Source organism: Providencia xihuensis, from assembly GCF_041953405.1.
Lineage (GTDB): Bacteria > Pseudomonadota > Gammaproteobacteria > Enterobacterales > Enterobacteriaceae > Providencia > Providencia vermicola.
In genome coordinates this window covers 4,263,368-4,320,170 of the sequence record NZ_CP169565.1, presented here as the reverse complement: position 1 = coordinate 4,320,170, position 56,803 = coordinate 4,263,368, and the positions used below count along the sequence as shown (strand labels likewise).

General features: G+C 43.4%; 60 protein-coding genes, 7 tRNA genes, 4 rRNA genes and 1 riboswitch (2 of these 72 cut by a window edge). Of the genes, 59 read left to right on the top strand and 12 right to left on the bottom strand.

What is annotated here, in order from left to right:
* The 3 genes from metB to ppc all read left to right on the top strand — a co-directional run.
* Positions 1–879, top strand: the 3' portion of a protein-coding gene (gene metB / locus ACE2AL_RS19740; protein ID WP_272539885.1) for a cystathionine gamma-synthase. It extends 282 nt beyond the left edge of the window; 879 of the gene's 1,161 nt are visible here — the last part of the coding sequence; the start codon falls outside the window, past its left edge; its stop codon occupies positions 877–879.
* 12 nt (positions 880–891) lie between these two features.
* Positions 892–3,333 (top strand): bifunctional aspartate kinase/homoserine dehydrogenase II, encoded by a 2,442-nt coding sequence (locus ACE2AL_RS19735; RefSeq protein WP_206085978.1) that lies wholly within the window; start codon positions 892–894, stop codon positions 3,331–3,333.
* A gap of 404 nt (positions 3,334–3,737) precedes the next feature.
* A complete protein-coding gene (gene ppc, locus ACE2AL_RS19730; RefSeq protein WP_206085979.1) occupies positions 3,738–6,377 on the top strand; it encodes a phosphoenolpyruvate carboxylase in 2,640 nt (879 codons plus the stop codon).
* A 181-nt stretch (positions 6,378–6,558) separates the two neighbouring features.
* Here the strand turns inward: ppc and ACE2AL_RS19725 are convergent, their stop codons facing one another.
* The 3 genes from ACE2AL_RS19725 to argE form a co-directional block, all read right to left on the bottom strand.
* The gene (locus ACE2AL_RS19725) at positions 6,559–6,798 is read right to left on the bottom strand and encodes a hypothetical protein (RefSeq protein WP_272539886.1); all 240 of its coding nucleotides are present in this window, start codon (positions 6,796–6,798) and stop codon (positions 6,559–6,561) included.
* A gap of 93 nt (positions 6,799–6,891) precedes the next feature.
* Positions 6,892–7,776 carry a methylenetetrahydrofolate reductase gene (gene metF, locus ACE2AL_RS19720; RefSeq protein WP_206085981.1) on the bottom strand — a complete coding sequence of 295 codons (885 nt, stop codon included), beginning with the start codon at positions 7,774–7,776 and terminating at the stop codon, positions 6,892–6,894.
* A gap of 231 nt (positions 7,777–8,007) precedes the next feature.
* Positions 8,008–9,162: an acetylornithine deacetylase gene (argE, locus tag ACE2AL_RS19715; RefSeq protein WP_206085982.1), complete on the bottom strand. Its 1,155-nt coding sequence runs from the start codon at positions 9,160–9,162 to the stop codon at positions 8,008–8,010.
* A gap of 102 nt (positions 9,163–9,264) precedes the next feature.
* Here argE and argC point away from each other — a divergent pair, with 102 nt between their 5' ends.
* The 4 genes from argC to argH all read left to right on the top strand — a co-directional run bounded on the left by argC (position 9,265) and on the right by argH (position 13,778).
* Positions 9,265–10,269 carry an N-acetyl-gamma-glutamyl-phosphate reductase gene (gene argC / locus ACE2AL_RS19710; protein WP_206085983.1) on the top strand — a complete coding sequence of 335 codons (1,005 nt, stop codon included), beginning with the start codon at positions 9,265–9,267 and terminating at the stop codon, positions 10,267–10,269.
* Positions 10,270–10,281: 12 nt separating this feature from the next.
* Entirely contained in the window at positions 10,282–11,058 is a 777-nt protein-coding gene (gene argB, locus ACE2AL_RS19705) for an acetylglutamate kinase (protein ID WP_206085984.1), read from the top strand.
* Between the two features lie 44 nt (positions 11,059–11,102).
* The gene (locus ACE2AL_RS19700) at positions 11,103–12,323 is read left to right on the top strand and encodes an argininosuccinate synthase (protein WP_206085985.1); all 1,221 of its coding nucleotides are present in this window, start codon (positions 11,103–11,105) and stop codon (positions 12,321–12,323) included.
* Positions 12,324–12,401: 78 nt separating this feature from the next.
* The gene (argH, locus tag ACE2AL_RS19695) at positions 12,402–13,778 is read left to right on the top strand and encodes an argininosuccinate lyase (protein ID WP_206085986.1); all 1,377 of its coding nucleotides are present in this window, start codon (positions 12,402–12,404) and stop codon (positions 13,776–13,778) included.
* Positions 13,779–13,842: 64 nt separating this feature from the next.
* Here argH and ACE2AL_RS19690 read toward each other — a convergent pair whose 3' ends face one another.
* Complete coding sequence (locus ACE2AL_RS19690; protein WP_206085987.1) at positions 13,843–14,196, bottom strand: hypothetical protein; 354 nt, start codon at positions 14,194–14,196, stop codon at positions 13,843–13,845.
* 1,305 nt (positions 14,197–15,501) lie between these two features.
* On the opposite strand from ACE2AL_RS19690, the gene oxyR reads away from it, so the two are divergent.
* Positions 15,502–16,407 carry a DNA-binding transcriptional regulator OxyR gene (gene oxyR, locus ACE2AL_RS19685; protein WP_047756880.1) on the top strand — a complete coding sequence of 302 codons (906 nt, stop codon included), beginning with the start codon at positions 15,502–15,504 and terminating at the stop codon, positions 16,405–16,407.
* A gap of 76 nt (positions 16,408–16,483) precedes the next feature.
* Here oxyR and sthA read toward each other — a convergent pair whose 3' ends face one another.
* Entirely contained in the window at positions 16,484–17,881 is a 1,398-nt protein-coding gene (gene sthA, locus ACE2AL_RS19680) for a Si-specific NAD(P)(+) transhydrogenase (RefSeq protein WP_206085988.1), read from the bottom strand.
* A 422-nt stretch (positions 17,882–18,303) separates the two neighbouring features.
* Between sthA and fabR the strand changes: the two genes are divergently transcribed.
* Complete coding sequence (gene fabR / locus ACE2AL_RS19675; RefSeq protein ID WP_206085989.1) at positions 18,304–18,960, top strand: HTH-type transcriptional repressor FabR; 657 nt, start codon at positions 18,304–18,306, stop codon at positions 18,958–18,960.
* Positions 18,961–18,972: 12 nt separating this feature from the next.
* Positions 18,973–19,368: a YijD family membrane protein gene (locus tag ACE2AL_RS19670; RefSeq protein ID WP_206085990.1), complete on the top strand. Its 396-nt coding sequence runs from the start codon at positions 18,973–18,975 to the stop codon at positions 19,366–19,368.
* A 71-nt stretch (positions 19,369–19,439) separates the two neighbouring features.
* Here the strand turns inward: ACE2AL_RS19670 and trmA are convergent, their stop codons facing one another.
* Positions 19,440–20,537: a tRNA (uridine(54)-C5)-methyltransferase TrmA gene (trmA, locus tag ACE2AL_RS19665; protein WP_375083775.1), complete on the bottom strand. Its 1,098-nt coding sequence runs from the start codon at positions 20,535–20,537 to the stop codon at positions 19,440–19,442.
* Positions 20,538–20,647: 110 nt separating this feature from the next.
* A riboswitch (cobalamin riboswitch) is annotated at positions 20,648–20,930 on the top strand.
* A 73-nt stretch (positions 20,931–21,003) separates the two neighbouring features.
* On the opposite strand from trmA, the gene btuB reads away from it, so the two are divergent.
* From btuB to birA, 11 genes are all read left to right on the top strand, one after another.
* Entirely contained in the window at positions 21,004–22,860 is a 1,857-nt protein-coding gene (gene btuB / locus ACE2AL_RS19660) for a TonB-dependent vitamin B12 receptor BtuB (RefSeq protein WP_272574413.1), read from the top strand.
* The gene (gene murI, locus ACE2AL_RS19655) at positions 22,805–23,668 is read left to right on the top strand and encodes a glutamate racemase (RefSeq protein WP_272574414.1); all 864 of its coding nucleotides are present in this window, start codon (positions 22,805–22,807) and stop codon (positions 23,666–23,668) included. The genes btuB and murI overlap by 56 nt, the downstream gene beginning before the upstream one ends.
* Before the next feature lie 431 nt (positions 23,669–24,099).
* A 16S ribosomal RNA gene (locus tag ACE2AL_RS19650) occupies positions 24,100–25,639 on the top strand.
* A gap of 65 nt (positions 25,640–25,704) precedes the next feature.
* Positions 25,705–25,781: transfer RNA gene (locus tag ACE2AL_RS19645), tRNA-Ile, on the top strand.
* A 155-nt stretch (positions 25,782–25,936) separates the two neighbouring features.
* Positions 25,937–26,012 (top strand) — tRNA-Ala (locus ACE2AL_RS19640).
* 336 nt (positions 26,013–26,348) lie between these two features.
* Positions 26,349–29,255, top strand: a 23S ribosomal RNA gene (locus ACE2AL_RS19635).
* A gap of 143 nt (positions 29,256–29,398) precedes the next feature.
* Positions 29,399–29,514: ribosomal RNA gene (rrf, locus tag ACE2AL_RS19630) — 5S ribosomal RNA — on the top strand.
* A 45-nt stretch (positions 29,515–29,559) separates the two neighbouring features.
* Positions 29,560–29,635, top strand: a tRNA-Thr gene (locus ACE2AL_RS19625).
* 26 nt (positions 29,636–29,661) lie between these two features.
* Positions 29,662–29,777: ribosomal RNA gene (rrf, locus tag ACE2AL_RS19620) — 5S ribosomal RNA — on the top strand.
* Together the 16S, 23S and 5S rRNA genes with 3 tRNA genes alongside form the textbook arrangement of a ribosomal RNA operon.
* Before the next feature lie 176 nt (positions 29,778–29,953).
* Positions 29,954–30,988, top strand: a complete 1,035-nt coding sequence (gene murB / locus ACE2AL_RS19615; RefSeq protein ID WP_375083774.1) for a UDP-N-acetylmuramate dehydrogenase — start codon at positions 29,954–29,956, stop codon at positions 30,986–30,988.
* Complete coding sequence (gene birA / locus ACE2AL_RS19610) at positions 30,985–31,959, top strand: bifunctional biotin--[acetyl-CoA-carboxylase] ligase/biotin operon repressor BirA (protein WP_272574469.1); 975 nt, start codon at positions 30,985–30,987, stop codon at positions 31,957–31,959. Before murB ends, birA begins: the two co-directional genes overlap by 4 nt.
* Positions 31,960–31,996: 37 nt before the next feature.
* On the opposite strand, the gene coaA is transcribed toward birA, so the two are convergent.
* On the bottom strand, positions 31,997–32,947 hold the full coding sequence (coaA, locus tag ACE2AL_RS19605; RefSeq protein WP_206086982.1) for a type I pantothenate kinase: 951 nt from the start codon (positions 32,945–32,947) through the stop codon (positions 31,997–31,999).
* 427 nt (positions 32,948–33,374) lie between these two features.
* Between coaA and ACE2AL_RS19600 the strand changes: the two genes are divergently transcribed.
* From ACE2AL_RS19600 to ACE2AL_RS19420, 37 genes are all read left to right on the top strand, one after another.
* Positions 33,375–33,450, top strand: a tRNA-Thr gene (locus tag ACE2AL_RS19600).
* 15 nt (positions 33,451–33,465) lie between these two features.
* Positions 33,466–33,550 (top strand) — tRNA-Tyr (locus tag ACE2AL_RS19595).
* A gap of 74 nt (positions 33,551–33,624) precedes the next feature.
* Positions 33,625–33,699 (top strand) — tRNA-Gly (locus ACE2AL_RS19590).
* A gap of 6 nt (positions 33,700–33,705) precedes the next feature.
* Positions 33,706–33,781, top strand: a tRNA-Thr gene (locus ACE2AL_RS19585).
* A gap of 118 nt (positions 33,782–33,899) precedes the next feature.
* Positions 33,900–35,084: an elongation factor Tu gene (gene tuf / locus ACE2AL_RS19580; protein WP_318825957.1), complete on the top strand. Its 1,185-nt coding sequence runs from the start codon at positions 33,900–33,902 to the stop codon at positions 35,082–35,084.
* 316 nt (positions 35,085–35,400) lie between these two features.
* Complete coding sequence (gene bfd, locus ACE2AL_RS19575; protein WP_206086910.1) at positions 35,401–35,601, top strand: bacterioferritin-associated ferredoxin; 201 nt, start codon at positions 35,401–35,403, stop codon at positions 35,599–35,601.
* A 126-nt stretch (positions 35,602–35,727) separates the two neighbouring features.
* Complete coding sequence (bfr, locus tag ACE2AL_RS19570) at positions 35,728–36,201, top strand: bacterioferritin (protein WP_206086911.1); 474 nt, start codon at positions 35,728–35,730, stop codon at positions 36,199–36,201.
* A 346-nt stretch (positions 36,202–36,547) separates the two neighbouring features.
* Positions 36,548–36,859, top strand: a complete 312-nt coding sequence (gene rpsJ / locus ACE2AL_RS19565) for a 30S ribosomal protein S10 (protein WP_001181005.1) — start codon at positions 36,548–36,550, stop codon at positions 36,857–36,859.
* A gap of 32 nt (positions 36,860–36,891) precedes the next feature.
* Positions 36,892–37,521: a 50S ribosomal protein L3 gene (rplC, locus tag ACE2AL_RS19560; protein ID WP_206086912.1), complete on the top strand. Its 630-nt coding sequence runs from the start codon at positions 36,892–36,894 to the stop codon at positions 37,519–37,521.
* Between the two features lie 16 nt (positions 37,522–37,537).
* Positions 37,538–38,143, top strand: a complete 606-nt coding sequence (gene rplD / locus ACE2AL_RS19555) for a 50S ribosomal protein L4 (RefSeq protein ID WP_206086913.1) — start codon at positions 37,538–37,540, stop codon at positions 38,141–38,143.
* The gene (rplW, locus tag ACE2AL_RS19550; RefSeq protein WP_206086914.1) at positions 38,140–38,442 is read left to right on the top strand and encodes a 50S ribosomal protein L23; all 303 of its coding nucleotides are present in this window, start codon (positions 38,140–38,142) and stop codon (positions 38,440–38,442) included. Before rplD ends, rplW begins: the two co-directional genes overlap by 4 nt.
* Before the next feature lie 19 nt (positions 38,443–38,461).
* Positions 38,462–39,286: a 50S ribosomal protein L2 gene (gene rplB / locus ACE2AL_RS19545; RefSeq protein ID WP_206086915.1), complete on the top strand. Its 825-nt coding sequence runs from the start codon at positions 38,462–38,464 to the stop codon at positions 39,284–39,286.
* 14 nt (positions 39,287–39,300) lie between these two features.
* Complete coding sequence (rpsS, locus tag ACE2AL_RS19540; protein ID WP_004265426.1) at positions 39,301–39,579, top strand: 30S ribosomal protein S19; 279 nt, start codon at positions 39,301–39,303, stop codon at positions 39,577–39,579.
* Positions 39,580–39,594: 15 nt separating this feature from the next.
* Positions 39,595–39,927 (top strand): 50S ribosomal protein L22, encoded by a 333-nt coding sequence (gene rplV, locus ACE2AL_RS19535; protein ID WP_206086916.1) that lies wholly within the window; start codon positions 39,595–39,597, stop codon positions 39,925–39,927.
* A 17-nt stretch (positions 39,928–39,944) separates the two neighbouring features.
* The gene (rpsC, locus tag ACE2AL_RS19530; protein WP_004907131.1) at positions 39,945–40,646 is read left to right on the top strand and encodes a 30S ribosomal protein S3; all 702 of its coding nucleotides are present in this window, start codon (positions 39,945–39,947) and stop codon (positions 40,644–40,646) included.
* Between the two features lie 12 nt (positions 40,647–40,658).
* Positions 40,659–41,069 carry a 50S ribosomal protein L16 gene (rplP, locus tag ACE2AL_RS19525; RefSeq protein WP_004265436.1) on the top strand — a complete coding sequence of 137 codons (411 nt, stop codon included), beginning with the start codon at positions 40,659–40,661 and terminating at the stop codon, positions 41,067–41,069.
* Entirely contained in the window at positions 41,069–41,260 is a 192-nt protein-coding gene (gene rpmC, locus ACE2AL_RS19520) for a 50S ribosomal protein L29 (RefSeq protein ID WP_206086917.1), read from the top strand. Before rplP ends, rpmC begins: the two co-directional genes overlap by 1 nt.
* Positions 41,260–41,514, top strand: a complete 255-nt coding sequence (gene rpsQ, locus ACE2AL_RS19515; RefSeq protein WP_042847566.1) for a 30S ribosomal protein S17 — start codon at positions 41,260–41,262, stop codon at positions 41,512–41,514. Before rpmC ends, rpsQ begins: the two co-directional genes overlap by 1 nt.
* Positions 41,515–41,690: 176 nt before the next feature.
* Positions 41,691–42,062, top strand: coding sequence for a 50S ribosomal protein L14 (rplN, locus tag ACE2AL_RS19510; RefSeq protein ID WP_004265449.1), 372 nt, complete (start codon positions 41,691–41,693; stop codon positions 42,060–42,062).
* 10 nt (positions 42,063–42,072) lie between these two features.
* A complete protein-coding gene (gene rplX, locus ACE2AL_RS19505) occupies positions 42,073–42,387 on the top strand; it encodes a 50S ribosomal protein L24 (protein WP_047756683.1) in 315 nt (104 codons plus the stop codon).
* A gap of 15 nt (positions 42,388–42,402) precedes the next feature.
* On the top strand, positions 42,403–42,942 hold the full coding sequence (gene rplE, locus ACE2AL_RS19500; protein ID WP_206086918.1) for a 50S ribosomal protein L5: 540 nt from the start codon (positions 42,403–42,405) through the stop codon (positions 42,940–42,942).
* A 12-nt stretch (positions 42,943–42,954) separates the two neighbouring features.
* Positions 42,955–43,260, top strand: coding sequence for a 30S ribosomal protein S14 (gene rpsN, locus ACE2AL_RS19495; protein ID WP_004265458.1), 306 nt, complete (start codon positions 42,955–42,957; stop codon positions 43,258–43,260).
* Between the two features lie 29 nt (positions 43,261–43,289).
* Entirely contained in the window at positions 43,290–43,682 is a 393-nt protein-coding gene (gene rpsH, locus ACE2AL_RS19490; protein ID WP_004907134.1) for a 30S ribosomal protein S8, read from the top strand.
* 14 nt (positions 43,683–43,696) lie between these two features.
* The gene (rplF, locus tag ACE2AL_RS19485) at positions 43,697–44,230 is read left to right on the top strand and encodes a 50S ribosomal protein L6 (RefSeq protein WP_206086919.1); all 534 of its coding nucleotides are present in this window, start codon (positions 43,697–43,699) and stop codon (positions 44,228–44,230) included.
* Between the two features lie 9 nt (positions 44,231–44,239).
* A complete protein-coding gene (rplR, locus tag ACE2AL_RS19480) occupies positions 44,240–44,593 on the top strand; it encodes a 50S ribosomal protein L18 (RefSeq protein ID WP_006657021.1) in 354 nt (117 codons plus the stop codon).
* 14 nt (positions 44,594–44,607) lie between these two features.
* Positions 44,608–45,108, top strand: a complete 501-nt coding sequence (gene rpsE / locus ACE2AL_RS19475) for a 30S ribosomal protein S5 (RefSeq protein ID WP_006657022.1) — start codon at positions 44,608–44,610, stop codon at positions 45,106–45,108.
* Between the two features lie 6 nt (positions 45,109–45,114).
* Positions 45,115–45,294: a 50S ribosomal protein L30 gene (gene rpmD / locus ACE2AL_RS19470; RefSeq protein WP_004265475.1), complete on the top strand. Its 180-nt coding sequence runs from the start codon at positions 45,115–45,117 to the stop codon at positions 45,292–45,294.
* Between the two features lie 3 nt (positions 45,295–45,297).
* The gene (rplO, locus tag ACE2AL_RS19465; RefSeq protein WP_206086920.1) at positions 45,298–45,732 is read left to right on the top strand and encodes a 50S ribosomal protein L15; all 435 of its coding nucleotides are present in this window, start codon (positions 45,298–45,300) and stop codon (positions 45,730–45,732) included.
* A 7-nt stretch (positions 45,733–45,739) separates the two neighbouring features.
* Positions 45,740–47,065 carry a preprotein translocase subunit SecY gene (gene secY / locus ACE2AL_RS19460; protein ID WP_206086921.1) on the top strand — a complete coding sequence of 442 codons (1,326 nt, stop codon included), beginning with the start codon at positions 45,740–45,742 and terminating at the stop codon, positions 47,063–47,065.
* A gap of 45 nt (positions 47,066–47,110) precedes the next feature.
* Positions 47,111–47,227 (top strand): 50S ribosomal protein L36, encoded by a 117-nt coding sequence (rpmJ, locus tag ACE2AL_RS19455; protein ID WP_206086922.1) that lies wholly within the window; start codon positions 47,111–47,113, stop codon positions 47,225–47,227.
* A gap of 145 nt (positions 47,228–47,372) precedes the next feature.
* Positions 47,373–47,729, top strand: a complete 357-nt coding sequence (rpsM, locus tag ACE2AL_RS19450) for a 30S ribosomal protein S13 (RefSeq protein ID WP_004907144.1) — start codon at positions 47,373–47,375, stop codon at positions 47,727–47,729.
* 16 nt (positions 47,730–47,745) lie between these two features.
* Entirely contained in the window at positions 47,746–48,135 is a 390-nt protein-coding gene (rpsK, locus tag ACE2AL_RS19445) for a 30S ribosomal protein S11 (protein ID WP_004388621.1), read from the top strand.
* Between the two features lie 37 nt (positions 48,136–48,172).
* On the top strand, positions 48,173–48,793 hold the full coding sequence (gene rpsD / locus ACE2AL_RS19440) for a 30S ribosomal protein S4 (protein WP_004265487.1): 621 nt from the start codon (positions 48,173–48,175) through the stop codon (positions 48,791–48,793).
* Positions 48,794–48,818: 25 nt separating this feature from the next.
* Complete coding sequence (locus ACE2AL_RS19435) at positions 48,819–49,808, top strand: DNA-directed RNA polymerase subunit alpha (RefSeq protein WP_206086923.1); 990 nt, start codon at positions 48,819–48,821, stop codon at positions 49,806–49,808.
* A 37-nt stretch (positions 49,809–49,845) separates the two neighbouring features.
* Positions 49,846–50,232 carry a 50S ribosomal protein L17 gene (gene rplQ, locus ACE2AL_RS19430; RefSeq protein ID WP_014657271.1) on the top strand — a complete coding sequence of 129 codons (387 nt, stop codon included), beginning with the start codon at positions 49,846–49,848 and terminating at the stop codon, positions 50,230–50,232.
* Between the two features lie 135 nt (positions 50,233–50,367).
* On the top strand, positions 50,368–50,784 hold the full coding sequence (gene zntR, locus ACE2AL_RS19425) for a Zn(2+)-responsive transcriptional regulator (protein ID WP_272516391.1): 417 nt from the start codon (positions 50,368–50,370) through the stop codon (positions 50,782–50,784).
* 31 nt (positions 50,785–50,815) lie between these two features.
* Entirely contained in the window at positions 50,816–51,016 is a 201-nt protein-coding gene (locus ACE2AL_RS19420; protein WP_047756676.1) for an alternative ribosome-rescue factor A, read from the top strand.
* On the opposite strand, the gene mscL is transcribed toward ACE2AL_RS19420, so the two are convergent.
* From mscL to def, 5 genes are all read right to left on the bottom strand, one after another.
* Positions 51,017–51,427, bottom strand: a complete 411-nt coding sequence (gene mscL / locus ACE2AL_RS19415; RefSeq protein WP_206086924.1) for a large-conductance mechanosensitive channel protein MscL — start codon at positions 51,425–51,427, stop codon at positions 51,017–51,019.
* A gap of 106 nt (positions 51,428–51,533) precedes the next feature.
* Positions 51,534–52,910, bottom strand: coding sequence for a Trk system potassium transporter TrkA (gene trkA, locus ACE2AL_RS19410; protein WP_206086925.1), 1,377 nt, complete (start codon positions 52,908–52,910; stop codon positions 51,534–51,536).
* A 33-nt stretch (positions 52,911–52,943) separates the two neighbouring features.
* On the bottom strand, positions 52,944–54,230 hold the full coding sequence (rsmB, locus tag ACE2AL_RS19405; RefSeq protein ID WP_349416062.1) for a 16S rRNA (cytosine(967)-C(5))-methyltransferase RsmB: 1,287 nt from the start codon (positions 54,228–54,230) through the stop codon (positions 52,944–52,946).
* Positions 54,231–54,297: 67 nt separating this feature from the next.
* Positions 54,298–55,245, bottom strand: a complete 948-nt coding sequence (gene fmt, locus ACE2AL_RS19400) for a methionyl-tRNA formyltransferase (RefSeq protein ID WP_206086927.1) — start codon at positions 55,243–55,245, stop codon at positions 54,298–54,300.
* Between the two features lie 28 nt (positions 55,246–55,273).
* A complete protein-coding gene (def, locus tag ACE2AL_RS19395; protein ID WP_206086928.1) occupies positions 55,274–55,795 on the bottom strand; it encodes a peptide deformylase in 522 nt (173 codons plus the stop codon).
* Between the two features lie 132 nt (positions 55,796–55,927).
* Here def and dprA point away from each other — a divergent pair, with 132 nt between their 5' ends.
* A protein-coding gene (gene dprA, locus ACE2AL_RS19390; protein WP_371007871.1) for a DNA-processing protein DprA crosses the window boundary here: on the top strand, positions 55,928–56,803 show its 5' portion. The gene runs 216 nt beyond the window's last position; 876 of the gene's 1,092 nt are visible here — the first part of the coding sequence; it begins with the start codon at positions 55,928–55,930; its stop codon lies beyond the right edge, outside the window.

Below are 56,803 nucleotides of genomic sequence, written 5' to 3'. Positions count from 1 at the left end.
GTCGCCCCACATGATTGTTACGGCGGCAGCTACCGTTTATTTAACAGTCTGCATGAACGCGGGGCATATCAAGTTCAGTTTGTCGACCAAAGTGATGAAACGGCATTAAAAGCGGCGTTGGCGAAAAAACCAAAATTAGTTCTTATCGAAACGCCAAGTAACCCGCTATTAAGAATTTTTGATATCCAGCAGATTACTCAGTTAGCCCATGAAGTTGGCGCATTGGTCGTGGTGGATAACACGTTTTTGAGCCCGATACTTCAGCAACCTATCTCGCTCGGTGCCGATTTTGTTGTGCATTCGTGTACAAAATATCTTAATGGTCACTCAGATATTGTGGCAGGGGTTGTGATTGCAAAAGAAGAGAAATGGGCAATAGAATTAGCGTGGTGGGCCAATAATATTGGCGTAACAGGCGGGGCGTTTGATAGCTATTTATTGTTAAGGGGCATTCGAACCTTGTCCCCGCGTATTTTACAGCAACAACAAAATGCACATGAAATCGTAAAATATCTTAAAGCTCAGCCTTTGGTCAAAAAATTGTATTATCCTGCACTGGAAGATCATCCAGGCCATGAAATTGCACTCAAACAACAAAAAGGGTTTGGGGCGATGTTAAGTTTTGAATTTGCAGGTGATGAGTCACAATTACGTCATTTCTTGAGTGCACTAAAGCTGTTTACATTAGCGGAATCATTAGGTGGGGTAGAAACATTGATTTCACATACAGCCACAATGACCCATGCAGGGATGTCAGCACAGGCGCGTTTTGAGGCAGGTATTACAGACAGTTTATTGCGTATTTCAGTCGGGATTGAAGATGTGCAGGATTTAATTGCAGATTTAGATCAAGCATTTAAGGTTGCGGCACAACGTTAGCGGAGTTTTTTGATGAGTGTACTAACAGCGGTTGAGGTGGCTCCTTGTCACCGTCAGTTACATAAGTTTGGGGGAAGTAGTTTAGCGGATGCAAAGTGTTATCAGCGGGTCGCAGCTATTATGGCAAACTATAGCCAACCCGATGATTTAATGGTGGTTTCTGCAGCTGGCAGTACAACTAATCAATTGATTAATTGGCTGAAATTGAGCCAAAGTGACCGTATTTCGGCTCATCAGGTACAGCAATCTTTACGTCGTTATCAGCTTGAGCTAATTGAAAATCTTTTGCCAGAAAAACAGGCAGAGACTTTAGGGCGGTTATTTATTCAAGACTTAGAGCGTTTAAGCGCTTTGCTTGATCATCCCGTTAATGATGCGGTTTATGCGGAAGTGGTTGGCCATGGTGAAATTTGGTCGGCACGCTTAATGGCGGAAGTACTCACACAAACTGGCATGCCAAGTGCTTGGTTAGATGCACGTCTATTTCTACGCGCTGAACGTGCTGCACAGCCACAAGTTGATGAAATAAAATCACGCTATTTATTACAGCAGCAGTTAACGCAATTACCTAATCGCCGTATTGTTGTGACTGGGTTTATCTCGCGTAATCAGCAGGGTGAAACAGTTCTATTGGGGCGCAATGGGAGTGATTATTCGGCGACCCAAGTGGGAGCATTGGCAGATGTGGCAAAAGTCACAATTTGGAGTGATGTTGCAGGGGTGTACAGTGCGGACCCTCGTAAAGTGAAAGATGCCTGTTTGCTGCCCTTATTGCGCCTTGATGAAGCAAGTGAATTAGCGCGTTTAGCGGCTCCTGTTTTACATACACGTACTTTACAGCCTGTTTCTGTAAGCAATATTGATTTGCAACTTAGGTGTAGTTACCAGCCAGAGCAGGGCTCTACAAAAATTGAACGCGTTTTAGCCTCTGGTGCAGGGGCAAAAATTGTCACAAGCCATGATGATGTCTGTTTGATTGAGCTGCGTATTGCAGCAGGTCGTGATTTCAAACAAATTTGCAAAGATGTGGACTTACTGCTCAAACGCGTTCAGTTACGTCCACTTGCGCGGGGAATTCACGATGACCGTGCGTTAATTCAATTGTGTTATACCTCTGAAATTGTCGAAAGTGCGCTAAATGTTCTCGAAGAAGCGGCTTTACCAGGGGCATTATCGTTACGGGAAGGTTTTTCTTTAGTCGCTTTAGTTGGCGCAGGTGTTTGCAAAAAACCACTACATAGCCATCGTTTCTATGAAGAGCTTAAAGGCCAGCCTGTCGAATTCATTTGGCATTCAGAAGATGCCATTAGTTTGGTTGCAGTGCTGCGAACTAATCAAACTGAGCACCTGATCCAAGGTATGCACCAAAGCTTGTTCCGCGCCGAAAAACGTATTGGCTTAGTGTTATTTGGTAAAGGGAATATTGGCGCACGTTGGTTAGAGCTTTTCGCGGCAGAACAACCGAATATCTCTGCTCGCAGTGATTTCGATTTTGTGTTGGCAGGTGTGGTGGATAGTCGTCGCAGCTTATTGAATTATCAAGGTATCGACCCAAGTCGTGCATTAGCCTTTTTTGACGATGAAGCCATTGAACATGCAGACGACAACTTATTTCTTTGGATGCGTTCCCATCCTTATGATGACTTAGTGGTTTTAGATGTTACAGCCAGTGAGGCATTAGCGGAAAGCTATATAGATTTTGCCAGTTATGGTTTCCATGTGATCAGTGCCAACAAAATCGCTGGGGCGGCACAAACAGAGCAATATCGCCAAATTCGTGACGCCTTTTCAAAAACAGGTCGCCACTGGTTGTATAACGCGACTGTAGGTGCAGGGTTACCCATCAACTACACAGTGCGTGACTTGAAAGAAAGTGGAGATGGAATACTGGCGATTAGCGGTATTTTCTCGGGGACGTTGTCTTGGTTATTTTTGCAATTTGATGGCTCAGTACCGTTTAGCGAACTTGTCGAGCAAGCGTGGCAGCAGGGTTTAACTGAACCTGACCCACGAATTGACCTTTCTGGGCAAGATGTGATGCGTAAATTGATTATTTTAGCACGTGAGGCGGGTTATGATATTGAACCCGATGAAGTACGTGTTGAATCATTAGTACCAAAACAAGCACAGACAGGTTCTTTGGATGAGTTTTTCGAAAACAGCGCGGTGATCAACGAGCAAATGCAACAGCGTTTAGAAGCGGCACAAGAACTAGGGTTAGTGCTGCGTTATGTGGCTCGGTTTGATGCAGTGAAAGGGAAAGCGAAAGTGGGTGTGGAAGCGGTAAAACCAGACCACCCATTGGCTTCATTATTGCCAGGCGATAATGTATTTGCTATCGAAAGTCGTTGGTATCGTGATAACCCATTAGTCATCCGCGGCCCTGGTGCTGGGCGCGATGTCACTGCTGGGGCAATTCAATCGGATTTAAACCGATTATCTCAATTGCTGTAGTTATTTTTTGTTTGTATTGGTGCTCTTATTTTTATAAAGAGCGCCAATGCATCCATGAAATTTTTTAATTCTCGCCATTTTTTCCCTTTTTTTATTCTGATGATTTAATTCTTCAACATTATTCATGTCTTAAAAGTGCTGAATCGACGATATATTGCGCTGAAACAATACTTAAATAAGAAAAATTAATAAAAATAAGGCTGTAATTAAATTTCAGAAAAATCCCCCAAAGCCATTTTTTTCTGATATGAATATACACTCAAGGGTAAATTTAGCGGGCTGCATCACAAAACGACAACTCTAACGCAGCCGACTGAAATTTTGTTACAGGAAACAGGTCGCAGTCTGTTAACCGTGCTTAGTGCGGGGATGCATTCTGCCAGAAGCACAAGGTCAGGAGTCTCATGAATCAGCAATATTCCGCAATGCGCAGTAATGTCAGTATGCTGGGTAAGCTACTCGGCGATACCATCAAGGAAGCACTAGGCGAGGACATACTTGATAAAGTTGAATCCATTCGTAAGCTTTCCAAATCCTCCCGTGCAGGTAATGAAGTTCAACGCCAAAAATTGTTGATGACATTACAAAACCTTTCGAATGATGAATTGCTTCCCGTTGCAAGGGCATTTAACCAATTTTTAAACCTGACTAACGTGGCTGAGCAGTACCACAGTATTTCTCCACACGGGGAAGCGGCAAGCAACCCAGTGGCACTGAAAAAATTATTCAGCCGCTTAAAAGACAAAAGTTTTACCGATAACGATATCCAAAAAGCGGTGGAGCAGTTATCCATTGAGCTGGTGTTAACCGCGCACCCAACTGAGATTGCGCGTCGTACTCTGATCCACAAATTGGTCGAGGTAAATAATTGCTTATCACAACTCGATCACGATGATATTGCCGACTATGAACGTAATAACATCATGCGCCGTCTGCGCCAATTAGTGGCTCAATCCTGGCATACGGACGAAATCCGTAAAATTCGCCCAACGCCAATTGATGAAGCAAAATGGGGATTTGCGGTTGTAGAAAATTCGTTGTGGGAAGGGGTTCCTGCGTTTTTACGCGAGTTTAACGAGCAACTGGAAGAGTCTATTGGGGCTGTTCTTCCTGTCGAAGCTAACCCAATCCGTTTTACATCATGGATGGGTGGCGACCGGGATGGTAACCCAAACGTAACAGCAGATGTCACTCGCCACGTCTTGCTATTAAGCCGTTGGAAAGCGGCAGATTTATTCCTCAAAGATATTCAGGTTCTAGTCTCTGAGTTATCCATGACGGAAGCCACACCTGAGCTGCGTGCGTTAGCAGGGGGAGACGATGTTGACGAACCTTATCGTCAGATCGCAAAAAACCTGCGCAGTCAATTATTCTCTACGTTAGAATATTTAGAACGTCGTGTGAAAGGCGAACAAGTTCTGCCACCTGCAGATCTGTTAACGGATAACGCCCAATTATGGGACCCGCTATACGCCTGTTATCAATCATTGATTGCCTGCAATATGAAAATTATTGCCAATGGTCAGTTGTTAGATACCTTACGCCGTATTCGCAGCTTTGGTTTACAACTGGTGCGTATCGATGTGCGCCAAGAAAGCACACGTCATACCGATGCGATTGCAGAACTTACTCAGTATTTGGGATTAGGCGATTATGCACAGTGGTCTGAGGAAGAAAAGCAGCAATTTTTATTAACAGAATTGCAGTCCCGCCGTCCATTGATCCCGCAAGATTGGCAACCAAGTGCTGAAACCCAAGAAGTGTTTGAAACGTGCCGCGTGATTGCGAAAGCGAAGAATGATTCCATCGCAGCCTACGTGATTTCAATGGCAAAAGTCCCTTCAGATGTTTTAGCAGTCAAATTATTGCTCAAAGAGGCGGGTGCTTCTATTCGACTGCCTGTTGCTCCGTTATTTGAAACCCTTGAGGACTTAAATAACGCACAAAGCGTCATGACAAAACTGTTAAGCATTGACTGGTATCGTGAGCTTATCGATGACCGCCAAATGGTGATGATTGGTTACTCAGACTCCGCGAAAGATGCGGGTGTGATGGCCGCATCATGGGCGCAATATCGTGCGCAAGATGCGTTAATTAAACTGTGTGAAAAAGAAGGTGTTACGCTGACGTTATTCCATGGCCGTGGTGGTACCATTGGTCGCGGCGGTGCACCAGCACATTCTGCATTACTGTCTCAACCACCAGGAAGTTTAAAGGGTGGCTTACGCGTGACTGAACAAGGGGAAATGATCCGCTTTAAATTCGGTCTACCACAAGTCACCATTAGCAGCCTTGCGTTGTATGCAAGTGCGATTTTAGAAGCGAATTTATTACCACCACCAGAGCCAAAAAATGAGTGGAAATCTGTCATGGATTCGCTGTCTGACGTTTCTTGTACTATGTACCGAGACTATGTGCGTGAGCAGCCAGACTTTGTCCCTTACTTCCGTGCTGCAACCCCCGAGCAAGAACTTGGTAAATTACCATTAGGCTCACGTCCAGCAAAACGTCGCCCGACGGGTGGTGTGGAAACCTTGCGTGCAATTCCATGGATTTTTGCCTGGACGCAAAACCGCTTAATGCTCCCTGCATGGTTAGGTGCTGGGGCGGCACTGAAACATGTAATTGAGCAAGAGGGCAAGCAATCTGTGCTCGATGAAATGTGGCAGCAATGGCCGTTCTTTAATACGCGAATTGCGATGTTAGAGATGGTGTATGCCAAAGCTGACCTGTGGCTGGCGGAATACTATGATCACCGTTTAGTGGAAGAGCGTTTGTGGCCATTGGGGCAAAAACTGCGTGACCAGTTATCGGATGATATTAAGAGTGTGCTGGCGGTATCGAAAGACGAAGCACTTATGGCGGATTTACCGTGGATTGCCGAGTCTATCGCCCTGCGTAACGTATATACCGATCCACTTAACGTGTTGCAGGCAGAATTACTGCACCGTTCTCGCCAACAAGAACACCCAGATCCACGTGTTGAACAAGCACTGATGGTGACTATTGCTGGTGTTGCGGCAGGGATGCGTAATACAGGTTAGTAGCGAGTTACCGATTTAGCTGAGAATTGAAAGGTTACCTATTAAGGTAACCTTTTTACTTTTTATTGATTTGCTTTCCATTGATCCCATTTTTCCCATTCATTTTTTGGTGTAATGAATTCATGGATTTTATCGTTGGATTTTAAACTAGCAATCTTCTTATTAGTTGCTTCTTCTTTAGCTAATTTAATTGGTTTGGGGTTGGTGGAATATACTGGGCTGCATTTAAATAGGAAGCCCTAATATCGCCATCAAGTGTGTAGCCACTGATTTTAGACGTCATGGCATCTTCAGTACCGTATTTTTTTGCGTGCTTGATTAAGCCTTCAGCAACGCCCTCTTTCCAAGGTGGCATATCGTAGTAAGGTACGGTACTTTTTAAGGATAAATACTCGCTGAGTGATTGAGCTTCGCTCATCATGTTCAATGAGTATAACTAAGTGGAATTAGAACGCTTTCATAAAGCAAGCAATGCCGTGATGTATTATCAAAAACGCATCACGACAATGAGGGATTAAGGCCTAACCCCTAAAGTATGGCAGATGGCATAGGTGAGCTCAGAACGGTTCAGTGTGTAAAAATGAAAATCTTTCACGCCTTCGCGGCTGAGGATCTTCACCATGTCCATCGCGATGGATGCCCCAACAAGGTTGCGGCTTTCTGGGTCATCATCTAACCCTTCATACATTCTGCTCATCCACGCAGGGATGCGCACGTTGGTCAGTTTGGCAAAACGCTCTAATTGGCGGAAATTGGACACAGGCAAAATTCCTGGCACTATTTCCACATCAATACCCGTTGCTACGCAGCGGTCACGAAAACGTAAATAGCTTTCGACATCAAAGAAAAATTGGGTGATAGCGCGATTAGCCCCTGCATCAATTTTCTTTTTCAGGTTAATTAAGTCAGCTTGTGCGCTTTTGGCTTCAGGGTGAACTTCAGGGTAAGCCGCGACTGAAATATCAAAATCGGCCTCGCCTTTTAATAACTCAACCAAATCTGTCGCATACATATCAGGTTTATGGCTGCTATCGGGAAAATCACCTCGTAAGGCAACAATATGGCGAATACCATTATTCCAATAGTCACGAGCAATAGATTTTAATTCATCTTTACTTGCGTCAATACAGGTTAAGTGTGGTGCAGCTACTAAGCCAGTTTTGTCTTTGATATCTTTAATGATGCTATGGGTTCTGTCCCGTTCGCCTGAGTTAGCGCCATAGGTAACAGAGACAAATTTAGGTTTCAGGTTTTTGAGCCGATCGATGGATTTCCAAAGCGTCTGCTCCATCTCTTCACTGCGAGGTGGGAAAAATTCGAATGAAACATTAATTTGGCCATCTAATTCAGCTAAATTTTGATTTAGCGCCTCGCGCTGATTCGCGTGAAAAAAACTCATACCCTGTAACCTCGCAATTAGCAGACTAACTATTATCTTTGTAAATTATTATATCCATGTATGCATCTATACGTTTAGACGTCTAAATAGAAATTACCAGATCGGTATCAATAGTCAATACTTAAATTAAATTATGTCGCTGATGTTTTTTCAGTCAGAACAGGAAAAAAATTCATGATAAAAAAACGCGACTCTTTTCAGCGTCGCGTTTATATGAGTGGCTAGTTAGATTTATTCGGTGAAACAGAAATGCTCAATCATTTGGCTAATTAATTGGCGAGTAGGTTCGATAAAGCGCATATCGATAAATTCATCGGGTTGATGAGCTTGTTCAATAGAACCTGGGCCGAGGACTAAAGTAGGGCAAAGTTCTTGAATAAATGGCGCTTCGGTACAGTAGTTCACGGTATCCGCTTTTTGACCCAGTAACTGCTCAATCACGGCGACCATTTTGTGGTCTGTCGGGCATTCATAACCTGGGATCGGTGGGTGCATTGACTCAATCGCCAAACGACCTGGCCATCTTGCCCGCACAGGTTCGAGTGCATCATTCAATAGCTCATCCAAATCTTGCAATGTCAGCCCTGGTAATGGGCGAATATCCATATGTAATTCACAGCAACCACAAATACGGTTCGCCGCATCACCGCCATGAATATGACCAAAGTTCATGGTGGGATAAGGGATCACGAAAGCTGGGTTATTAAAACGCTCTTTCAATGTGTTACGCAGCGTCATTAAATGAGAAATCGACTCATGCATCAGCTCAATGGCATTTACACCACGTTCAGGGTCACTTGAATGTCCCGATTGCCCCGTAATGCGGATAGCGTTAGATAAATGGCCTTTATGTGCACGTATCGGTTGTAATGAGGTTGGCTCACCGATAATGGCAAAATCAGGGCGCAGTGCTGTATTCGCTGCAAAGTAACGGGCTCCTGCCATCGAGGTTTCTTCATCGGCTGTCGCAAGGATATGCAGAGGGCGCTTGAGTTTGGCAAGATCCATATCGCGCAATGCATCGACAATAAAAGCAAAAAAGCCTTTCATGTCAGCAGTACCAAGACCGTAAAGCTTACCATCATGTTCAGTAAGCTCGAAAGGGTTTTTACTCCAACGTCCATCATCAAAAGGCACAGTATCGGTATGCCCACATAGCATCAGGCCGCCATTACCCTCTCCAATGGAAGCCAGCAGGTTATATTTATCACGTGTTTCCGGTACGGGCTGAATATTGACCGAAAACCCCAGCGTCTCTAACCATCCACCAAGGAGTTCCACAAGGGCTTTATTGCTTTGATCCAAATGAGAATCAGTTGCACTAATCGATGGAGTGGCAATTAATTGACGATAAATCTCAATAAATGCAGGTAATTTAATATTCACTGTTGACAGCCTTAATCCATAATAGTATCAATATTCATGCACTTTATTTGAATAAAAATACACATTAAACTGTTTGAGTCACGAGTACAAGGTAGAAAGCACATGTTGAACACACTCATTATCGGGGCTAGTGGCTATACTGGAGCAGAATTAGCCGCTTATTTGCAACGTCATCCTGAAATTAACCTTCAAGGGTTGATGGTATCGAAGCAAAGTGCCGATGCAAATAAATGTTTTTCTGATTTATATCCTCAGTATAAAGGCATTATTGACCTTCCTGTACAGCCATTAACTGATGTGGCTGAGGCGGCAAAAGGTATTGATGTTGTTTTCCTCGCCACGGCGCACGAAGTAAGCCACGATATCGCTCCGCAATTCCTTGAGGCAGGCTGTGTGGTATTCGATTTGTCGGGTGCTTACCGCGTTCAAGATCCTGCGTTCTACACGCAATACTATGGCTTTGAACATACAAATACCGAATGGTTAATGCAAGCAGTTTACGGTTTGGCAGAATGGCAAGCCGATAAAATTCGTCAAGCTCAATTAGTTGCAGTGCCAGGCTGTTACCCAACCGTTTCACAGCTCGCGTTAAAGCCGTTAATTGACGCAAAATTATTAGACAACAACATGTGGCCTGTTATCAATGCAACCAGTGGTGTGTCAGGGGCAGGGCGTAAGGCCTCAATGACAAATAGCTTCTGTGAAGTGAGTTTGCAGCCATACGGTATTTTCACCCATCGCCATCAACCTGAAATCTCCACACATTTAGGGCAAGAAGTGATTTTCACGCCGCATCTGGGCAACTTCTCAAGGGGGATCCTTGCCACTATTACATGCAAGGTGAAAGCAGGTGTTACGGCAGAGAAAATTGGCGAAACGTTTAAAGAAGCATATCAAAACAAACCATTGGTGCGTTTATATGATAAAGGCGTTCCTGCATTGAAATCGGTGGTCGGCACACCGTTTTGTGATATCGGTTATGTATTGAAAGGGGAACACCTGATTTTAGTCGGTACAGAAGATAACCTACTAAAAGGTGCCGCTGCACAGGCTGTACAGTGCATGAATATTCGTTTTGGTTTCAATGAAACTCAGTCATTACTTTAATAAGGACAACCCATGCAACCCTTAGTGATTAAATTGGGCGGTGTGTTACTCGATAGTACCGAAGCGTTAGAAAAACTTTTTACTGCCATTCAAACTTACCGCCAAACGCATAAGCGTGAGCTGGTAATTGTCCATGGTGGAGGCTGTCTAGTTGATGAATTAATGCAGAAACTGCAACTTCCTGTGGTGAAAAAGCAAGGACTGCGTGTCACACCCGCGGATCAAATTGACATTATTACGGGGGCTTTAGCGGGTACGGCAAATAAAACCTTACTGGCATGGAGCATCAAACACCAGTTGCCCGCGGTGGGGTTATCACTCGGTGACGGACAAAGTGCGGTTGTCACACAGTTAAATGACGAACTGGGTCATGTTGGGAATGCAAAACCAGGTGACGCCAAACTATTAAAATTGCTGCTTAGTGCGGGTTATTTGCCAATCATCAGTTCTATTGGGATCACTGCACAAGGTGAGCTGATGAATGTGAATGCAGACCAAGCCGCAACCGCTGTAGCCCAAGCACTCAATGCCGATCTGGTTTTATTGTCGGATGTCAGTGGCATTTTAGATGGTAAAGGCCAAAAAATTGATGAGATGACCACGCAAAAAGCGCAGAAACTCATCGACCAAGGAATTATTACAGATGGAATGATTGTTAAGGTGAATGCTGCATTAGACGCAGCTAACGCACTACAACGCTCCGTCGATATTGCAAGTTGGCGTCACGCAGAACAACTTCCTGAGCTGTTTAATGGTACAGCAATTGGAACTCGGATCTTGGCATCGTAATCGAGCCATACACATAAAAAATTAATTGAGCGGATAGGTACGTTATGAAAAAGGGCATTAAAAAGATTGTATTAGCATACTCTGGTGGTTTAGATACCTCGGCAATTATTCCATGGTTGAAAGAAAACTATGACGGTTGTGAAGTGGTTGCATTCGTTGCCGATGTGGGACAAGACAGGGAAGATCTCGTTGGTGTTGAGAAAAAAGCACTGCAATCAGGCGCATCAGAATGCTATGTCGTTGATTTACGTGAAGAGTTCATCAAAGAATATATCTATCCAGTATTAAAAACGGGTGCGTTATATGAAGGTAGCTATTTATTAGGCACATCAATGGCTCGCCCAATTATTGCGAAAGCACAAGTTGAAATCGCATTAAAAGTGGGTGCGGATGCCGTTGCTCACGGTGCAACGGGTAAAGGAAACGACCAAGTGCGTTTCGAAAGCACCTATACGGCGTTAGCACCGCAACTGCAAGTGGTTGCACCATGGCGTGAGTGGGATTTGCGTTCTCGTGAAGCGCTGCTCGATTACCTGAAAGAGCGTAACATCCCGACAACAGCGAGTCTTGAAAAAATCTATAGCCGTGATGAAAACGCATGGCATATTTCCACTGAAGGTGGCGTATTAGAAAGCACATGGAATGCAGCCAACCAAGATTGCTGGGTATGGACTGTTGATCCGCAAGATGCGCCAGATGAAGCGGAACTGGTGACTGTTGGTGTGAAACAAGGCGAAGTGGTTTCTGTTAACGGTAAGGCATTGTCTCCTCTAGGGTGTTTAGAAGCACTGAACACGCTGGGTGCGAAACACGGTGTTGGCCGTATCGACATCGTTGAAAACCGTTTAGTCGGTATGAAATCTCGTGGTTGCTATGAAACCCCAGGAGGCACCATTATGATGGCTGCGCTGCGTGGGATTGAGCAATTAGTATTAGACCGTGACAGCTACAAATGGCGTGAGCAGCTAGGTTTAGAAATGTCGTATGTGGTCTATGATGGCCGTTGGTTCGCGCCATTACGTCATTCATTACAAGCAGCGGCAGAGTCCTTAGCACAAGACGTCACGGGTGAAGTGGTACTGAAACTGTATAAAGGCCAAGTAACAGCGATTCAGAAAAAAGCGGATAAGAGTTTGTACTCTGAAGAATTTGCGACATTTGGTGAAGATGAAGTTTACGACCACAGCCACGCTGGTGGGTTTATCCGTCTTTATTCCCTGTCCTCACGTATTCGTGCGCTGAAAGAACAAAACAAAGCAAAATAAAGCTAATCGCAGTAACCCGGCAGTTACACAGCTGTCGGGTGTTAAAAACTTATTTTATCAATCAGGTAGGGATCCGTTATGGCACTTTGGGGTGGACGTTTTAGTCAGCAGGCAGATCAGCGGTTTAAACAATTTAATGATTCATTGCGTTTCGATTATCGCTTGGCGCAACAAGATATTATCGGTTCAGTCGCATGGTCAAAATCATTGGTCACCGTCGGGGTGTTGACAGAGAGCGAACAGCAATCTTTAGAACAAGCGTTAAATACATTATTAAAAGAAGTTCAAGATAACCCTGACATTATTTTGCAAAGCGATGCGGAAGATATTCACAGTTGGGTTGAAGGTAAGCTGATTGATAAAGTTGGTGATTTGGGTAAAAAGCTGCATACAGGACGTAGCCGTAATGACCAAGTGGCGACAGATTTAAAACTGTGGTGTAAAGACCAAGTCGCATTATTACTTGAAGCAGTCACTGAGCTACAGAAAGCGTTAGTGATCACTGCAGAAAATAATCAAGATGCCGTGATGCCAGGCTATACCCATTTACAACGAGCGCAACCAGTGACATTTGCTCATTGGTGTTTAGCCTATGGTGAAATGTTAGCGCGTGATGAAAGCCGCTTAAAAGATACCTTAAAACGTTTGGATGTTAGTCCATTAGGTTGCGGGGCATTAGCGGGCACAGCGTACGATATTGACCGTGAGCAGTTGGCTTCTTGGTTAGGTTTTTCATCGGCAACGCGTAACAGCCTTGATACCGTTTCTGATAGAGACCACGTTCTCGAACTGCTATCTGATGCCAGCATTGGTATGGTGCATTTATCTCGTTTCGCTGAGGATTTAATTTTCTTTAATAGTGGGGAGGCGGGTTTTGTTGAGTTATCTGACAAAGTAACGTCAGGTTCTTCATTAATGCCACAAAAGAAAAACCCTGATGCACTGGAATTGATCCGTGGAAAATGTGGTCGTGTCCAAGGCGCTCTTACTGGCATGATGATGACACTCAAAGGATTGCCCCTTGCATATAACAAAGATATGCAAGAAGACAAAGAAGGCCTGTTTGATGCATTAGATACTTGGTTAGATTGCATACACATGGCTGCGCTGGTTCTTGATGGTATTCAAATTCGTCGTCCGCGTTGTGAAGAGGCAGCAAAACAAGGTTATGCAAATGCAACGGAGCTGGCGGATTATCTAGTGGCGAAAGGTGTTCCATTCCGTGAAGCACACCATATTGTGGGTGAAGCGGTGGTGACTGCAATAGCACAAGGTAAAGCGTTAGAGGAAATGGCGTTAAGCGATCTGCAGAAATTCAGTGAAACAATTCAATTAGATGTATATGAGGTTCTCTCGCTGCAATCATGTTTAGATAAACGGCTTGCAAAAGGTGGGGTATCTCAGAAACAAGTGGCGAAAGCGATAGTGGAAGCGAAGAGTCGATTGGGGCTGTGATAGCGAGTTGAATATTAAAATGGGGGGTAGTATGACTACCCCTATTCCCATAACGTGTTTCTGATTAAATATATTTAATCGTCAGCATTCCCATCTGTTTATCCTCATTTACCCAATTATATGAATACTCACCCCTACCATCATTGATGACTTTCCACCCTTGGATATTTGTCACATCATTTAAGTCTATTTTATTAGTAACCATATCCGATTGGCTATTCAAACATTTCATTTTGATATTTTTTTCATTGATTTCATTGAAGCATGATGGAAATACAATGGCACCCGAAAATTGAATAATACCGGTGTGTTCATCATTGCTGGCATTCACATTCATTGATGTAAAAGCGGCTACAAGAAATAAGCTGGTTAATGAGCAAATACATGATTTTTTTAACATTAATAGTGAATTTTTCATAATAGTATTCCGTCATTGATTTTTAGTGAATCAACTTGCTGTATGTTTAAATTGAAGATGTCTTATATAGATTAAAAATAATAATTCGTGATTAATATTCCCTGATGTTTTGAGGGAAGGAATTATAATTAAAAAAATGCCAGAAATGTGTAAATCAAAAAAATGAAATGTTTAAAAATATAAAGATAACTAACGTGATTACATTAGTTTATTAAATTGCCCTTTTGGTTTTAAGTGGTGTAAAATTCTAATTAATTGCTATTTTTGCATAATTTTATGGTTTTATACTTTCTTGGTGTGCTTTTGGTTGGTTTGATCTTCTAGCGAACGGAGTAGGGTTATAAGCGTGTAATAACTTTTTGTGGGGATTTAACAGAAAGGAATCGTGATTTTACATTTATTTTTATATAAAATCTTACAAAGTTTAACGGTGGGTGAAAGAAAATATAACAAAATATTTCAACCATGAAAATAAATATAACTTTATCTAGGTAATTTATTAACGTTTAGAGGGATACTAAATAAAACAATAAGGTTTATGGTGACCCTCAATCTGAGAAAGGGCTCTTTATTAGAGCCCTTGAGGTTGTTGACAAAGCAGGATAAAAACGTGGTTTTTCCTGCTTTGTGTTATCAGCCGAAAATCAATAAATTGATTTTCCTAATTTATTTTCAAAACCTATTCAACCTGCAGTCAAACCTAATCGGTCTGTCAGCAGTCTGAAGGGCTCTTTATTAGAGCCCTTTCGAAACACTCTTTTTAGTTTATTGATATCTAATTTTAACGAGCCCTTCTTTATGATCATTTCGCAGCCATTCGAATTCATAACTTCCAAGGTGATTTGAAAGTATTGAGGCTTTAGTTGTATATGCCAGTTTATTAATATCGATATACTCAGTCTTCATATTAGCGTGTCCATCTAATAAATACTTCTAGTAAGCCAATGGTTGCTTTTTTTCGACAAAAATAATTTAATTGTTTTGTACGCTTTAAGAATAAAAGGTACGAGTTACATATTATAAAAACACGAATATTACATCTATTTGGGTCTTTATCTCGAAAACTGTATGGTTAATAAATTTAATTATTTTTGAGTTGTCATCAATATCACCAATCAAAAACATGGGATACAATTTTATTTCTAAATATTGCAAATTATTTCATTTTATTGCATGAAATTGTATGAAAAGTGAAGTATGGCGATATTTATTAATTTATTAATAGATAAAACAGAACAATATCGATATAGTGATTGGTATTATCTATCTTTGGTTTGACAAAGAATTCACGAAAGGAAAAGAAATATGAATATTCGAGATTTAGAGTACCTCGTTGCACTCGCCGAACATAAACACTTTAGACGCGCCGCGGATTCTTGTCATGTCAGCCAACCAACATTAAGCGGTCAAATTCGTAAATTAGAAGAAGAGCTCGGCGTCATGTTATTAGAAAGAACGAGCCGTAAAGTTCTTTTTACCCAGCAAGGTTTATTACTTGTTGAACAGGCTCGAACTATTTTGCGAGAAATAAAAGTGTTGCAAGAAATGGCTGCTCTGCAAGGGGAAAGCATGTCTGGCCCACTGCATATAGGCTTAATACCAACGGTCGCACCTTACTTATTACCTCATATCATCCCACAATTACACCAAGCTCATCCTAAGTTAGAAATTTACTTACATGAAGCACAAACTCAGCAACTATTAGCTCAATTAGATAGCGGCAAATTAGATTGTGCAATTTTGGCTGATGTGAAAGAAACAGCGCCATTTATTGTTGTGCCTTTATTTGAAGAACCAATGAAACTGGCTATTTATGAAAGCCATCCATGGCATGACCGCGACACCATTGAAATGGGGGAGCTGTCAGGTGAAAAATTATTAATGTTAGAAGATGGGCATTGCTTACGTGACCAAGCAATGGGTTTTTGTTTTCAAGCAGGTGCAAAAGAAGATACGCATTTTAGGGCAACCAGTTTAGAGACATTAAGAAATATGGTTGCAGCGGGAAGTGGCATTACACTTTTACCTGATTTGGCGGTGCCAAATGAAGCGTGTCGTGATGGCGTGTGTTACTTAAATTGTATTGAGCCTGAACCTAAGCGGACAATTGTTCTGGTATATCGCCCAGGTTCACCTTTACGTGGTCGCTATGAACAATTAGCTGAAACTATTTATAACTCAATGGATAATTATTATAAAAACAGAGTTTAGGAATAAAGCGCTAAAATAAACGTTTAGTAGATTGATATGATGGTTGCCAAAAAGAGGCAACCATCAAGACAGGCAATTAAAATAGTCGATTTAAACCATTTAATGCCGCAACGCGAAAAGCCTCTGCCATCGTTGGGTAATTGAACGTCGTGTTCACAAAATATTCGATAGTATTGCCTTCACCTTTTTGTTCCATAATCGCTTGGCCGATATGTATAATTTCAGCCGCTCTTTCGCCGAAACAGTGAATACCTAATATTTGCAATGTTTCACGATGAAATAAGATTTTCAAACTACCGACATTCATTCCCGCAATTTGCGCACGTGCTAAATGTTTGAATTGTGCACGGCCGACTTCATAAGGCACTTTCATTGCAGTAAGTTCTTGTTCGGTTTTACCCACAGAGCTTATTTCAGGAATGGTATAAATGCCCGTTGGAATATCTTCCACTAAATGCGCATCACCAAGACTACCACCGATTGCACGTGCTGCAATTCGACCTTGGTCATAAGCCGCAGAAGCGAGACTTGGATAACCAATCACATCACCGACAGCATAGATATGTTCATTCGTTGTGCGGTAAGCTTTATTCACTTTAACAAGACCACGGCCATCCGCGTCAATGCCAACATTTGCAAGGCCTAAGCCATCTGTATTACCCGTTCTTCCGTTGGCATATAATAGGCAGTCAGCTTTCACTTTCTTGCCAGATTTCAAGTGAACAATAACACCATCATCGACACCTTCGATTTTTTCATATTCTTCATTATGGCGAATGACAACGCCACTATTCCAAAAATGGTAAGACAATGCATCAGACATTTCTTGGTCGAGGAAGGCTAATAAATGATCTCGCGTATTGATTAAGTCTACTTTCACACCTAATCCGCGAAAGATTGAGGCGTATTCACAACCAATAACACCTGCACCATAAATAATAACATGGCGAGGTTCATGGGTAAGGTTGAGGATTGTATCGCTGTTATAAATTCGCGAATGGTTGAAATCGACATCCGAAGGGCAATAAGGGCGTGAACCCGTTGCTATTACTATCTTATCGGCACTTAAAACATCACAGCTTCCATCGGCGTAACGTACACTAACATGTTGATCATCAATAAACGTGGCTTCACCCGAAAACATCTGGCAACCGTTTCGCTCATAAAACCCTTGGCGCATGCGAGTTTGTTGGCTAATGACCGTTTCCGCATGTTGCAGAATTTCAGAGAAAGAGGAGCTTAAGCTACGGGAGTTATCGCTATAAAGGGGGTTTTGATTGAATTCGATAATACGACTAACAGCATGACGGAGGGCTTTAGAGGGAATTGTTCCCCAGTGGGTACAGCCTCCGCCGACATTATTATAACGTTCTATAACAGCAACGTTTTTTCCTTGTTTTACCAGCCCCATCGCGGCGCCTTCGCCACCAGGACCAGAACCAATAACTATTGCATCAAAATGGGTAAGTTGCATGAGGTAAGACCTGCTCTAAAACAAAATGACAACAAGATGTTATCATTAGTTGGTTATTTCGCCTAATTTCCCGTTCCCTTTGTCTTTCTAATTAAAACGTCGTGAATCTCTTTCACTGATTTACTTCAATCTGAAATTCGAGAAGAAAGCACATCTGGGAAAAGCAAAAAATAAAGTGCATTTTTGGTGAATCTATTTTTTAGGGTTCAGGTAGGGTAGAAGGAAGTGAGAACATTTCTCTATATAAGAAAGCGGTGTCGGTAATATGCGAAATTCTGAAAATTGCTAATTTGCAGTAAGAGTCGATTTTTCTCTAAACCAGATTAAGAAATTTCAGGTATGCTAGAAGGTGAACTCTTGCTTATTATTAACCTTCAATAATGCGTTCATTAATATTTAATGACATAGAAATTAGGATCACCGTGAGTAACACTATTGGCGTTAGAGCAAAACAAAAAGAAAAAACTCGGCGTTCACTCGTCGAAGCCGCATTTAGCCAATTAAGCGCTGAACGGAGTTTTACGAGCTTAAGTTTACGTGAAGTTGCTCGAGAAGCAGGCATTGCACCAACGTCATTTTATCGTCATTTCAAAGACGTTGATGAACTCGGCCTAACAATGGTCGATGAAAGTGGCTTGATGTTACGTCAACTGATGCGACAAGCGAGGCAGCGTATCGCAAAAGGTGGGAGTGTGATCCGCACATCAGTCTCAACTTTTATGGAGTTTATTGGTAATAACCCCAATGCCTTTAGGTTATTATTGCGTGAGCGTTCAGGCACATCAGCTGAGTTTCGTGCTGCCGTTGCAAGGGAAATTCAACATTTTATTGCGGAATTAGCTGATTACCTTGAACTTGAAAGTCGCATGCCTCGCCATTTTACTGAGATGCAGGCTGAAGCGATGGTAACGATAGTCTTTAGTGCAGGCGCAGAAGCGCTTGATATTGACGAAGAAAAACGCAGACATCTTGAAGAACGGCTGGTATTACAGTTAAGAATGATTGCTAAAGGCGCCTACTATTGGTACCGCCGTGAACAGGAAAAACAAAATCAAACTGACCCAGACCTTACTAAATAATAAGGAGAATCAATGACGGATCAAAAAAGTTATGAAAGAAGTACACTATTGCTCGCCTTTGTTATCGGACTTGCAACCCATGGAACCTTTTCAACGTTGTTCAACTCGCTAGTCGACTTTTCATTTTTTCCAATTTTGACCTTAGTATTGGCTGCGTATTGTTTACACCAACGCTACTTACACCAAGCGATGCCAATCGGACTCCCTAAATTTGTTGCAGGCAGCTTTTTCATTGGGATCTTTGGTTATGCCGCGATTTTACGCGTTCAGAACCCTGAAATTGGTTCTAACTTTATTCCAGCGACGTTTATCGTGATTCTAGCGTTATGGATGTATGCAAGCTGGAAAGCGCGTAAGAAAGAAAAAGCTGAGCTAGCACTTGAACAAGAAACTGAAAACGAAGTTTAAAAAACGTATTTAGACTAAAACGCCGCAGGATATTGCGGCGTTCTTATATGGATTATGAATATATTTAAAAATTAGCGACGCGTTAATAAAACACCACTTTCCATATGATGGGTATAAGGGAATTGGTCGAACAAGGCTAGCTTCTCAATTTTATGCGTTTTTGTCAGCTCAACTAAATTATCGCAAAGGGTTTCTGGGTTACAGGAAATATACAAAATATGGTCGTATCCCTGGACAAGTTCTACGGTTTTATCATCTAAACCACTACGTGGTGGGTCAACAAAAATCGTATTACATTGGTAATCCGTTAGTGTAATACCTTCCAAACGTCTAAATTCACGTGCCCCTTGCATTGCTTGGGTAAAATCTTCAGCAGACATTCGGATAATTTGCACATTATTAATGTTGTTTGCTTCTATATTATATTGCGCTGCAGCAACGGAAGGTTTAGCAATTTCAGTGGCTAAAACACGTTCAAAGTTTTGTGCTAATGCCAAGGAAAAGTTTCCATTTCCGCAATACAATTCTAATAAGTCACCCGTTGAATTTTGCGTCGCGGCAATTGCCCATTCCAGCATTTTAATATTGACCTGTGCATTCGGCTGCGTGAAGCTATTTTCAACTTGGCGATAAACCATATCCTTACCATTTACAAGTAGCACTTCATCTACATAATCATTATCAAGCATGATTTTAGTTTTTGAGGCGCGGCCGATTAACTGCAGGTCAAAGCCTTTTTCCACCAATGTGGCTTTTAAACTTTTCGCCTCAGCGGTCCATTCATCGCCTAATTTTTTATGGTAAAGCAGTGAAACGATCAGTTTGTTGCTCAGTGTCGACAAATAGTCGATTTGGAATAACTTATGGCGTAGTAATTCATTCTGTTTAATTAATGGTAGCAATTCAGCCATCATGTCATTAATTAATTGACTCGCCACTGGGAATTGGTCAACACGGATACGTTCTTTGGTCTCTTTATCAAACATGATATGAAACAAATCATCATTATCATGCCAAACTCTGAACTCTGCCCGCATCCGGTAATGCGAGGTTGGAGATGAAAAAATTTCAGGTTCAGGTGCGTTAAACGGGGCCATCATAGCCTTTAAACGGTCAGTTTTCTCTGCGAGTTGCAGTTCGTAGTCTTTGGTGTGCAACGTGTTTGGCATACTTGGCCCCATAAAACAGTAAAAAATTCATATCAGGGGCGAAATTGTAGGGAATGCGGCGAAGATGTCCAGTTTTCATTATCGATCCGTAGACACTCATAACTATTCAACTTACGATAACAGTGTGTGGTTGAGGGAATTTGGTTGAAATCCAAGACTGACGCGCAACGGTAATTAAGGTATCCCCGTTATTCTTCAAGCTACATGGGTGTTAGCATCGCTCAGCTACCCTAGTCACATACTTCAGTATGCTCCTAGGGATGTCTTCGCTTGCCGCCTACATGTAGCTTGAATTATTTAGGATATATACAAGCATTTTTCTGTTTCTTTTATTATAGAAATAACGCTTTGGAACTTATGAGTCCGATACCTGCCACACGTCTTATCGCTTTGTTGAATATCAGCGCGAACCTTTTATTCAACTTCGCGGAATTTTAATTTAATTGATTTTCCGAGTGTAATCATAATGAATAATAACAAGTTGCTGCCGTTATCGGCCGCTGCTGTGGCAGTGTTATGCGGTGTTTCTTCTCTGGCAAGTGCAAATAATAAAGCTGACGAAGTTGTCGTATCAGCCAATCGTTTCGAACAACCAATTTCTTCTATATTAGCGCCCGTGACAGTGGTCACTCGTGAAGATATTGATCATTGGCAGTCAAATACCGTGATTGATGTGTTAAGACGTTTACCAGGAGTGGATATTGTTCAATATGGAGGAAGAGGGCAGTTAAGTTCTTTATATGTCCGAGGGGCAAATGCTGGGCATGTTTTAGTTCTCGTTGATGGTATTCGTTTGAATCAAGCTGGTGTTGCTGGTTCTTCGGATATGAGTCAAATCCCGTTATCGATGGTTCAACGTATCGAGTATATTCGGGGTGCTCGTTCGGCGGTTTATGGATCCGATGCAATTGGCGGTGTAATTAACATTATTACTGGTAGATCAGAGGTAGGAACTACACTAGAAGCTACTATTGGAAGCTATGGATATCAAAATTATACAGGCTCGACTCAACACCAGATTGGTGAAAAAACAAAACTAACAGCATCAGGCTCATATAATTACACTTGGGGATTTGATGTTGAAGCCAGAGGCAATACGGGAGGTAATCCGCAGCCAGATCGTGATGGCTTTATGAATAAAACATTATGGTTGGGGCTTGAGCATCAATTTAATGATGAGTTTAGTGGCTTCGTAAGGGCTCATGGCTATGACAATAGAACAAAATATGATGCAAGTTGGGGAAGTGTTGATACCCGAGAACTATCAAGCCGTAGTTATGATACTGGCTTACAGTTGATAAAAGGAAATTATTCGACTCAGTTAATAACGAGTTATAGTCGTGTTAAAGACTATGATTTTGATCCTAAAAAGGGAAGATATGACTCATCATCAACAATTAAGGACTCTGAGCAATATAATGTTCAATGGGGAAATAACTTTAAATTAGAACATGGTGGTCTTAGTACGGGGATTGATTGGAATAAACAATCTATTCAACCAAATAGTAATTTTATTCCTAAAAAGCATTCTGTAGAGGACACTGGGTTATATATCACAGGGCAAAACCAATTTAATAATGTAACGATTGAAAGCGCAATTCGTAGTGACCATCACTCTGAATATGGATGGCATTCAACTTGGCAAGCAGGTGCTGGTTGGGAATTTATTGAAGGGTATAAATTAATAGGTTCTTATGCAACAGCTTATAAGGCACCAACACTTGACCAATTGTATGGCAAGTGGGGGCCTAATGAGAATTTAAAACCTGAAGAAAGTAAACAATGGGAAGGGGGAGTTGAAGGAGTTACTGGGCCTCTTTATTGGAGTTTCACAGCTTATCGAAATGATATTGATAATCTTATAACATCGAATTCAGGTACAAATTGGCAATATTATAATGTTGATAAAGCAGTAATTAAAGGCGTAGAGTGGACTGGTGAGCTTCAAATTGGCACTTTTCATCATAATGTAACATTGCAATACCTTGATCCTAGAAATGATAAAACTAACAAAATTTTATCTCGTAGAGCAAAACAGCAGGTCAAATACCAATTAGACTGGCCAATATATTCAGTAGATATGGGGCTAACTTACCAGTATATAGGCTCTCGTTATGATACTGCATTCTATGACAACGGTTCTTCACAGGAGCTAAAACTCGGCGGCGTTAGCCTTTGGGATCTCACAGCTGCATATCCAATCACTTCACATCTCACAATTCGTGGTAAAATAGCTAATATGTTCGATAAAGACTATGAGACCGCGTATGGTTATCGCACCGCTGGAAGAGAATATTTCCTTACCGGAAGCTACAACTTCTGATAACACCTTATCTGTTCGCCCGACCATTCTTGTGTTTGACTCAGGAGTGGGCGGGTTATCTGTCTATCGCGAAGTTAAAAAACTGATCCCGAATGCGCACTATATATATGCATTCGATAACGAAGCTTTTCCGTATGGTGAAAAAAGTGAAGAGTTTATTATTGATAGGGTCTATCAAATTGTTAATGCAATAGCAGCAAAGCATCCTTTAACAATTGCGATCATTGCATGTAATACTGCAAGTACCGTCAGTTTGCCTAATCTAAGAGCGCACTTTACTTTCCCTGTAGTCGGTGTGGTTCCTGCAATCAAGCCTGCTACTAAACTCACGCGTAATGGCGTGGTCGGTTTATTAGCCACGAAAGGCACTGTGAATCGCGAGTACACGAAAGAATTAATTGACCGTTTCGCTACGGACTGCAAAGTGGTTTCGCTGGGCTCTGCTGAATTAGTCCAATTGGCAGAAAGAAAGTTACATGGGGAAACTTTACCGTTAGATGAAGTGGCTCAAACGGTAAGGTCGTGGATCAGAATGCCTGAACCGCCAGACACGGTTATTTTAGGCTGTACCCATTTCCCTCTATTAATAGAAGAACTCGAAAAAGTCTTACCAGATGGAACAAGGTTTATAGATTCAGGTTCTGCTATCGCTAGAAGAGCCGTTTGGCTGATAAACAATCAGGCAGAAATTCATGATTCTAACGAAGAAGACTTCGCTTATTGCCTCTTAATGAATGATGCTGTGCAAGATTTAAGGCCTGTACTTGAAACTGAAGGGTTTATTTCGCTGGAAAAACTAGCGCTTTAACTTAAATTTGCTGAAAAGCTGAGCGAACGAAAAAAAAATGCAAAAAAGGGGTTGCCAGATTTTTCTGACTCCCTATAATGCGCATCCGTTGTCACGACAAACCGATTCGGCGAAAAGGGGAAACCCAGTGATAACAGAGGTGAAGAAAGAAAAAGTTGAAAATAAACACTTGACTTTCTAAAAGAAAAACGTAATATACGTCACCTCGCAGCAACGACCCAGAAGGTCAAATTTCACGATGAAATGCTGCAACGCTCTTTAACAATTTATCAGACAATCTGTGTGGGCACTCACAGGACACTATCAAAAAAATATTTGATTTTAAGTCTTGAAGAGTGACTAACACGTTAATTCATATATATGAACTAATAGGTAATATGTTTTCGTAAGAAGACATACGACAGTAAAGATTCTTTGAGCATCAAGCTTTTTAATTGAAGAGTTTGATCATGGCTCAGATTGAACGCTGGCGGCAGGCCTAACACATGCAAGTCGAGCGGTAACAGGGGAAGCTTGCTTCCCGCTGACGAGCGGCGGACGGGTGAGTAATGTATGGGGATCTGCCCGATAGAGGGGGATAACTACTGGAAACGGTAGCTAATACCGCATAATCTCTAAGGAGCAAAGCAGGGGAACTTCGGTCCTTGCGCTATCGGATGAACCCATATGGGATTAGCTAGTAGGTGAGGTAATGGCTCACCTAGGCGACGATCCCTAGCTGGTCTGAGAGGATGATCAGCCACACTGGGACTGAGACACGGCCCAGACTCCTACGGGAGGCAGCAGTGGGGAATATTGCACAATGGGCGCAAGCCTGATGCAGCCATGCCGCGTGTATGAAGAAGGCCCTAGGGTTGTAAAGTACTTTCAGTCGGGAGGAAGGCGTTGATGCTAATATCATCAACGATTGACGTTACCGACAGAAGAAGCACCGGCTAACTCCGTGCCAGCAGCCGCGGTAATACGGAGGGTGCAAGCGTTAATCGGAATTACTGGGCGTAAAGCGCACGCAGGCGGTTGATTAAGTTAGATGTGAAATCCCCGGGCTTAACCTGGGAATGGCATCTAAGACTGGTCAGCTAGAGTCTTGTAGAGGGGGGTAGAATTCCATGTGTAGCGGTGAAATGCGTAGAGATGTGGAGGAATACCGGTGGCGAAGGCGGCCCCCTGGACAAAGACTGACGCTCAGGTGCGAAAGCGTGGGGAGCAAACAGGATTAGATACCCTGGTAGTCCACGCTGTAAACGATGTCGATTTGAAGGTTGTTCCCTTGAGGAGTGGCTTTCGGAGCTAACGCGTTAAATCGACCGCCTGGGGAGTACGGCCGCAAGGTTAAAACTCAAATGAATTGACGGGGGCCCGCACAAGCGGTGGAGCATGTGGTTTAATTCGATGCAACGCGAAGAACCTTACCTACTCTTGACATCCAGAGAACTTAGCAGAGATGCTTTGGTGCCTTCGGGAACTCTGAGACAGGTGCTGCATGGCTGTCGTCAGCTCGTGTTGTGAAATGTTGGGTTAAGTCCCGCAACGAGCGCAACCCTTATCCTTTGTTGCCAGCGATTCGGTCGGGAACTCAAAGGAGACTGCCGGTGATAAACCGGAGGAAGGTGGGGATGACGTCAAGTCATCATGGCCCTTACGAGTAGGGCTACACACGTGCTACAATGGCGTATACAAAGAGAAGCGACCTCGCGAGAGCAAGCGGAACTCATAAAGTACGTCGTAGTCCGGATTGGAGTCTGCAACTCGACTCCATGAAGTCGGAATCGCTAGTAATCGTAGATCAGAATGCTACGGTGAATACGTTCCCGGGCCTTGTACACACCGCCCGTCACACCATGGGAGTGGGTTGCAAAAGAAGTAGGTAGCTTAACCTTCGGGAGGGCGCTTACCACTTTGTGATTCATGACTGGGGTGAAGTCGTAACAAGGTAACCGTAGGGGAACCTGCGGTTGGATCACCTCCTTACCATTGAAGTGTTTTTGTGAAGTGCTCACACAGATTGTCTGATGAAATTAAAGTGCGGTATCGATAGGCTTGTAGCTCAGGTGGTTAGAGCGCACCCCTGATAAGGGTGAGGTCGGTGGTTCAAGTCCACTCAGGCCTACCAAATTTTGTTTATTCGTTGTTGCGGTTCAGCTCGTTTACCTTTGTAAACTTCGCTAAACCACGCCTAGACTAAACAAAATTGGTAACGTTGAGTATACTAATAGCAAACGAAATAATGATTTTATTATTTATATTTGATACCGAAAATACCTTTATGGGGCTATAGCTCAGCTGGGAGAGCGCCTGCCTTGCACGCAGGAGGTCAGCGGTTCGATCCCGCTTAGCTCCACCATAAATTTTTCTGATTATTCAGAATAGATTAGTCAAATAGTCTATTGCGAATAATTATGCTCTTTAACAATCTGGAACAAGCTGAAAATTGAAAACAACACACATTGTTTATCGCTTAAACAATGTGAGAGTCTCTCAAAAATCTCAACTTGAAGTGTTTTTCAAACACACAAGCGAGTGGTATGAGCGAGCAGTGTGAAATTCAAGGCGGCTAGCGCACAGCAAGCGCAGCGTACAATAGTACGTGAGCATGGCGAGCACTACCCAACGAAGAAGTTCACCACGCACAGCCATGACGTTACGTGTCGTTTGATAAAAAGACACCTTCGGGTTGTGAGGTTAAGCGACTAAGCGTACACGGTGGATGCCTAGGCAATCAGAGGCGATGAAGGACGTGCTAATCTGCGAAAAGCGTCGGTAAGGTGATATGAACCGTTATAACCGACGATGTCCGAATGGGGAAACCCAGTGCAATTCGTTGCACTATCGTTTGATGAATACATAGTCAAACGAGGCGAACCGAGGGAACTGAAACATCTCAGTACCTCGAGGAAAAGAAATCAACCGAGATTCCCCTAGTAGCGGCGAGCGAACGGGGAGCAGCCCAGAGTCTTAATCAGCATTAGCATCAGGAGAACAGTCTGGAAAGGCTGGCAGTAAAGGGTGATAGCCCCGTATCCGAAGGTGTTAGTGTTGTGAACTCGACGAGTAGGGCGGGACACGTGTTATCCTGTCTGAATATGGGGGGACCATCCTCCAAGGCTAAATACTCCTGATTGACCGATAGTGAACCAGTACCGTGAGGGAAAGGCGAAAAGAACCCCGGCGAGGGGAGTGAAATAGAACCTGAAACCGTGTACGTACAAGCAGTGGGAGCACCCTTTAGGGTGTGACTGCGTACCTTTTGTATAATGGGTCAGCGACTTATATTCTGTAGCAAGGTTAACCGTATAGGGGAGCCGTAGGGAAACCGAGTCTTAACTGGGCGAATGAGTTGCAGGGTATAGACCCGAAACCCGGTGATCTAGCCATGGGCAGGTTGAAGGTTGGGTAACACTAACTGGAGGACCGAACCGACTAATGTTGAAAAATTAGCGGATGACTTGTGGCTGGGGGTGAAAGGCCAATCAAACCGGGAGATAGCTGGTTCTCCCCGAAAGCTATTTAGGTAGCGCCTCGTGAACTCATCTTCGGGGGTAGAGCACTGTTTCGACTAGGGGGTCATCCCGACTTACCAACTCGATGCAAACTACGAATACCGAAGAATGTTATCACGGGAGACACACGGCGGGTGCTAACGTTCGTCGTGAAGAGGGAAACAACCCAGACCGCCAGCTAAGGTCCCAAAGTCATAGTTAAGTGGGAAACGAAGTGGGAAGGCTCAGACAGCCAGGATGTTGGCTTAGAAGCAGCCATCATTTAAAGAAAGCGTAATAGCTCACTGGTCGAGTCGGCCTGCGCGGAAGATGTAACGGGGCTAAACTATGCACCGAAGCTGCGGCAGCGACATTTAGATGTTGTTGGGTAGGGGAGCGTTCTGTAAGCCTGTGAAGGTGTACTGTGAGGTATGCTGGAGGTATCAGAAGTGCGAATGCTGACATAAGTAACGATAATGCGGGTGAAAAACCCGCACGCCGGAAGACCAAGGGTTCCTGTCCAACGTTAATCGGGGCAGGGTGAGTCGACCCCTAAGGCGAGGCAGAAATGCGTAGTCGATGGGAAACGGGTTAATATTCCCGTACTGGTGATAATTGCGATGGGGGGACGGAGAAGGTTAGGCTGGCCGGGCGACGGTTGTCCCGGTTTAAGGATGTAGGCAGGTGAATTAGGCAAATCCGGTTCACTATATGCTGAGGTCTGATGACGAGTCACTACGGTGGCGAAGTAGCTCATACCCCGCTTCCAGGAAAAGCCTCTAAGCTCTAGATTATCATTAATCGTACCCCAAACCGACACAGGTGGTCAGGTAGAGAATACTCAGGCGCTTGAGAGAACTCGGGTGAAGGAACTAGGCAAAATGGTGCCGTAACTTCGGGAGAAGGCACGCTGGCATTAGGTGAAGTGGTTTACCCATGGAGCTGAAGCCAGTCGCAGATACCAGCTGGCTGCAACTGTTTATTAAAAACACAGCACTGTGCAAACACGAAAGTGGACGTATACGGTGTGACGCCTGCCCGGTGCTGGAAGGTTAATTGATGGGGTTATCCGTAAGGAGAAGCTCTTGATCGAAGCCCCAGTAAACGGCGGCCGTAACTATAACGGTCCTAAGGTAGCGAAATTCCTTGTCGGGTAAGTTCCGACCTGCACGAATGGCGTAATGATGGCCAGGCTGTCTCCACCCGAGACTCAGTGAAATTGAACTCGCTGTGAAGATGCAGTGTACCCGCGGCAAGACGGAAAGACCCCGTGAACCTTTACTATAGCTTGACACTGAACATTGAGCCTTGATGTGTAGGATAGGTGGGAGGCTTTGAAGCGTGGACGCCAGTCTGCGTGGAGCCAACCTTGAAATACCACCCTTTAATGTTTGATGTTCTAACGTTGCCCCGTTATCCGGGGTGCGGACAGTGTCTGGTGGGTAGTTTGACTGGGGCGGTCTCCTCCCAAAGAGTAACGGAGGAGCACGAAGGTTGGCTAAGCATGGTCGGACATCATGCGGTTAGTGCAAAGGCATAAGCCAGCTTGACTGCGAGAGTGACGGCTCGAGCAGGTACGAAAGTAGGTCTTAGTGATCCGGTGGTTCTGAATGGAAGGGCCATCGCTCAACGGATAAAAGGTACTCCGGGGATAACAGGCTGATACCGCCCAAGAGTTCATATCGACGGCGGTGTTTGGCACCTCGATGTCGGCTCATCACATCCTGGGGCTGAAGTAGGTCCCAAGGGTACGGCTGTTCGCCGTTTAAAGTGGTACGCGAGCTGGGTTTAGAACGTCGTGAGACAGTTCGGTCCCTATCTGCCGTGGGCGTTGGAAGATTGAAAGGGGCTGCTCCTAGTACGAGAGGACCGGAGTGGACGCACCACTGGTGTTCGGGTTGTCATGCCAATGGCATTGCCCGGTAGCTAAGTGCGGAAAAGATAACCGCTGAAAGCATCTAAGCGGGAAACTTGCCTTGAGATGAGTCTTCCCTGACCCTTTAAGGGTCCTAAAGGAACGTTTAAGACTAAGACGTTGATAGGTTGGGTGTGTAAGCGTAGCGATACGTTGAGCTAACCAATACTAATGAACCGTGAGGCTTAACCTGACAACACCGAAGGTGTTTTAGAGAGACGAGATAGTTTTCGAATGTGCGTGAGAAGCCGAAAGGTGAAGGACACAGCAGCTTGTTCAAGATTGATGTTCTGGTTTAGCGAAGAAATGCGCTGAACGTGAACGAAACCGAATTTGTCTGGCGGCAATAGCGCGGTGGTCCCACCTGACCCCATGCCGAACTCAGCAGTGAAACGCCGTAGCGCCGATGGTAGTGTGGGGTCTCCCCATGTGAGAGTAGGGAACTGCCAGACATTAAATTTAAAGGTTGTGTCAGTACTAACTGACCGCACCATATTGCTGATATGGCTCAGTTGGTAGAGCACACCCTTGGTAAGGGTGAGGTCCCCAGTTCGAATCTGGGTATCAGCACCATATAATCGGCATTTAAAAAGAATTTACCTAGCGGCAATAGCGCGGTGGTCCCACCTGACCCCATGCCGAACTCAGTAGTGAAACGCCGTAGCGCCGATGGTAGTGTGGGGTCTCCCCATGTGAGAGTAGGGAACTGCTAGGTTTTAAATATAAGAAGCCACCCAATGGGTGGCTTTTTGCTTTCTGACGCTTATGAAAAGTAAGTAAATCATTCCATAATGATCCCGAAATTATCTTATTTTATTATTCTTGCTACCCACGATTAAGTCTGGCTGATAGACTTACTTCATTATTGTTATATTTTTCCTGAAGGTAGTAATGAATCCAACTTCTGAACTCAAACCATTCAACAGCTTTGGTATTGATGCAAAAGCATTATCAGTTTTTATAGTAGAGAATAAACAATCACTCCATCAACAATGGCTGAAAGCGAAAAATGATAATTTACCAGTATTGCTGCTTGGTGGGGGGAGTAATATTTTATTTGTAGAGGACTTTGGCGGTGTCGTTATCATTAATCAGCTAAAAGGTATTGAAATTACAGAGTCTGATGATTATTGGTATGTGCATGTTCAGGCAGGTGAAAATTGGCATCTATTACTGGAAAAATTACTACAAAAAGGTATCTATGGTGCGGAGAATCTTGCTTTAATCCCTGGATGTGCGGGGTCCGCACCAATTCAAAACATCGGTGCTTATGGTGTTGAACTGAAAGATATTTGTGATTATGTGGATATTCTGTCACTTGAAACAAATCAAGAAACGCGTATTGCAGCGAGTGAGTGCCAATTTGGTTACCGTGATAGCATTTTTAAACATGAGTACCAACAGGGCTATGTGATTGTTAGCGTTGGGCTGAAATTCGCAAAAAAATGGCAGCCTAAACTTACCTATGGTGACTTAACACAGTTTAATCCCGAAACAGTAACACCTAAGCAAGTTTTTGATGCAGTGTGCCAGACTCGAAGAAGTAAATTGCCTGATCCTGCAGTTACTGGTAATGCTGGTAGCTTCTTTAAAAATCCTGTGATTTCAGCTGAAAAAGCAGCAAAAATTAAGCAAGAAAATCCAAATTGTCCTCAATATATCCAAGCCGATGGTAGCGTGAAATTAGCGGCTGGTTGGCTTATTGACCAGTGTGGTTTGAAAGGGCATGAAATAGGGGGAGCGGCAGTTCACACTCAGCAGGCGCTTGTTTTAATTAATAAACATGAAGCGACAGGGGGGGATGTTGTTAACCTAGCGAAATACGTTAGCCAAAGCGTTGCAAAGCGTTTTGATATTATTTTAGAACCTGAAGTTCGGTTTATTGGTCGTCAAGGTGAGGTTAACGCAATGGATTATATTCAATGAAAGAGACATCAATTCCTTTACAGCTGATAGATATTTTATCGGATGCTCAAATACACTCGGGCGAGCAACTCGGCGACAAACTTGGCATGAGCCGAGCTGCGATTAATAAACATATTAAAACATTACGCTCATGGGGTTTGAACATCGAAACGGTGACGAGTAAAGGGTATAAGCTGCCTTACCAAATAAATTTACTGAATAAAGACAGGATCAAACAATACGTTAATGGCGTCAATATCATTGTGGAACCTGTTATTGATTCTACGAATCAGTATATGCTTGAACGCATTCCAAGTTTAACATCGGGAGATACTTGCCTTGCGGAGTACCAGAGTGCAGGTCGAGGCCGAAGAGGTCGTCAATGGATTTCTCCCTTTGGCTGTAACTTGTATTTATCTATGTATTGGAAGTTAGATCAAGGCCCTGCGGCTGCGGTTGGTTTGAGCCTTGTTGTTGGAATAGTGATTGCGGAAACTTTAAACAAAATAAGTAAAGAAAAAGTAAAGGTAAAGTGGCCAAATGATCTGTATATGAATGATAAAAAGCTTGCAGGTATTTTAGTTGAATTAACGGGTAAAACAGGTGACGCTGCTCATATTATTATTGGTATTGGCATTAATATTGGAATGAATAAAACCAATATTGAAAATACAACTGCAATAACGCAAGAGTGGGCATCTTTGAGAGATGAAGTTGAAGATATAGAACGAAATGAATTATCGGCTAATATTATTCAAGCATTAAAAGATTCATTAATTTTATTTGAAAAAGAAGGATTAAAACCGTTTTTGGATAGATGGTTTAAACTTGATAATTTTTTAAATAGAAAAGTTAAGTTACTGATCGGTAATGATATTATTTCTGGCGTTGAGCGTGGAATTAATGAGCAAGGTGCATTGTTACTACAAAAAGATAATGGCGACATAATTCCTTATATTGGCGGCGAAATATCATTACGGCCAAACGAGTAATATATAATTGGCCGAAAAATTTCGGCCAATATAGATTTTATTTCCTTAGTCTGACATTTTGAATTGAATGGTTTTCACCTTTTGTCATTATTAAGCTTGCACGCTCTTTGGTAGGTAAAATATTCTCTTCGAGATTTAGCCCATTAATTTCATCCCAAATAGAACCTGCAATATTTACAGCTTCCTCTTCACTCAATTTAGAATAACTATGAAAGTATGAATCTGGGTCGGAGAATGCGCCTTGCCTAAACTTAAGAAAACGACCGATGTACCATTGTTTTAATAAAGCAGGAGCTGCATCAACATAAATTGAGAAATCAACAAAGTCAGAGACAAATACATGGTGTGGATCTTGTGGGTAGTCCATATCACTTTGTAACACATTGAGCCCTTCCAAAATTAAAATATCAGGCTGATCAATAACTTGTTCTTGGTCAGGCACAATGTCGTAGGTTAGATGGGAATAGACCGGGGCACGGACATTTCGCGCGCCTGATTTAATTTGAGAAACAAAGTTAACCAGTTTTCGCATGTCATAAGACTGTGGAAAACCTTTTTTCTTCATAATATTCCGATCTTTTAATACTTGGTTCGGATGAAGAAAGCCATCAGTCGTAATTAAATCAACTTTACGGTGCTCAGGCCAACGGGTTAATAGTGCTTGTAATAAACGTGCTGTTGTACTTTTACCTACAGCAACGCTACCAGCGATACCGATGATATAAGGCACTTTTGCTTCACTAGTTCCTAAAAACTGCTCTAGGACAGCCTGACGACGTAAGTTAGAACTAATATAAAAATTCAATAAGCGCGATAAAGGTAGATAAATTTCAATAACATCTTCCATTGAAAGCTCTTCGTTAATCCCTTTTAACTCGAGAAGCTCACTGGATGTTAATGTCAAAGGGACGGAATCACGGAGTGTTGCCCAATGTTCTCTATCAAATTCTAAATATGGCGTAGTAATAAAATTTTCGTTCTTTTTCATAAACCAACATCTGCCTATTTTATGCAGGTTGGACAGGTTGCCTAAACACCCGTATCCAAAAAATTTGCTAGCATCATAGCGAGTGATGGGGGGGAGGCGTAGGTTTTTTTATAATATTTGTGAATTTTTTTTGAATTACACAAAAAAAATAGGTGTGATCGCTTGGAAAATAACCGATTAATCAGAGCCCTAAAAATGTGATGGGGACTAAATAATAACATTTGAAATGTTTTGATTCGATTATCGGGCTTTACGGACTAAATAATAATGGATTATAGTTAACAGCTACTGTTGATGTTTTAATCTCAAAATAGTTAAAAAATCAACAAAATCACAAAAAGCGAACAAAATGTAAGCAAACGAACAAAAAATTAAATTTTTTTGTTGCAACATGCGCTCACTCTTCCTAGAATGCGCAGCACTTGATGCCGGCATAGCTCAGTTGGTAGAGCAACTGACTTGTAATCAGTAGGTCCCGAGTTCGACTCTTGGTGCCGGCACCATTAAAAATTTGGATAGGTGGGATACCCAAGCGGCCAAAGGGAGCAGACTGTAAATCTGCCGTCACAGACTTCGAAGGTTCGAATCCTTCTCCCACCACCATCTCCAAGAAGATTTCTTTATAGAAACTTCAAGGAACAGTTTAACAGCTGATAACTCAGGTAGCCGAGTTCATTGCGGGCATCGTATAATGGCTATTACCTCAGCCTTCCAAGCTGATGATGCGGGTTCGATTCCCGCTGCCCGCTCCAAGATGTGCTGATATGGCTCAGTTGGTAGAGCACACCCTTGGTAAGGGTGAGGTCGGCAGTTCGAATCTGCCTATCAGCACCACTTCCCTTATGTTCTCAATTATCTCCCTGATTTGTCTCCTGAAAAAAACAAGCGAAATAATTTCTTGCTTGGTTGATGTGGTTTAACCACCGATTCCGTGTCTTAGAGGGACAATCTAATGTCTAAAGAAAAATTTGAACGTTCAAAACCGCACGTTAACGTTGGTACTATCGGCCACGTTGACCACGGTAAAACTACTCTGACAGCAGCTATCACTACTGTTCTGGCAAAAACTTACGGCGGTTCTGCTCGTGCATTCGACCAAATCGATAACGCACCAGAAGAAAAAGCGCGTGGTATCACCATCTCTACTTCTCACGTAGAGTACGATACTCCAACTCGCCACTACGCACACGTAGACTGCCCAGGACACGCCGACTATGTTAAAAACATGATCACAGGTGCTGCACAGATGGACGGTGCAATCCTGGTTGTTGCTGCGACTGATGGCCCAATGCCACAAACTCGTGAGCACATCCTGTTAGGTCGTCAGGTTGGCGTTCCTTACATCATCGTGTTCCTGAACAAATGTGACATGGTTGATGACGAAGAACTGTTAGAATTAGTTGAAATGGAAGTTCGTGAACTTCTGTCTCAGTACGATTTCCCAGGCGACGACACTCCAGTTGTTCGCGGTTCAGCACTGAAAGCGCTGGAAGGCGAAGCTGAGTGGGAAGCGAAAATTGTTGAATTAGCAGGTTACCTGGATTCTTACATCCCAGAACCAGAGCGTGCAATTGACCGTCCATTCCTGCTGCCAATTGAAGACGTATTCTCAATCTCAGGTCGTGGTACAGTAGTAACAGGCCGTGTTGAGCGTGGTATCATCAAAGTTGGTGAAGAAGTTGAAATCGTTGGTATCAAAGAGACTGCGAAAACAACTTGTACTGGTGTTGAAATGTTCCGTAAACTTCTTGACGAAGGCCGTGCGGGTGAGAACGTTGGTGTTCTGCTGCGTGGTACTAAGCGTGAAGAAATCGAACGTGGTCAAGTACTTGCTAAACCAGGTTCAATCAAGCCACACACTAAATTTGAATCAGAAGTTTATATTCTGAGCAAAGATGAAGGTGGTCGTCACACTCCATTCTTCAAAGGTTACCGTCCACAGTTCTACTTCCGTACAACTGACGTAACAGGTACTATCGAACTGCCAGAAGGCGTAGAGATGGTAATGCCAGGTGATAACATCAACATGATCGTTACCCTGATCCACCCAATCGCGATGGACGACGGTTTACGTTTCGCAATCCGTGAAGGTGGCCGTACTGTAGGTGCGGGTGTTGTTGCAAAAATCATTGCATAATACATAGCATCACAAAATGTTAGAAAAGGGCACCTTAATTGGTGCCTTTTTTATATCTGCGCGTATCCCTTCTCCAATGTTTTAACTTCTCCATAGAAATTATTTCTCTTAGAAAAATTAGTTATTAGATATTAATTCGTTATGCTTATTGCAGAATTGCAACTTATGTGTCGGTAAATAAATATGAGTCGAAATGAGAACTATTTTTAAATTAAATATAGATGTAGAAGCCTGTGTAAATAATCTGTAATGGTAATTGAAATGCGAATCATTTTTATTTAAAATATACGTATATAATTTATACAGGCTAAAAAATATGTACGTTTGTCTTTGTGAAGCCATTACAGATAAGCAAATCAGAAATGCGGTAAGGAAATACCAAGTCAGCTCATTAAAAGGGTTGCGACAAGTATTGCCTGTCGGTCGTGAATGTGGAAAGTGTATTCGGCAAACAAGAGAGATTTTACAACAAGAGCTTATCCAGCTAGAAGAGATTTGTGCTATTGAAGTTGCATAATCGCTTACCCTTCAAATTATCTTCCAATTAGTTTTATTGCCTTTTACATAAATGCTTGTGTAAAAATTACTCTGCTAATCAATTTCAGTACTACACTTAAAAGACTGGAAGCGATGGAGGGTACAAATGAAAGGCGATAAAAAAATGATAGCCCACCTTAATAAATTGTTGGGCAATGAGCTAGTCGCAATTAACCAATATTTTTTACATGCACGTATGTTTAAAAATTGGGGGCTGACACGTCTCAATGAGATGGAATATCATGAATCAATCGATGAAATGAAACATGCCGATAAATACATAGAGCGTATTCTTTTCCTTGAAGGTATTCCTAATTTACAAGACTTAGGTAAGTTAAACATCGGTGAGGATGTGGAAGAAATGCTTAAGTCAGATTTACAGCTTGAACTTGATGGCGCAAAAAACTTAAAAGAGGCAATTAAGTACGCAGATTCTATCCATGATTATGTCAGCCGAGATCTGATGATTGAAATTTTAGCGGATGAAGAAAATCATATTGATTGGATAGAAACACAGTTAGATTTAATTGTTCGCTTAGGTATTCAAAATTATCTACAAGCTCAAGTGATCGAAGAGTAGTGACTTTAGATTTCAATCTTCTGTGAGATTTTTGATTTTGATAGGCGCCTAACTTCTGAATCCATCAGAGTTGGGCGTTTTTTTGTTATGACCATGAGAAAATTCGCACATATTTTCCCCGATTGCTTGCGTTTCGCAATAATTTACGTATAATGCGCGGGCTTACTGATGAGTAAGCCCTAATTTATTAGGACTGAAATATCAGTATTGAGCCAACGATTTGTTGCTCATTTAGACAATACTCCCGATATGGGGGTTACACTAAGACGATTACACTCCCCCATCAATCGAAATGGGTGCGAGGAGTAATCATTTACGTTTATAAAATAGTTGGAGCTCTGGTCTCATGCAGAACCAAAGAATCCGTATCCGCCTTAAAGCTTTTGATCATCGTTTAATCGATCAATCAACTGCGGAAATCGTAGAGACTGCTAAGCGCACTGGTGCGCAGGTACGTGGTCCTATCCCGCTGCCGACACGTAAAGAGCGTTTTACCGTTCTGATTTCTCCGCACGTTAATAAAGATGCGCGTGATCAGTACGAAATTCGCACTCACAAACGTCTGGTTGACATCGTTGAGCCAACCGAGAAGACCGTTGATGCTCTGATGCGTCTGGACCTGGCTGCCGGCGTTGACGTGCAGATCAGCCTGGGTTAATCAGGTCGTCGAACGATTGAGAGGTTGAAACAATGATTGGTTTAGTCGGTAAGAAAGTGGGAATGACACGTATCTTCACTGAAGATGGTGTTTCTATCCCTGTAACTGTTATCGAAATTGAAAATAACCGCGTTACTCAGGTTAAAACTGCAGAAACTGACGGTTACAATGCAATTCAGGTTACTACTGGTAGCAAAAAAGCTAACCGTGTAACTAAACCTGAAGCAGGTCATTTCGCTAAAGCTGGCGTTGAAGCTGGCCGTATTCTGCGCGAATTCCGTACTGAAGAAGGTGCTGAATTTACTGCAGGTCAAAGCATTAGCGTTGAAATTTTCGCTGACGTTAAAAAAGTCGACGTTACTGGTACATCTAAAGGTAAAGGTTTTGCTGGCACAGTTAAACGCTGGAATTTCCGTACTCAAGATGCTACTCACGGTAACTCCTTGTCACACCGTGTTCCGGGTTCTATCGGTCAGAACCAGACTCCGGGCAAAGTGTTCAAAGGCAAGAAAATGGCAGGCCAACTGGGTAATGAACGTGTAACTGTTCAAAGCTTAGATGTAGTACGTGTTGACGCTGAGCGCAACCTGCTGCTGGTCAAAGGTGCTGTTCCAGGAGCAACTGGTAGCAACCTGATCGTAAAACCGGCTGTCAAGGCTTAACGTCAAGGAGATAGGAATGGAATTGGTAATGAAAGACGCGCAAAGCGCGCTGACTGTTTCCGAAACTACCTTCGGGCGTGATTTCAATGAAGCGCTTGTTCACCAAGTAGTTGTTGCGTATGCAGCTGGTGCTCGTCAAGGTACTCGTGCTCAGAAAACTCGTGCTGAAGTTTCTGGTTCAGGTAAAAAACCATGGCGTCAAAAAGGCACAGGCCGTGCACGTTCTGGTTCAATCAAGAGCCCAATCTGGCGCTCTGGTGGTGTTAGCTTCGCAGCTAAACCACAGGACCACAGTCAAAAAGTTAATAAAAAGATGTACCGTGGTGCTTTAAAAAGCATCCTCTCTGAGTTGGTACGTCAAGATCGTCTGATCGTTGTCGAACAGTTCTCTGTTGAAGCACCTAAAACTAAGTTGCTGGCACAGAAATTGAAAGATATGGCTCTGCAAGATGTTCTGATCATCACTGCTGAATTAGATGAAAATCTGTTCTTAGCAGCACGTAACCTGTACAAGGTTGACGTTCGTGATGTAGCAGGTATCGACCCAGTTAGCCTGATTGCTTTCGACAAAGTGGTTATGACTGCTGATGCTGTGAAGCAAGTTGAGGAGATGCTGGCATGATCCGTGAAGAACGTCTGCTGAAAGTACTGCGCGCGCCGCATGTATCTGAAAAAGCTTCTACAGCGATGGAAAAAAGCAATACCATCGTTCTCAAAGTTGCAAAAGATGCAACTAAAGCAGAAATCAAAGCTGCTGTACAGAAACTGTTTGAAGTTGAAGTTGAAGGTGTTAACACTTTGCTGGTTAAAGGCAAAACTAAACGCCACGGTCAGCGTACTGGTCGTCGTAGCGACTGGAAAAAAGCTTACGTTACGCTGAAAGAAGGCCAGAATCTGGACTTCATTAGCGGCGCAGAGTAAGTCGGAGGAGTAAAGAACAATGGCAGTTGTTAAATGTAAACCTACGTCTCCGGGCCGTCGCCACGTAGTTAAAGTGGTTAACCCTGAGCTGCATAAGGGTAAACCTTATGCTCCGCTGTTAGAAAAAAACAGCAAATCCGGTGGTCGTAACAACAATGGCCGTATCACTACCCGTCACATCGGTGGTGGCCATAAGCAGCATTATCGTTTAGTTGACTTTAAACGCAACAAAGATGGTATCCCTGCTGTTGTTGAGCGTTTGGAATATGATCCAAATCGTTCTGCGAACATCGCACTGGTTCTATATAAAGACGGTGAACGTCGTTATATTCTTGCACCAAAAGGCCTGAAAGCTGGCGACCAGATTCAATCTGGTGTTGATTCAGCAATCAAAGCTGGTAATGCAATGCCAATGCGCAACATCCCTGTTGGTTCTACAGTTCACAACATTGAACTGAAACCAGGTAAAGGTGGTCAGTTAGCGCGTTCAGCAGGTACTTACGCTCAAATCGTTGCTCGTGATGGTGCTTATGTAACATTACGTCTGCGTTCTGGTGAAATGCGTAAAGTATTAGCAGATTGCCGTGCAACCTTAGGTGAAGTTGGTAACGCTGAACATATGTTACGTGTTCTCGGTAAAGCTGGTGCTAGCCGCTGGCGTGGTATTCGTCCTACCGTTCGCGGTACTGCGATGAACCCAGTAGACCATCCACATGGTGGTGGTGAAGGCCGTAACTTTGGTAAACACCCAGTAACACCATGGGGCGTTCAGACCAAAGGTAAGAAAACTCGTAGCAACAAGCGTACTGATCAATTCATCGTACGTCATCGTTCTAAAAAATAATTAGAGGATAAGCCATGCCACGTTCTCTCAAGAAAGGTCCTTTCATTGACCTGCACTTGCTGAAGAAGGTAGAGAAAGCGGTGGAAAGCGGAGACAAGAAGCCTCTCAAGACTTGGTCCCGTCGTTCAACGATCTTTCCTAATATGATCGGATTGACCATCGCTGTCCATAATGGTCGTCAGCATGTTCCAGTTTTCGTAACCGACGAAATGGTTGGTCACAAACTGGGTGAATTCGCACCGACTCGCACTTATCGCGGCCATGCGGCAGATAAGAAAGCTAAGAAACGTTAAGGATAGGAGGAAGAGATGGAAACTTTAGCTATACATCGCCACGCTCGTTCTTCTGCCCAGAAGGTTCGCTTAGTCGCCGACCTGATTCGCGGTAAGAAAGTGTCGCAAGCTCTGGAAATTCTGACCTACACCAACAAGAAAGCTGCTGGTTTAGTGAAGAAAGTACTTGAATCTGCAATTGCTAACGCAGAGCAAAACGATGGCGCTGACATTGATGACCTGAAAGTTGCGAAAATTTTCGTAGACGATGGTCCAACTATGAAACGCATCATGCCGCGTGCGAAAGGCCGTGCAGATCGTATTCTTAAGCGCACCAGCCACATTACTGTGGTTGTGTCCGATCGCTGAGACTCTGGAGACTAGCAATGGGTCAGAAAGTACATCCTAATGGTATTCGCCTGGGTATTGTCAAACCTTGGAACTCTACTTGGTATGCGAATACTAATGAATTCGCTGACAACCTAGACAGCGATTTTAAAGTACGTCAGTACTTGAATAAAGAACTGGCAAAAGCGTCAATCTCTCGCATCGTTATCGAACGTCCTGCGAAAAGCATCCGTGTGACTATTCACACTGCTCGCCCAGGTATCGTTATCGGTAAGAAAGGTGAAGACGTTGAAAAACTGCGTAAAACAGTAGCGGATATCGCTGGTGTTCCTGCGCAAATCAATATCGCCGAAGTTCGTAAACCAGAACTAGACGCAAAATTAGTTGCTGACAGCATCTCTTCACAGCTGGAACGTCGTGTTATGTTCCGTCGTGCTATGAAGCGTGCAGTACAGAACGCAATGCGTCTGGGCGCTAAAGGTATCAAAGTTGAAGTCAGTGGCCGTTTAGGCGGTGCTGAAATCGCTCGTACCGAGTGGTATCGTGAAGGCCGTGTGCCACTGCACACATTACGTGCTGATATCGATTACAACACTTCAGAAGCGCACACCACATATGGTGTTCTCGGCGTTAAGGTATGGATCTTCAAAGGTGAGATTCTGGGTGGTATGGCTGCTGTTGAACAAGCTGAGAAACCAGCTGCTCAACCTAAAAAGCAGCAGCGTAAAGGCCGCAAGTAAGGAGAGTCGCTGATGTTACAACCAAAGCGTACAAAATTCCGTAAGGTGCACAAGGGCCGCAACCGTGGTCTAGCGCAAGGTACGGATGTTAGCTTCGGCACTTTCGGTCTTAAAGCTGTTGGCCGTGGTCGTCTGACTGCACGTCAGATCGAAGCGGCACGTCGTGCTATGACCCGTGCTATTAAGCGTCAAGGTAAAATCTGGATCCGTGTGTTCCCAGACAAACCAATCACTGAGAAACCACTCGAAGTTCGTATGGGTAAAGGTAAAGGTAACGTAGAATATTGGGTTGCCTTAATCCAGCCTGGAAAAGTCCTGTACGAAATGGACGGTGTGCCTGAAGAGCTGGCTCGTGAGGCATTCTCTCTGGCAGCAGCGAAACTGCCTATCAAAACCACCTTTGTAACTAAGACGGTGATGTAATGAAAGCACAAGAGCTGCGCGTAAAAAGCGTTGAAGAGCTGAATGCTGAACTGCTGAATCTGCTGCGTGAACAATTTAATTTACGTATGCAAGCTGCAAGCGGTCAGCTGCAACAGTCTCATCTGTTGAAACAAGTGCGTCGCGATATCGCACGTGTGAAGACTTTACTGACTGAGAAGGCAGGTGCGTAATGAGCGATAAAATCCGTACTCTGCAAGGTCGTGTAGTTAGCGATAAAATGGAGAAATCTATTGTTGTTGCTATCGAGCGTATGGTGAAACACCCTCTGTATGGTAAATTCATCCGTCGTACGACTAAATTGCACGTACATGACGAGAACAATGAATGTGGAATTGGTGACGTGGTAGAAATCCGCGAAACTCGTCCACTGTCTAAGACTAAGTCTTGGGCCTTAGTTCGCGTTGTAGAAAAAGCTGTTCTGTAATAGAATAGATTTTTCGTGATGAATAAACGGCTCTTTTTGACTGAGCCGTTTATTTTTTTCTGTCCATCGCGTTGATGTGGTGTTATAATGCCGCGCCCTCGTAGTATGGGTATATTTGAACGGCCTCTTCATAATGAGGTGGCTCAGTAGTAGTTGACATTTAGCGGAGCACTAAAATGATCCAAGAACAGACTATGCTGAACGTGGCCGACAACTCCGGTGCACGTCGCGTAATGTGTATCAAGGTTCTAGGTGGCTCGCACCGTCGCTATGCACATGTAGGCGACATCATTAAAATTACTGTTAAAGAAGCAATTCCACGCGGTAAAGTTAAAAAGGGTGATGTCCTGAAAGCGGTAGTGGTGCGCACCAAGAAGGGTGTACGTCGCCCTGACGGTTCTGTCATTCGCTTCGATGGTAATGCTTGTGTGTTATTAAACAATAACAGCGAGCAAGTAATCGGTACGCGTATTTTTGGGCCGGTAACTCGTGAACTTCGTAATGAGAAGTTTATGAAAATTATCTCTCTGGCACCTGAAGTACTCTAAGGAGCGAACTATGGCAGCGAAAATCCGTCGTGATGACGAAGTTATCGTGCTAACTGGTAAAGACAAAGGTAAGCGCGGTAAAGTAAAACAGGTTCTTTCTTCTGGTAAAGTTATCGTTGAAGGTATCAATCTGGTTAAAAAACATCAGAAGCCAGTTCCGGCTCTGAATCAACCAGGTGGCATCGTTGAAAAAGAAACGGCTATTCAAGTTTCTAACGTTGCAATCTTTAACGCGGCAACTGGTAAGGCAGACCGTGTAGGCTTTAGATTCGAAGACGGCAAAAAAGTCCGTTTCTTCAAATCTAACAGTGAAACTATCAAGTAATTTTTGGAGTATACGATGGCGAAACTGCATGATTACTATAAAGACGAAGTTGTTAATAAACTCATGACTGAGTTTAGTTACTCTTCTGTCATGCAAGTCCCTCGGGTCGAGAAGATCACCCTGAATATGGGTGTTGGTGAAGCGATTGCTGATAAAAAACTGCTGGATAACGCAGCAGCTGATTTAACAGCTATCTCTGGTCAAAAACCATTGATCACCAAAGCACGCAAATCTGTTGCAGGCTTCAAAATCCGTCAGGGCTATCCAATCGGCTGTAAAGTAACCCTGCGTGGTGAACGCATGTGGGAGTTCCTTGAGCGTCTGATTTCTATTGCTGTACCACGTATTCGTGACTTCCGTGGCTTGTCCGCTAAGTCTTTCGATGGTCGCGGTAACTACAGCATGGGTGTTCGTGAACAAATCATCTTCCCTGAAATCGATTACGATAAAGTGGATCGTGTACGTGGTTTAGATATTACTATCACCACTACTGCGAAATCAGATGACGAAGGTCGCGCACTGTTAGCAGCGTTCAACTTCCCGTTCCGCAAGTAAGGCAGGGTACTCATGGCTAAGAAATCTATGAAAGCGCGTGATGTTAAACGTGCTAAATTAGCTGAGAAGTTCTTCGCAAAACGCGTTGAATTGAAAGCTATCATCTCTGATGTTAAAGCATCTGATGAAGATCGCTGGGACGCTGTTCTCAAGCTGCAAACACTGCCACGTGATTCAAGTCCTTCTCGTCAGCGTAACCGCTGCCGTCAAACAGGGCGTCCGCACGGTTTCCTGCGGAAGTTTGGTCTGAGCCGTATTAAAGTCCGTGAAGCCGCTATGCGCGGTGAAATCCCGGGCCTTAAAAAGGCAAGTTGGTAATTCCATTTGAATCACGGGAGTAAAGACAGATGAGCATGCAAGATCCCATCGCGGATATGCTGACCCGTATCCGTAACGGTCAGGCCGCGAACAAAGTTGCGGTCACCATGCCTTCCTCCAAGCTGAAAGTGGCGATTGCCAAAGTGCTGAAGGAAGAAGGTTATATTGAAGATTTTAAAATTGAAGGCGACATCAAGCCAGAATTGGAACTGACTTTACGTTATTTCCAAGGTAAGGCTGTTGTAGAAAGCATTCAGCGTGTAAGCCGCCCAAGTCTGCGCATCTATAAGAAAAAAGATGAGCTGCCACAAGTTATGGCTGGCCTAGGTATCGCTGTTGTTTCTACCTCTAAAGGTGTCATGACTGATCGTGCAGCTCGCCAAGCTGGTCTTGGTGGCGAGATTCTCTGCTACGTAGCTTAATTCGGGAGGAAAGAATGTCTCGTGTGGCAAAAGCACCCGTCGTCATTCCTGCCGGCGTAGAGGTAAAACTCAACGGTCAGGTTATTTCGATTAAGGGTAAAAACGGCGAGCTTACTCGTACTATCCATAATGCAGTTGAAGTTAAACATGAAGATGGCCATTTAACTTTCGGACCACGTGATGGTTTTGAAGATGCGTGGGCACAAGCGGGTACTACTCGTTCACTGTGCAATGCAATGGTTGTTGGTGTTACCGATGGCTTCACTAAAAAGCTTCAACTGGTTGGTGTTGGTTACCGTGCAGCAATCAAAGGCAATGCTGTTAGCTTGTCTTTAGGTTTCTCGCATCCGGTTGAACACGCACTGCCAGCAGGCATTACTGCTGAATGTCCAACACAAACTGAAATCGTACTGAAAGGTGCGGATAAGCAAGTGATTGGTCAAGTTGCAGCAGAACTGCGTGCTTACCGTCGTCCTGAGCCTTACAAAGGTAAAGGTGTTCGTTACGCCGATGAAATCGTGCGTACCAAAGAGGCTAAGAAGAAGTAAGGTAACACTATGGATAAGAAAGCAGCTCGTATCCGTCGTGCGACCCGCGCACGCCGTAAGATCCAAGAATTGGGTGCGACTCGCCTGGTGGTACATCGTACTCCACGCCATATTTATGCGCAGGTTATCGCACCAAACGGTTCTGAAACATTGGTTGCAGCTTCTACTACAGAAAAAGCTATCAATGAACAAGTTAAGTTTACTGGAAACAAAGACGCAGCAGCAGCAGTTGGTAAATTAGTTGCTGAACGCGCACTGGAAAAAGGCATCACTGTTGTTGCTTTTGACCGTTCTGGTTTCCAATATCATGGTAGAGTCCAGGCACTGGCAGATGCTGCCCGTGAAGCTGGCCTTCAGTTCTAAGGTAGAGGTGTAAGATGTCTCACATCGAAAAACAAGCTGGCGAACTGCAGGAAAAGCTGATCGCGGTAAACCGCGTAGCAAAAACCGTTAAAGGTGGCCGTATTTTCAGCTTTACCGCACTGACTGTAGTTGGTGATGGTAACGGTCGCGTTGGTTTTGGCTACGGCAAAGCGCGCGAAGTTCCGGCAGCAATCCAGAAAGCGATGGAAAAAGCCCGTCGCAGTATGAAAACCGTTGCTCTTAACAACGGCACATTATTCCACCCAGTGAAAGGTACACACACCGGTTCCCGCGTGTTTATGCAACCTGCTCACGAAGGTACTGGTATTATTGCCGGTGGTGCAATGCGTGCAGTGTTAGAAGTAGCTGGAGTTCGCAACGTACTGGCTAAAACCTACGGTTCCACAAACCCAATCAACGTGGTTCGTGCAACACTGGATGCTTTAGACAGCATGAAGTCTCCAGAAATGGTCGCAGCTAAGCGTGGAAAATCCGTCGAAGAAATTCTGGGGTAATCAGCCATGGCTAAGACTATTAAAATTACACAAGTTCGCAGTTCAATCGGTCGTCTGCCTAAGCATAAGGCAACACTGGTCGGTTTAGGTCTGCGTCGCATTGGTCATACAGTAGAACGTGAGGATACTCCTGCCGTTCGTGGTATGGTCAACTTGGTTTCCTACATGGTTAAAGTTGAGGAGTAAGAGATGCGTTTAAATACTCTGTCTCCGGCTGAAGGTGCCAAGCACGCGCCTAAACGCGTAGGTCGTGGTATCGGTTCTGGTCTGGGTAAAACTGGCGGACGTGGTCACAAAGGTCAGAAATCTCGTTCTGGCGGTGGCGTACGCCGTGGTTTCGAAGGTGGCCAGATGCCTTTATACCGTCGTTTGCCGAAATTCGGCTTTACTTCACGCAAAGCAATGATCACTGCAGAGATTCGTCTGTCTGATTTTGCAGCTGTTGAAGGCGATGTTATTGATCTGAACGCACTGAAAGCCGCGAACGTTGTTGGCATCCAGATTGAATTTGCGAAAGTTATTCTGTCTGGCGAAGTGAACCGTGCAGTTACTGTACGTGGCCTTCGTGTTACTAAAGGTGCTCGCGCTGCAATCGAAGCTGCCGGCGGTAAAATTGAGGAATAAGTGACAGATGGCTAAACAACCAGGATTAGATTTTCAAAGTGCCAAAGGTGGAGCTGGCGAACTTAAACGCAGACTTTTGTTTGTAATTGGTGCGCTAATTGTATTCCGAATTGGTTCTTTTATTCCAATCCCTGGTATTGATGCCACTGTGCTTGCCAAATTGCTCGAACAGCAACAAGGCACCATCATTGAAATGTTTAACATGTTCTCTGGTGGTGCTCTTAGCCGTGCTTCTATCTTTGCTTTGGGTATCATGCCGTATATTTCGGCATCGATCATTGTCCAATTATTATCAGTGGTTAATCCACGATTAGCAGAGATTAAGAAGGAAGGAGAAGCAGGTCGTCGGAAGATAAGCCAATATACTCGTTGGGGTACTCTGGTATTAGCAATATTCCAATCTATTGGTATTGCAATGGGTCTACCGAATATGCCAGGGATGCAAGGATTAGTGATTGATCCAGGCCTTCCGTTCTACTTTACGGCAGTTGTTAGCTTAGTCACAGGAACCATGTTCCTTATGTGGTTAGGCGAACAGATAACTGAAAGAGGTATCGGTAACGGTATTTCAATCATTATCTTCGCTGGTATCGTTGCGGGATTACCGCCGGCCATTGGCCATACCATCGAGCAAGCTCGGCAAGGCGATCTGCACTTCCTCCTGTTGCTGTTGGTTGCGGTGTTAGTATTCGCGGTAACTTTCTTTGTTGTGTTTATGGAACGTGGTCAACGTCGTATTGTCGTTAATTACGCTAAACGTCAGCAAGGACGCCGTGTTTATGCAGCACAAAGTACACATTTACCGTTAAAAGTGAATATGGCGGGTGTAATTCCTGCAATTTTTGCTTCCAGTATCATACTATTCCCGGGTACAATAGCATCTTGGTTTGGTGATGGAACTGGCTGGGACTGGCTGACTACAATTTCTATGTACTTACAGCCTGGTCAACCGTTATATGTGTTGCTTTATGCTTCTGCGATCATCTTCTTCTGTTTCTTCTATACGGCATTGGTTTTCAACCCGAGAGAAACAGCAGATAACCTGAAGAAGTCCGGTGCATTTGTACCAGGAATTCGTCCGGGAGAGCAAACGGCCAAGTACATTGATAAGGTAATGACTCGCCTGACATTAGTTGGTGCGTTATACATTACCTTTATCTGCCTAATCCCGGAGTTCATGCGTGACGCAATGAAAGTACCTTTCTACTTTGGTGGTACTTCCCTCTTAATTGTGGTTGTCGTTATCATGGACTTTATGGCTCAAGTGCAAACTCTGATGATGTCAAGTCAGTATGAGTCTGCATTGAAGAAAGCAAACCTTAAAGGTAAATAATCACTTAGTGTGGTTATGGTTTGCTAGAAGTTACGGAGAGTAAAAATGAAAGTTCGTGCTTCCGTCAAGAAATTATGCCGTAACTGTAAAGTTATCCGTCGCCATGGTAGCGTTCGTGTAATTTGCAGTGTTGAACCAAGACATAAACAACGTCAAGGTTAAGAAAAAGCATTTTTTTCTTGCAAAGTTGGGTTGAGCTGGCTAAATTAGCCAGCCAATCTTTTTTATCTAAGATACATTATTGTTTGAGTATCCTGAAAACGGGCTTTTCAGCACAGTAATGTATATTTTAACTTAGGAGTGCATAGTGGCCCGTATAGCAGGCATTAACATTCCTGATCATAAACATACCGTAATCGCTTTAACATCGATTTTCGGAATCGGCAAAACACGTTCACAGGCTATCTGTGAAGCAACTGGTATTGCTGAAAATGTTAAGATCAGTGAGCTGTCTGAAGAACAAATCGACAAGCTGCGTGACGAAGTTGCCAAGTATGTGGTAGAAGGTGACCTACGTCGTGAAATTACCCTGAGCATCAAGCGTCTGATGGACCTTGGATGTTACCGTGGTTTACGTCATCGTCGTGGTCTTCCTGTGCGCGGACAGCGTACTAAGACTAACGCTCGTACCCGCAAGGGTCCGCGTAAGCCGATCAAGAAATAAGTCGGGGTATTGAATAATGGCAAAGGCACCAGTTCGTGCACGTAAGCGTGTAAGAAAACAAGTCTCAGACGGTGTGGCTCATATCCATGCTTCTTTCAACAACACAATCGTTACAATTACTGACCGTCAGGGTAACGCATTAGGTTGGGCAACTGCCGGTGGTTCCGGTTTCCGTGGTTCTCGCAAATCCACTCCGTTCGCAGCTCAGGTTGCGGCAGAGCGTTGCGCAGAAGCTGTGAAAGAATACGGAATCAAAAACCTGGAAGTTATGGTTAAGGGACCGGGTCCGGGTCGCGAATCAACAATTCGTGCTCTGAACGCCGCTGGTTTCCGCATCACTAATATTACTGATGTGACTCCTATCCCTCATAACGGTTGTCGCCCACCGAAAAAACGTCGCGTTTAATACGTTTCGTTTTTTTTAGGACTGTTGGAGAAAGAAAATGGCTAGATATTTGGGTCCTAAGCTCAAGCTGAGCCGTCGCGAAGGAACAGACCTCTTTCTGAAGTCTGGTGTTCGCGCGATTGACACCAAGTGTAAATTAGAACAGGCACCAGGCCAGCACGGAGCGCGTAAACCGCGTCTGTCTGACTACGGTGTTCAGTTACGTGAAAAACAAAAAGTTCGTCGTATCTACGGTGTTCTGGAACGTCAATTCCGTAACTATTACAAAGAAGCAACACGTCTAAAAGGCAACACAGGTGAAAACCTGCTGACTCTGCTGGAAGGTCGTCTTGATAACGTCGTTTATCGTATGGGCTTTGGCGCAACTCGCGCAGAAGCACGTCAAATGGTTAGCCATAAAGCTATCATGGTAAATGGTCGTGTTGTTAATATCGCTTCTTATCAGGTTTCCCCGAATGACGTTATCAGCGTTCGTGAGAAAGCTAAAAAACAGTCTCGTATTAAGGCTGCTTTAGAGCTGGCTGAACAGCGTGAGAAGCCAACTTGGCTGGAAGTTGATGCTGCTAAAATGGAAGGTGTGTTCAAACGTATTCCTGAACGTACTGACTTGTCTGCGGACATTAACGAACACCTGATCGTCGAGCTTTACTCCAAGTAAAGCTTAGCACCAAAGAGAGGACACAATGCAGGGTTCTGTGACAGAGTTTCTAAAACCGCGCCTGGTAGATATCGAGCAAGTGAGTTCGACGCACGCTAAGGTGACCCTTGAGCCTTTAGAGCGTGGCTTTGGCCATACTCTAGGTAACGCACTGCGCCGTATTCTGCTTTCGTCTATGCCGGGTTGTGCGGTGACAGAGGTTGAGATTGATGGTGTACTGCATGAGTACAGCACCAAAGAAGGTGTACAGGAAGATATCCTGGAGATTCTCCTCAACCTGAAAGGGCTGGCGGTAAAAGTTCAGGGGAAAGATGAAGTTATTTTAACCTTGAATAAATCTGGCATTGGCCCTGTGACTGCAGCCGATATCATCCATGATGGTGATGTCGAAATCGTCAAGCCACAGCATATCATCTGCCACCTGACTGACGAAAACGCATCAATTAATATGCGTATTAAAGTTCAGCGTGGTCGTGGTTATGTGCCGGCTTCTGCCCGAGTTCATTCGGAAGAAGATGAGCGCCCAATTGGTCGTTTGTTAGTCGATGCTTGCTACAGCCCTGTAGAGCGTATTGCCTACAATGTTGAAGCAGCTCGTGTTGAGCAACGTACTGACTTGGATAAGTTAGTTATCGAAATGGAAACTAATGGTACAATCGATCCTGAAGAGGCGATTCGCCGTGCAGCGACCATTCTGGCTGAACAGCTTGAAGCTTTTGTTGATTTACGTGATGTACGTCAACCAGAAGTTAAAGAAGAAAAACCAGAATTCGATCCTATCTTATTGCGCCCAGTTGACGATCTGGAATTGACTGTCCGCTCTGCTAACTGCCTTAAAGCAGAAGCTATCCACTACATCGGTGATCTGGTACAGCGTACAGAAGTTGAGTTGCTTAAAACGCCTAACCTTGGTAAGAAATCTCTTACTGAAATTAAGGACGTCTTGGCATCTCGTGGTCTTTCTCTGGGCATGCGCTTAGAAAATTGGCCACCAGCAAGTATTGCTGATGATTAAGATCACAGGTTAAGGTTTTACTGAGAAGGATAAGGTCATGCGCCATCGTAAGAGTGGTCGTCAATTGAACCGCAACAGCAGCCACCGCCAAGCTATGTTCCGTAACATGGCTGGTTCTTTAGTTCGTCATGAGATCATCAAGACGACTCTGCCTAAAGCGAAAGAACTGCGTCGCGTCGTTGAGCCGCTGATTACTCTTGCCAAGACCGACAGCGTAGCTAATCGTCGTCTGGCATTCGCACGTACTCGTGATAACGAGATCGTTGCAAAATTATTTAATGAACTGGGACCTCGTTTCGCAGCTCGTGCTGGTGGTTACACTCGTATTCTTAAGTGTGGCTTCCGTACAGGCGACAACGCTCCGATGGCTTACATCGAGCTTGTTGACCGTGCTGTTGAGTCTCAAGAAGCAGCTGCAGAGTAATCTACAGTAGCTTTCAAGAAAACCGGGTATATTTGCCCGGTTTTTTTGTACCTGCTATTCTTACCCTTCGAATGATTTGTTCTTCCCTTGAATTTTCTACTATCAATCCTTATTTACAGGTAAAGCATTATGAGTATGTATAAGATAGGTGAAATTGCCAAGTTAGCCGATGTGACTCCCGATACAGTTCGCTTCTATGAGAAACAAGGGCTAATGGGGCACAAAGTACGTACCGAAGGTGGTTATCGTTTATTTACAGAACAAGACCTTCAGAGATTGCGTTTTATCCGTTATGCAAAGCAATTAGGTTTTACTTTAGAAGCAATATCAGAGCTGTTGTCTATTCGTGTTGATCCAGAACACCATACTTGCCAGGAGTCTAAACATATTGTCGATATCAGATTACTGGAAGTTGAAAAAAAGATTCAAGAGCTTATTATCATGCGTGATTCACTGAAGATGTTGAGTTCTGCATGCTGTGGTGAGGAACATGCGTCAACATACTGTTCTATTATGGAGATTCTAGAGCGGGGTGCATCTAAGGTTTATTAAGGTTATTAACTGAAACTAAAGAAGGTATATTATGAGTAAATATCAGCACAAACGTGGTGAGATAAAAGATAATGCAATTGAAGCATTACTTCATGACCCATTATTTCGTCAACGAGTAGAAAAAAATAAAAAAGGAAAAGGAAGTTATACAAGAAAAGGAAAAAATAATAAGGCAAATAACTGGGAGGCCAGTGGTAATAGGTTTATTTACTTATTACCACTGGCTTTTTAGTTATTTTTTATTCTGCTCTTTCAATAAATCACGAATTTCTGATAATAAAACTTCTTCAGTAGAGGGCGGCGTTGGTTCAGCTGGTGCAGCTTCTTTTTCACGACGAACTTTATTCATTACTTTAATTGCCATAAAGATCGCAAAAGCTACAATAACAAAGTCAAATACAGTTTGTATAAACATCCCATAATTAAGTACAACAGCTGGCAAATCACCTTGTGCTTCTTTTAGTACAACACTAAATGATTTAAAGTCTACCCCACCAATGAGTAGGCCTAATGGGGGCATGATGACATCAGCAACTAATGAAGAAACAATCTTACCAAATGCAGCACCAATAATAATACCGACAGCCATATCTACTACATTGCCTTTCATGGCAAATTCGCGAAAATCTTTTAAAAAACTCATCGACGACCCCTTAATAAATAACTCAATTGAAACAAAGTGTGTTAGGTTAACAAATTATAGTCGCTAGATTTATTAAGCTGCAAATATTTACGCTCTTTTTATTATTTTATAAAAAGAACGGGCTTGGCTGGAATAATTTCTCTACGTCAGGAACGTATTTTTTATCTGTAATAAACATAATGACATGGTCACCTTGTTCAATAATATGATAATCGCTAGCTATAATAACTTCCTCTTCTCGAACTATTGCGCCAATAATTGTTCCTGGAGGAAGTTTAATTTCAGATATTTTTTTACCGACCACTTTTGAGGTATTTTCATCACCGTGTGCAATAGCTTCAATGGCCTCTGCGACACCTCTTCTTAAAGAAGAAACACTAACAATATCGGCTTTTCTTACATGGCTTAATAAAGCAGAGATCGTGGCTTGCTGAGGAGAGACGGCAATATCAATCACTCCCCCCTGAACAAGCTCAACGTAGGCTGAACGCTGGATAAGCACCATTGCTTTTTTGGCCCCCATTTTTTTCGCTAACATTGCAGACATAATATTAGCTTCATCATCATTTGTGAGGGCGATAAACACATCCATTTGCTCAATATGTTCTTCAGTGAGTAGCTCTTGGTCAGATGCATCACCATAAAATACGATGGTATCATGTAGCAGTTGTGCTAATTCAGTCGCGCGTTGCTGGTTTCGCTCGATAAGCTTAACGCTATAATCTTTTTCTAAACGCCGAGCTAGACCTGCACCAACATTTCCTCCACCCACAATCATTAAGCGCTTATAGGGTTTTTCCAGCCTTTGTAGCTCACTCATTACTGCGCGAATATGTTGTGTTGAAGCGACAAAGAAGACTTCATCACCTGCTTCAATAACCGTTGAGCCTTGAGGACGAATAGGGCGATCTTGCCGAAATATCGCAACAACTCGCGTATCTATATGTGGCATATGTTCACGTAAGCTAGATAAAGCATTCCCTACTAGTGAACCACCATAGTAAGCTTTTACAGCAACAATACTGACTTTCCCTTCCGCAAAATTAACAACCTGAAGAGCACCAGGATATTGAATCAGTTTATAGATATAGTCGATAACCAATTGCTCAGGTGATATCAGGTAGTCAATTGGGATCTGCTCAGGAAGAAAAAGCTTATCTGCCTCACGGATATATTCGGTGGCTCTGATCCGTGCAATTTTATTCGGCGTATTAAATAGGCTATATGCAATTTGGCAAGCAATCATATTTGTTTCGTCAGAGTTAGTGACCGCGACTAACATATCAGCATCTTCAGCCCCTGCGTCACGAAGCACGCGTGGATGGGAGCCATGACCATTGACAACACGTAGATCGAATTGATCTTGCAGCTGGCGCAGACGATCGCCATCGGTATCAACGACTGTAATATCATTGTTCTCATCAACTAAATTTTCAGCAAGTGTGCCACCGACTTGCCCAGCGCCTAGAATAATGATTTTCATTGCATATTCCTATATTAGGTAACTCATGACTTATTATTGTGCTTGTTTTATTATACGTGCATAAAAGAAGCCATCACCACCTTCAGCACTTGGCAATATTTGCAGTCCTGCCTCTGTCCCATCATTTAGATGTGCATCGGAATGTTTAGTAAGGAACCGTTGTATTTGCTGACAGTTTTCTTCAGGCATGACAGAACAGGTCGCATACAATAAAGTACCACCTGCTTTTAGATAAGGCCAAACAGCCTCTAAGATTTTAGCCTGTAATTCTGCCAGTTCATTGATATCGGAGTCACGACGTAGCCATTTTATATCAGGGTGGCGACGGATAACTCCAGTCGCCGAACAAGGTGCATCAAGTAAAATCCGATCAAATTGCTGCCCATCAGCCCATTTTTCGGGCTGTGTACCGTCTCCTTGCACGACAGTAGCGTGTTGCTTAAGACGAATTAAATTATCTTTTACTCGTTTTAGACGGGTTTCATCAATATCAACTGCAAGTACATTAGCTTTTGGTGCGAGCTCTAAAATATGTGTTGTTTTGCCACCTGGTGCCGCACATAAATCTAAAATATTTTCACCATTTTGTGGTTCAAGTCGTTCTGCACAGCCTTGAGCAGAAACATCTTGTACTGTTGACCAACCCTCATCGAAGCCTGGTAATTTTGTGACTGCGGTAGGTTCCTCTAAGCGGATAGCACTGGGATGAGTTGAGTGCAAGTGTGCCGCTATTTCTGCTTGTTCTAACAGACCAAGATATTGCTCAGCAGTATGATGTTGGGAGTTGACTCTTAGCCACATAGGTGGGCGCTGATTATTTGCTTCAACAATAGTTTGCCAATCATTAGGATAAGCAACTTGTAAACGCTTGAGTAACCAACTCGGGTGAAGGTATTGGCTATTGTTATTCGCGATCCGTTCTTCTAATTGAACCTGTTGGCGTTGAAAAGAACGTAAGACACCATTGATTAAGCCTTTTAGTTGAGGGCGTTTGAGTGCGACGGCACCATTTACGGTTTCAGCTAATGCTGCATGTGCTGGTATACGTGTGTAGAGTAGCTGATAGATACCGACCATAATTAGATAGTGCAAGGTTCTCTGTTTACCCGTGAGCGGTTTTTCCATTAATTGGCTAATAAACCATTCAAGCTTAGGTAAATAACGTAGAACACCAAAGCAAATCTCTTGTAATAATGCTCTATCTTTATCGTTGATATTACGTTGCAAATCAGGCAAAACAGTACTTAATGATTGCCCATTATCGATAACTTGGTTAATTGCAGTCGCAGCGAGACTACGCAAATTGTATGTGTTTTTCATAAGTGAAGATGGGTCTTTTAGTTACTAAAATAAAACTGCCTGATATTTCAGGCAGTTTACAGATTCGTTAATCGAGAATTTGCTCTGGGGTAAACCATTCACGGCGGGAGTTTAGTATGTCCTGCGCACTCATGGCTTTTTTGCCAGGTGGTTGTAATTGGGTGATATTTAATACGCCATTCCCCGTAGCAATGCATATCCCATTTTTATCCGCACGAATGATTGTGCCAGGTTGCTTACCTTGTAAATCTTCAATCACTTCAGCTTGCCAAACCTTAATCAGTTGTTCCTGAACCATAAAATAGCTCATCGGCCATGGATTAAATGCACGGATACAACGTTCAATATGAGTCGCATCTTGTTGCCAATCAATACGAGCTTCTTCTTTAGAGAGTTTTTCTGCGTAATTGGCAAGAGCATCATTTTGCTTTTCTGGTGTACATTGGCCCGTAGATAACATATTAACCGTATGAATTAAAGCTTCCGGCCCAGTGATAGCGAGTTTTTCATACAGGGTTGCACTGGTGTCGTTCGGCGTGATGGGGCAGACAGCTTTATACAGCATGTCGCCCGTATCTAATCCCGCATCCATCTGCATAATTGTCACCCCTGTTTCAGCGTCCCCGGCCCAAATTGAGCGTTGAATCGGTGCCGCTCCACGCCAACGAGGCAATAAGGAACCATGTACATTCAAACAGCCTAAGCGAGGAATGTCTAAAACAGCTTGGGGTAAAATCAAACCATATGCGACAACTATCATGAGATCTGCATTTCTGTCTTTGAGCCACTGTTGATTTTCAGCGCCTCTTAGAGATATGGGTTGAAAAACAGGGATGTCATGTTCCTGCGCTAAAACTTTTACAGGGCTCGGCGTTAGTTTTTTACCTCTACCTGCAGGTTTATCATGGCGAGTAAGAACGCCAACGATTTGGTGCTGGGTTCCAAGAAGAGCAGCTAAATGTTTTGCTGCAAAATCAGGCGTTCCTGCAAAGATAATTTTTAATGGTTCTGACACGTTAATTTCCCTGTTTTTATTCACTAAACTAGCTATTTTTTGCCTCTTTCGCTCTAAGCCTATCGAGCTTTTCAACTTTCTGGCGAATACGTTGGCGTTTTAACGGCGATAAGTAATCAACAAACAGCTTACCAACAAGGTGATCCATTTCATGTTGGATACAAATAGCCAATAAACCATCAGCTTCGAGTTCAAAAAGCTCGCCATTATAATCTAATGCACGGATTTTGACTTGCTCTGCTCGAGGAACAAACCCTTGCTGCTCAGGAATAGAAAGACATCCTTCTTCGATACCCGTTTCACCTGATTTATCTAATAATTCAGGATTGATAATCACTAAACGTTGGTCACGTGTTTCAGACACATCAATAACAATGATCCGCTGGTGGATATCGACTTGCGTAGCAGCGAGCCCAATACCTTCTTCCTCGTACATGGTATCGAACATATCATCTACAATGCGTTGAATTTGCGCATCAACTTTTTCGACTGGCTTAGCAATTGTGCGTAAGCGCTCGTCTGGATAATGTAATACGTTTAAGACTGACATAAATTTTTCGAGCGGTTTCCAAAAAGTGAATGGGAATTAATGCTTATTCTAGACATTTCTCGGGCATATTGACAGTATTGGTTATGATTTGTTCACTGAGGAACATATCTACTAATCAGTCAGGATGACGAAATGAACCTCCAAGAAATATGGTTAAGAATGTCTCTGGTAAGTCGGTTATTACCCATTCATGCAGTAGGCATTATTAATGAGCTAAAACAACTTAGTAAAATCAGTAATAGGGCTTTGCAACACTGTGGTTTAAACGAAATACAAAGGCTACAATTCCTTAATGTGCCAAAGCACCGATTGGAAAAAGTACAACAATGGTTAATGCATAAAAGTAATCAAATGATTACTTTTATAGACCCTCTTTATCCTTTTTTATTAAAACAGATCCATCACCCGCCACTTTTGCTTTTTGTGGTAGGAAGAAAAGAAATACTTGCAACGCAACAAATCGCTTTAGTTGGAAGTCGGCAAGCGAGTGACTATGGTAGAAAGTGGTCGACGGAGTTTGTTAAGGATTTTGTTCAATATGGGATGGCGATTACCAGCGGACTTGCGTTAGGCATTGATGGGATAAGCCATAAGGCTGCACTTGATAACAATGGCGTGACTATTGCTGTTTTGGGTAGTGGCTTGGAAAATATTTATCCGAAACAACATGACGCGCTTGCTGAACAAATAAAAGAAAATGGGGCTCTCGTATCGGAATACTGGCCAGATACTCCACCATTACCCAAACAGTTTCCAAGACGAAATCGAATTATTAGCGGGTTAAGTAAAGTGGTAGTCGTCATAGAAGCTGGTATGAAAAGTGGCTCCTTAATTACAGCGCGTTATGCTATTGAGCAAAATCGTGACCTTTTTACGCTTCCTGCACCTCTTGGCAATCCTGCATTTGGTGGTAACCTCTGGTTATTGCAACAAGGCGCTTATTTATTAGTGGATGCTGAGGATATTTTACAGCATTTAAGGGATGGGCTAAATTGGGTCCAATCTGAG

Coding starts and splice junctions, on each gene's coding strand:
- ACE2AL_RS19735 (WP_206085978.1), top strand. CDS start 892: ATGAGTGTACTAACAGCGGTTGAGGTGGCTCCTTGTCACCGTCAGTTA.
- ppc (WP_206085979.1), top strand. CDS start 3,738: ATGAATCAGCAATATTCCGCAATGCGCAGTAATGTCAGTATGCTGGGT.
- ACE2AL_RS19725 (WP_272539886.1), bottom strand. CDS start 6,798: ATGATGAGCGAAGCTCAATCACTCAGCGAGTATTTATCCTTAAAAAGT.
- metF (WP_206085981.1), bottom strand. CDS start 7,776: ATGAGTTTTTTTCACGCGAATCAGCGCGAGGCGCTAAATCAAAATTTA.
- argC (WP_206085983.1), top strand. CDS start 9,265: ATGTTGAACACACTCATTATCGGGGCTAGTGGCTATACTGGAGCAGAA.
- argB (WP_206085984.1), top strand. CDS start 10,282: ATGCAACCCTTAGTGATTAAATTGGGCGGTGTGTTACTCGATAGTACC.
- ACE2AL_RS19700 (WP_206085985.1), top strand. CDS start 11,103: ATGAAAAAGGGCATTAAAAAGATTGTATTAGCATACTCTGGTGGTTTA.
- argH (WP_206085986.1), top strand. CDS start 12,402: ATGGCACTTTGGGGTGGACGTTTTAGTCAGCAGGCAGATCAGCGGTTT.
- ACE2AL_RS19690 (WP_206085987.1), bottom strand. CDS start 14,196: ATGAAAAATTCACTATTAATGTTAAAAAAATCATGTATTTGCTCATTA.
- oxyR (WP_047756880.1), top strand. CDS start 15,502: ATGAATATTCGAGATTTAGAGTACCTCGTTGCACTCGCCGAACATAAA.
- sthA (WP_206085988.1), bottom strand. CDS start 17,881: ATGCAACTTACCCATTTTGATGCAATAGTTATTGGTTCTGGTCCTGGT.
- ACE2AL_RS19670 (WP_206085990.1), top strand. CDS start 18,973: ATGACGGATCAAAAAAGTTATGAAAGAAGTACACTATTGCTCGCCTTT.
- trmA (WP_375083775.1), bottom strand. CDS start 20,537: ATGCCAAACACGTTGCACACCAAAGACTACGAACTGCAACTCGCAGAG.
- btuB (WP_272574413.1), top strand. CDS start 21,004: ATGAATAATAACAAGTTGCTGCCGTTATCGGCCGCTGCTGTGGCAGTG.
- murI (WP_272574414.1), top strand. CDS start 22,805: ATGGTTATCGCACCGCTGGAAGAGAATATTTCCTTACCGGAAGCTACA.
- murB (WP_375083774.1), top strand. CDS start 29,954: ATGAATCCAACTTCTGAACTCAAACCATTCAACAGCTTTGGTATTGAT.
- birA (WP_272574469.1), top strand. CDS start 30,985: ATGAAAGAGACATCAATTCCTTTACAGCTGATAGATATTTTATCGGAT.
- coaA (WP_206086982.1), bottom strand. CDS start 32,947: ATGAAAAAGAACGAAAATTTTATTACTACGCCATATTTAGAATTTGAT.
- tuf (WP_318825957.1), top strand. CDS start 33,900: ATGTCTAAAGAAAAATTTGAACGTTCAAAACCGCACGTTAACGTTGGT.
- bfd (WP_206086910.1), top strand. CDS start 35,401: ATGTACGTTTGTCTTTGTGAAGCCATTACAGATAAGCAAATCAGAAAT.
- bfr (WP_206086911.1), top strand. CDS start 35,728: ATGAAAGGCGATAAAAAAATGATAGCCCACCTTAATAAATTGTTGGGC.
- rpsJ (WP_001181005.1), top strand. CDS start 36,548: ATGCAGAACCAAAGAATCCGTATCCGCCTTAAAGCTTTTGATCATCGT.
- rplC (WP_206086912.1), top strand. CDS start 36,892: ATGATTGGTTTAGTCGGTAAGAAAGTGGGAATGACACGTATCTTCACT.
- rplD (WP_206086913.1), top strand. CDS start 37,538: ATGGAATTGGTAATGAAAGACGCGCAAAGCGCGCTGACTGTTTCCGAA.
- rplW (WP_206086914.1), top strand. CDS start 38,140: ATGATCCGTGAAGAACGTCTGCTGAAAGTACTGCGCGCGCCGCATGTA.
- rplB (WP_206086915.1), top strand. CDS start 38,462: ATGGCAGTTGTTAAATGTAAACCTACGTCTCCGGGCCGTCGCCACGTA.
- rpsS (WP_004265426.1), top strand. CDS start 39,301: ATGCCACGTTCTCTCAAGAAAGGTCCTTTCATTGACCTGCACTTGCTG.
- rplV (WP_206086916.1), top strand. CDS start 39,595: ATGGAAACTTTAGCTATACATCGCCACGCTCGTTCTTCTGCCCAGAAG.
- rpsC (WP_004907131.1), top strand. CDS start 39,945: ATGGGTCAGAAAGTACATCCTAATGGTATTCGCCTGGGTATTGTCAAA.
- rplP (WP_004265436.1), top strand. CDS start 40,659: ATGTTACAACCAAAGCGTACAAAATTCCGTAAGGTGCACAAGGGCCGC.
- rpmC (WP_206086917.1), top strand. CDS start 41,069: ATGAAAGCACAAGAGCTGCGCGTAAAAAGCGTTGAAGAGCTGAATGCT.
- rpsQ (WP_042847566.1), top strand. CDS start 41,260: ATGAGCGATAAAATCCGTACTCTGCAAGGTCGTGTAGTTAGCGATAAA.
- rplN (WP_004265449.1), top strand. CDS start 41,691: ATGATCCAAGAACAGACTATGCTGAACGTGGCCGACAACTCCGGTGCA.
- rplX (WP_047756683.1), top strand. CDS start 42,073: ATGGCAGCGAAAATCCGTCGTGATGACGAAGTTATCGTGCTAACTGGT.
- rplE (WP_206086918.1), top strand. CDS start 42,403: ATGGCGAAACTGCATGATTACTATAAAGACGAAGTTGTTAATAAACTC.
- rpsN (WP_004265458.1), top strand. CDS start 42,955: ATGGCTAAGAAATCTATGAAAGCGCGTGATGTTAAACGTGCTAAATTA.
- rpsH (WP_004907134.1), top strand. CDS start 43,290: ATGAGCATGCAAGATCCCATCGCGGATATGCTGACCCGTATCCGTAAC.
- rplF (WP_206086919.1), top strand. CDS start 43,697: ATGTCTCGTGTGGCAAAAGCACCCGTCGTCATTCCTGCCGGCGTAGAG.
- rplR (WP_006657021.1), top strand. CDS start 44,240: ATGGATAAGAAAGCAGCTCGTATCCGTCGTGCGACCCGCGCACGCCGT.
- rpsE (WP_006657022.1), top strand. CDS start 44,608: ATGTCTCACATCGAAAAACAAGCTGGCGAACTGCAGGAAAAGCTGATC.
- rpmD (WP_004265475.1), top strand. CDS start 45,115: ATGGCTAAGACTATTAAAATTACACAAGTTCGCAGTTCAATCGGTCGT.
- rplO (WP_206086920.1), top strand. CDS start 45,298: ATGCGTTTAAATACTCTGTCTCCGGCTGAAGGTGCCAAGCACGCGCCT.
- secY (WP_206086921.1), top strand. CDS start 45,740: ATGGCTAAACAACCAGGATTAGATTTTCAAAGTGCCAAAGGTGGAGCT.
- rpmJ (WP_206086922.1), top strand. CDS start 47,111: ATGAAAGTTCGTGCTTCCGTCAAGAAATTATGCCGTAACTGTAAAGTT.
- rpsK (WP_004388621.1), top strand. CDS start 47,746: ATGGCAAAGGCACCAGTTCGTGCACGTAAGCGTGTAAGAAAACAAGTC.
- rpsD (WP_004265487.1), top strand. CDS start 48,173: ATGGCTAGATATTTGGGTCCTAAGCTCAAGCTGAGCCGTCGCGAAGGA.
- ACE2AL_RS19435 (WP_206086923.1), top strand. CDS start 48,819: ATGCAGGGTTCTGTGACAGAGTTTCTAAAACCGCGCCTGGTAGATATC.
- rplQ (WP_014657271.1), top strand. CDS start 49,846: ATGCGCCATCGTAAGAGTGGTCGTCAATTGAACCGCAACAGCAGCCAC.
- zntR (WP_272516391.1), top strand. CDS start 50,368: ATGTATAAGATAGGTGAAATTGCCAAGTTAGCCGATGTGACTCCCGAT.
- ACE2AL_RS19420 (WP_047756676.1), top strand. CDS start 50,816: ATGAGTAAATATCAGCACAAACGTGGTGAGATAAAAGATAATGCAATT.
- mscL (WP_206086924.1), bottom strand. CDS start 51,427: ATGAGTTTTTTAAAAGATTTTCGCGAATTTGCCATGAAAGGCAATGTA.
- trkA (WP_206086925.1), bottom strand. CDS start 52,910: ATGAAAATCATTATTCTAGGCGCTGGGCAAGTCGGTGGCACACTTGCT.
- rsmB (WP_349416062.1), bottom strand. CDS start 54,230: ATGAAAAACACATACAATTTGCGTAGTCTCGCTGCGACTGCAATTAAC.
- def (WP_206086928.1), bottom strand. CDS start 55,795: ATGTCAGTCTTAAACGTATTACATTATCCAGACGAGCGCTTACGCACA.